This is a genomic window from Paraburkholderia sp. SIMBA_030, assembly GCF_046535245.1.
GTDB lineage: Bacteria > Pseudomonadota > Gammaproteobacteria > Burkholderiales > Burkholderiaceae > Paraburkholderia.
Genome location: NZ_JAWRXB010000004.1, coordinates 343,496 through 401,040 on the forward strand (window position 1 = coordinate 343,496; position 57,545 = coordinate 401,040).

Annotated in this window: 52 protein-coding genes and 6 pseudogenes (2 of these 58 running past the window's edge); 26 read left to right on the top strand and 32 right to left on the bottom strand. The window is 59.1% G+C overall.

Annotation, left to right across the window (positions count from 1 at the left end; translation table 11 throughout):
• On the top strand, positions 1-1,040 hold the 3' portion of the coding sequence (locus tag SB772_RS09105) for an FAD-binding protein (protein WP_410832925.1). It extends 706 nt beyond the left edge of the window; only the last 1,040 of its 1,746 coding nucleotides appear in the window; the start codon falls outside the window, past its left edge; its stop codon occupies positions 1,038-1,040.
• Positions 1,041-1,065: 25 nt separating this feature from the next.
• Here the strand turns inward: SB772_RS09105 and SB772_RS09110 are convergent, their stop codons facing one another.
• From SB772_RS09110 to SB772_RS09150, 9 genes are all read right to left on the bottom strand, one after another.
• Positions 1,066-1,605: a MarR family winged helix-turn-helix transcriptional regulator gene (locus tag SB772_RS09110; protein WP_410832926.1), complete on the bottom strand. Its 540-nt coding sequence runs from the start codon at positions 1,603-1,605 to the stop codon at positions 1,066-1,068.
• A gap of 170 nt (positions 1,606-1,775) precedes the next feature.
• Positions 1,776-1,907, bottom strand: coding sequence for a hypothetical protein (locus tag SB772_RS09115; protein WP_410832927.1), 132 nt, complete (start codon positions 1,905-1,907; stop codon positions 1,776-1,778).
• A gap of 17 nt (positions 1,908-1,924) precedes the next feature.
• Positions 1,925-2,239 carry a nuclear transport factor 2 family protein gene (locus tag SB772_RS09120; protein WP_410832928.1) on the bottom strand — a complete coding sequence of 105 codons (315 nt, stop codon included), beginning with the start codon at positions 2,237-2,239 and terminating at the stop codon, positions 1,925-1,927.
• Positions 2,240-2,392: 153 nt separating this feature from the next.
• On the bottom strand, positions 2,393-3,460 hold the full coding sequence (locus SB772_RS09125) for a porin (RefSeq protein ID WP_410832929.1): 1,068 nt from the start codon (positions 3,458-3,460) through the stop codon (positions 2,393-2,395).
• A 255-nt stretch (positions 3,461-3,715) separates the two neighbouring features.
• Positions 3,716-4,654: an ABC transporter permease gene (locus SB772_RS09130; RefSeq protein ID WP_410832930.1), complete on the bottom strand. Its 939-nt coding sequence runs from the start codon at positions 4,652-4,654 to the stop codon at positions 3,716-3,718.
• 89 nt (positions 4,655-4,743) lie between these two features.
• Complete coding sequence (locus SB772_RS09135) at positions 4,744-7,221, bottom strand: ATP-binding cassette domain-containing protein (protein ID WP_410832931.1); 2,478 nt, start codon at positions 7,219-7,221, stop codon at positions 4,744-4,746.
• Between the two features lie 596 nt (positions 7,222-7,817).
• Positions 7,818-8,918 (bottom strand): Gfo/Idh/MocA family protein, encoded by a 1,101-nt coding sequence (locus SB772_RS09140; protein WP_410832932.1) that lies wholly within the window; start codon positions 8,916-8,918, stop codon positions 7,818-7,820.
• 33 nt (positions 8,919-8,951) lie between these two features.
• Positions 8,952-9,998, bottom strand: coding sequence for a homogentisate 1,2-dioxygenase (locus tag SB772_RS09145; protein WP_410832933.1), 1,047 nt, complete (start codon positions 9,996-9,998; stop codon positions 8,952-8,954).
• Positions 9,999-10,193: 195 nt separating this feature from the next.
• Positions 10,194-10,733, bottom strand: a complete 540-nt coding sequence (locus SB772_RS09150) for a MarR family winged helix-turn-helix transcriptional regulator (protein ID WP_410832934.1) — start codon at positions 10,731-10,733, stop codon at positions 10,194-10,196.
• Positions 10,734-11,051: 318 nt separating this feature from the next.
• Between SB772_RS09150 and SB772_RS09155 the strand changes: the two genes are divergently transcribed.
• Both SB772_RS09155 and SB772_RS09160 read left to right on the top strand, forming a co-directional pair.
• On the top strand, positions 11,052-14,009 hold the full coding sequence (locus SB772_RS09155; RefSeq protein ID WP_410832935.1) for a molybdopterin-dependent oxidoreductase: 2,958 nt from the start codon (positions 11,052-11,054) through the stop codon (positions 14,007-14,009).
• The gene (locus SB772_RS09160; RefSeq protein WP_410832936.1) at positions 13,979-14,851 is read left to right on the top strand and encodes a 4Fe-4S dicluster domain-containing protein; all 873 of its coding nucleotides are present in this window, start codon (positions 13,979-13,981) and stop codon (positions 14,849-14,851) included. The genes SB772_RS09155 and SB772_RS09160 overlap by 31 nt, the downstream gene beginning before the upstream one ends.
• A 529-nt stretch (positions 14,852-15,380) precedes the next feature.
• On the opposite strand, the gene SB772_RS09165 is transcribed toward SB772_RS09160, so the two are convergent.
• The 3 genes from SB772_RS09165 to katG all read right to left on the bottom strand — a co-directional run bounded on the left by SB772_RS09165 (position 15,381) and on the right by katG (position 19,172).
• Positions 15,381-16,379: an ABC transporter substrate-binding protein gene (locus SB772_RS09165; protein WP_410833003.1), complete on the bottom strand. Its 999-nt coding sequence runs from the start codon at positions 16,377-16,379 to the stop codon at positions 15,381-15,383.
• A gap of 287 nt (positions 16,380-16,666) precedes the next feature.
• Positions 16,667-16,903: an SDR family NAD(P)-dependent oxidoreductase gene (locus SB772_RS09170; RefSeq protein ID WP_410832937.1), complete on the bottom strand. Its 237-nt coding sequence runs from the start codon at positions 16,901-16,903 to the stop codon at positions 16,667-16,669.
• 16 nt (positions 16,904-16,919) lie between these two features.
• Positions 16,920-19,172, bottom strand: coding sequence for a catalase/peroxidase HPI (gene katG / locus SB772_RS09175; RefSeq protein ID WP_410832938.1), 2,253 nt, complete (start codon positions 19,170-19,172; stop codon positions 16,920-16,922).
• A 1,048-nt stretch (positions 19,173-20,220) separates the two neighbouring features.
• Here katG and SB772_RS09180 point away from each other — a divergent pair.
• The 3 genes and pseudogenes from SB772_RS09180 to SB772_RS09190 form a co-directional block, all read left to right on the top strand.
• Positions 20,221-20,556, top strand: a pseudogene (locus SB772_RS09180) (response regulator transcription factor); the annotation flags it as partial.
• 408 nt (positions 20,557-20,964) lie between these two features.
• Positions 20,965-21,192 carry a hypothetical protein gene (locus tag SB772_RS09185; protein WP_410832939.1) on the top strand — a complete coding sequence of 76 codons (228 nt, stop codon included), beginning with the start codon at positions 20,965-20,967 and terminating at the stop codon, positions 21,190-21,192.
• Positions 21,193-21,493: 301 nt separating this feature from the next.
• A complete protein-coding gene (locus SB772_RS09190; protein ID WP_410832940.1) occupies positions 21,494-22,528 on the top strand; it encodes a 2Fe-2S iron-sulfur cluster-binding protein in 1,035 nt (344 codons plus the stop codon).
• Between the two features lie 143 nt (positions 22,529-22,671).
• Here SB772_RS09190 and SB772_RS09195 read toward each other — a convergent pair whose 3' ends face one another.
• Together SB772_RS09195 and SB772_RS09200 are read right to left on the bottom strand one after the other, a co-directional pair.
• Positions 22,672-23,016 carry a cupredoxin domain-containing protein gene (locus tag SB772_RS09195; RefSeq protein WP_410832941.1) on the bottom strand — a complete coding sequence of 115 codons (345 nt, stop codon included), beginning with the start codon at positions 23,014-23,016 and terminating at the stop codon, positions 22,672-22,674.
• A 35-nt stretch (positions 23,017-23,051) separates the two neighbouring features.
• Entirely contained in the window at positions 23,052-23,996 is a 945-nt protein-coding gene (locus SB772_RS09200; protein WP_410832942.1) for a metallophosphoesterase family protein, read from the bottom strand.
• A 452-nt stretch (positions 23,997-24,448) separates the two neighbouring features.
• On the opposite strand from SB772_RS09200, the gene SB772_RS09205 reads away from it, so the two are divergent.
• Complete coding sequence (locus tag SB772_RS09205) at positions 24,449-24,712, top strand: hypothetical protein (protein WP_410832943.1); 264 nt, start codon at positions 24,449-24,451, stop codon at positions 24,710-24,712.
• 626 nt (positions 24,713-25,338) lie between these two features.
• Here SB772_RS09205 and SB772_RS09210 read toward each other — a convergent pair.
• Entirely contained in the window at positions 25,339-25,656 is a 318-nt protein-coding gene (locus SB772_RS09210) for a DUF4148 domain-containing protein (protein ID WP_410832944.1), read from the bottom strand.
• Between the two features lie 583 nt (positions 25,657-26,239).
• Here SB772_RS09210 and SB772_RS09215 point away from each other — a divergent pair.
• From SB772_RS09215 to SB772_RS09230, 4 genes are all read left to right on the top strand, one after another.
• The gene (locus tag SB772_RS09215) at positions 26,240-26,545 is read left to right on the top strand and encodes a hypothetical protein (RefSeq protein ID WP_410832945.1); all 306 of its coding nucleotides are present in this window, start codon (positions 26,240-26,242) and stop codon (positions 26,543-26,545) included.
• Between the two features lie 137 nt (positions 26,546-26,682).
• Positions 26,683-26,985 (top strand): hypothetical protein, encoded by a 303-nt coding sequence (locus SB772_RS09220; RefSeq protein ID WP_410833004.1) that lies wholly within the window; start codon positions 26,683-26,685, stop codon positions 26,983-26,985.
• Between the two features lie 206 nt (positions 26,986-27,191).
• Complete coding sequence (locus SB772_RS09225) at positions 27,192-27,950, top strand: YceI family protein (protein WP_410832946.1); 759 nt, start codon at positions 27,192-27,194, stop codon at positions 27,948-27,950.
• Positions 27,951-28,080: 130 nt separating this feature from the next.
• Entirely contained in the window at positions 28,081-29,124 is a 1,044-nt protein-coding gene (locus tag SB772_RS09230) for a patatin-like phospholipase family protein (RefSeq protein WP_410832947.1), read from the top strand.
• A 281-nt stretch (positions 29,125-29,405) separates the two neighbouring features.
• Here the strand turns inward: SB772_RS09230 and SB772_RS09235 are convergent, their stop codons facing one another.
• On the bottom strand, positions 29,406-29,783 hold the full coding sequence (locus SB772_RS09235; RefSeq protein WP_410832948.1) for a copper resistance protein CopC: 378 nt from the start codon (positions 29,781-29,783) through the stop codon (positions 29,406-29,408).
• A 505-nt stretch (positions 29,784-30,288) separates the two neighbouring features.
• A complete protein-coding gene (locus tag SB772_RS09240; RefSeq protein ID WP_410832949.1) occupies positions 30,289-31,458 on the bottom strand; it encodes a porin in 1,170 nt (389 codons plus the stop codon).
• 77 nt (positions 31,459-31,535) lie between these two features.
• Between SB772_RS09240 and SB772_RS09245 the strand changes: the two genes are divergently transcribed.
• From SB772_RS09245 to SB772_RS09260, 4 genes and pseudogenes are all read left to right on the top strand, one after another.
• Positions 31,536-32,030 (top strand): DUF4148 domain-containing protein, encoded by a 495-nt coding sequence (locus SB772_RS09245; protein ID WP_410832950.1) that lies wholly within the window; start codon positions 31,536-31,538, stop codon positions 32,028-32,030.
• 110 nt (positions 32,031-32,140) lie between these two features.
• Positions 32,141-32,461 (top strand): DUF4148 domain-containing protein, encoded by a 321-nt coding sequence (locus SB772_RS09250; protein ID WP_410832951.1) that lies wholly within the window; start codon positions 32,141-32,143, stop codon positions 32,459-32,461.
• Positions 32,462-32,497: 36 nt separating this feature from the next.
• Positions 32,498-32,929 (top strand): annotated as a pseudogene (locus SB772_RS09255) (tyrosine-type recombinase/integrase); the annotation flags it as partial.
• Between the two features lie 171 nt (positions 32,930-33,100).
• A complete protein-coding gene (locus tag SB772_RS09260; protein WP_410832952.1) occupies positions 33,101-33,427 on the top strand; it encodes a hypothetical protein in 327 nt (108 codons plus the stop codon).
• 530 nt (positions 33,428-33,957) lie between these two features.
• Here SB772_RS09260 and SB772_RS09265 read toward each other — a convergent pair.
• The gene (locus SB772_RS09265; RefSeq protein WP_410832953.1) at positions 33,958-34,467 is read right to left on the bottom strand and encodes a DUF1269 domain-containing protein; all 510 of its coding nucleotides are present in this window, start codon (positions 34,465-34,467) and stop codon (positions 33,958-33,960) included.
• Between the two features lie 432 nt (positions 34,468-34,899).
• On the opposite strand from SB772_RS09265, the pseudogene SB772_RS09270 reads away from it, so the two are divergent.
• The 5 genes and pseudogenes from SB772_RS09270 to SB772_RS09290 all read left to right on the top strand — a co-directional run.
• A pseudogene (locus SB772_RS09270) lies at positions 34,900-35,265 on the top strand (cytochrome b); the annotation flags it as partial.
• 421 nt (positions 35,266-35,686) lie between these two features.
• A complete protein-coding gene (locus tag SB772_RS09275; protein WP_410832954.1) occupies positions 35,687-35,965 on the top strand; it encodes a hypothetical protein in 279 nt (92 codons plus the stop codon).
• A gap of 142 nt (positions 35,966-36,107) precedes the next feature.
• Positions 36,108-36,449: a DUF4148 domain-containing protein gene (locus SB772_RS09280; RefSeq protein WP_410832955.1), complete on the top strand. Its 342-nt coding sequence runs from the start codon at positions 36,108-36,110 to the stop codon at positions 36,447-36,449.
• Positions 36,450-36,514: 65 nt separating this feature from the next.
• The gene (locus SB772_RS09285) at positions 36,515-36,895 is read left to right on the top strand and encodes a DUF4148 domain-containing protein (protein ID WP_410832956.1); all 381 of its coding nucleotides are present in this window, start codon (positions 36,515-36,517) and stop codon (positions 36,893-36,895) included.
• An 83-nt stretch (positions 36,896-36,978) separates the two neighbouring features.
• On the top strand, positions 36,979-37,671 hold the full coding sequence (locus SB772_RS09290) for a transposase (RefSeq protein ID WP_410832957.1): 693 nt from the start codon (positions 36,979-36,981) through the stop codon (positions 37,669-37,671).
• On the opposite strand, the gene SB772_RS09295 is transcribed toward SB772_RS09290, so the two are convergent.
• A complete protein-coding gene (locus tag SB772_RS09295; RefSeq protein WP_410832958.1) occupies positions 37,585-38,184 on the bottom strand; it encodes a transglycosylase SLT domain-containing protein in 600 nt (199 codons plus the stop codon). The two genes, SB772_RS09290 and SB772_RS09295, sit on opposite strands and share 87 nt — an antisense overlap.
• A gap of 414 nt (positions 38,185-38,598) precedes the next feature.
• On the bottom strand, positions 38,599-39,588 hold the full coding sequence (locus SB772_RS09300; RefSeq protein ID WP_410832959.1) for a transposase: 990 nt from the start codon (positions 39,586-39,588) through the stop codon (positions 38,599-38,601).
• 610 nt (positions 39,589-40,198) lie between these two features.
• Between SB772_RS09300 and SB772_RS09305 the strand changes: the two are divergent.
• From SB772_RS09305 to SB772_RS09320, 4 genes and pseudogenes are all read left to right on the top strand, one after another.
• A pseudogene (locus SB772_RS09305) lies at positions 40,199-40,565 on the top strand (hypothetical protein); the annotation flags it as partial.
• Between the two features lie 529 nt (positions 40,566-41,094).
• Positions 41,095-41,991: a sigma factor gene (locus tag SB772_RS09310; protein ID WP_410832960.1), complete on the top strand. Its 897-nt coding sequence runs from the start codon at positions 41,095-41,097 to the stop codon at positions 41,989-41,991.
• Positions 41,992-42,505: 514 nt separating this feature from the next.
• Positions 42,506-42,718 carry a hypothetical protein gene (locus SB772_RS09315; RefSeq protein WP_199203015.1) on the top strand — a complete coding sequence of 71 codons (213 nt, stop codon included), beginning with the start codon at positions 42,506-42,508 and terminating at the stop codon, positions 42,716-42,718.
• Positions 42,715-43,443 carry a DUF3300 domain-containing protein gene (locus SB772_RS09320; RefSeq protein WP_410832961.1) on the top strand — a complete coding sequence of 243 codons (729 nt, stop codon included), beginning with the start codon at positions 42,715-42,717 and terminating at the stop codon, positions 43,441-43,443. The genes SB772_RS09315 and SB772_RS09320 overlap by 4 nt, the downstream gene beginning before the upstream one ends.
• 435 nt (positions 43,444-43,878) lie before the next feature.
• Here SB772_RS09320 and SB772_RS09325 read toward each other — a convergent pair whose 3' ends face one another.
• The 4 genes from SB772_RS09325 to SB772_RS09340 all read right to left on the bottom strand — a co-directional run bounded on the left by SB772_RS09325 (position 43,879) and on the right by SB772_RS09340 (position 46,905).
• Positions 43,879-44,733, bottom strand: coding sequence for a pirin family protein (locus tag SB772_RS09325; RefSeq protein WP_410832962.1), 855 nt, complete (start codon positions 44,731-44,733; stop codon positions 43,879-43,881).
• A gap of 45 nt (positions 44,734-44,778) precedes the next feature.
• Positions 44,779-45,309 carry a carboxymuconolactone decarboxylase family protein gene (locus SB772_RS09330; RefSeq protein ID WP_410832963.1) on the bottom strand — a complete coding sequence of 177 codons (531 nt, stop codon included), beginning with the start codon at positions 45,307-45,309 and terminating at the stop codon, positions 44,779-44,781.
• Positions 45,310-45,348: 39 nt separating this feature from the next.
• Positions 45,349-46,254, bottom strand: coding sequence for an NmrA/HSCARG family protein (locus tag SB772_RS09335; protein ID WP_410832964.1), 906 nt, complete (start codon positions 46,252-46,254; stop codon positions 45,349-45,351).
• Between the two features lie 72 nt (positions 46,255-46,326).
• Entirely contained in the window at positions 46,327-46,905 is a 579-nt protein-coding gene (locus tag SB772_RS09340; RefSeq protein ID WP_410832965.1) for a YceI family protein, read from the bottom strand.
• Positions 46,906-47,097: 192 nt separating this feature from the next.
• On the opposite strand from SB772_RS09340, the gene SB772_RS09345 reads away from it, so the two are divergent.
• A complete protein-coding gene (locus SB772_RS09345; RefSeq protein WP_410832966.1) occupies positions 47,098-48,021 on the top strand; it encodes a LysR family transcriptional regulator in 924 nt (307 codons plus the stop codon).
• A gap of 125 nt (positions 48,022-48,146) precedes the next feature.
• Here the strand turns inward: SB772_RS09345 and SB772_RS09350 are convergent, their stop codons facing one another.
• The 6 genes and pseudogenes from SB772_RS09350 to SB772_RS09375 form a co-directional block, all read right to left on the bottom strand.
• Positions 48,147-48,644, bottom strand: coding sequence for an aconitase X swivel domain-containing protein (locus tag SB772_RS09350; protein ID WP_410833005.1), 498 nt, complete (start codon positions 48,642-48,644; stop codon positions 48,147-48,149).
• Positions 48,628-49,884, bottom strand: coding sequence for an aconitase X (locus tag SB772_RS09355; protein ID WP_410832967.1), 1,257 nt, complete (start codon positions 49,882-49,884; stop codon positions 48,628-48,630). The genes SB772_RS09350 and SB772_RS09355 overlap by 17 nt, the downstream gene beginning before the upstream one ends.
• Positions 49,885-50,109: 225 nt before the next feature.
• Positions 50,110-51,201: pseudogene (locus SB772_RS09360) on the bottom strand (IS3 family transposase); the annotation flags it as partial.
• A 66-nt stretch (positions 51,202-51,267) separates the two neighbouring features.
• A complete protein-coding gene (ltrA, locus tag SB772_RS09365; RefSeq protein WP_410832968.1) occupies positions 51,268-52,431 on the bottom strand; it encodes a group II intron reverse transcriptase/maturase in 1,164 nt (387 codons plus the stop codon).
• A gap of 608 nt (positions 52,432-53,039) precedes the next feature.
• Positions 53,040-53,501 (bottom strand): annotated as a pseudogene (locus SB772_RS09370) (transposase); the annotation flags it as partial.
• An 862-nt stretch (positions 53,502-54,363) separates the two neighbouring features.
• A complete protein-coding gene (locus SB772_RS09375; protein WP_410833006.1) occupies positions 54,364-55,128 on the bottom strand; it encodes an SDR family oxidoreductase in 765 nt (254 codons plus the stop codon).
• Between the two features lie 139 nt (positions 55,129-55,267).
• Between SB772_RS09375 and SB772_RS09380 the strand changes: the two genes are divergently transcribed.
• Positions 55,268-56,185 carry a LysR family transcriptional regulator gene (locus SB772_RS09380; RefSeq protein WP_410832969.1) on the top strand — a complete coding sequence of 306 codons (918 nt, stop codon included), beginning with the start codon at positions 55,268-55,270 and terminating at the stop codon, positions 56,183-56,185.
• Positions 56,186-56,466: 281 nt separating this feature from the next.
• Here SB772_RS09380 and wrbA read toward each other — a convergent pair whose 3' ends face one another.
• Positions 56,467-57,102: an NAD(P)H:quinone oxidoreductase gene (wrbA, locus tag SB772_RS09385; RefSeq protein ID WP_410832970.1), complete on the bottom strand. Its 636-nt coding sequence runs from the start codon at positions 57,100-57,102 to the stop codon at positions 56,467-56,469.
• A gap of 172 nt (positions 57,103-57,274) precedes the next feature.
• A protein-coding gene (locus tag SB772_RS09390; RefSeq protein WP_410832971.1) for a nuclear transport factor 2 family protein crosses the window boundary here: on the bottom strand, positions 57,275-57,545 show its 3' portion. 95 nt of this gene lie beyond the right edge of the window; 271 of the gene's 366 nt are visible here — the last part of the coding sequence; the start codon falls outside the window, past its right edge — the gene reads right to left on this strand; its stop codon occupies positions 57,275-57,277.

A 57,545-nucleotide genomic window follows, 5' to 3' on the forward strand; every position in this document is an offset into this window, starting at 1 on the left:
CGCATGCAACGCGGCTCATCACCGAGAACGGCGCCGTGATCGGTGCCGAAGTGACGCGCGACGGCCGCACGTCTCGCGTCCGCGCACACCGCGGCGTCATTATTGCGACCGGCGGCTACAGCGGTAACCTCGAAATGCGACGCGAGCATTCCCGTCAGCCGACGGTCGAACTCGGCCTGGGCTTGCCAAGCAATGTCGGCGAAGGCATTCGACTCGGACTTTCAGTCGGCGGCCGACTCGATCACAACGCGCGCGACACGGGTTACTACGTGCCGATTTCGCAATACCGGAACGAAAAAGGCAATACGCTGTGGGGTCACTTCATGCTCGATCGGTCCAAGCCCGGTTTCATTGCAGTGAACAAGGAAGGTAATCGTTTCACCAATGAAGCCGCGTCGTATCACGCCTTCACCCAGGGAATGTTCGACGCCGACGCGATCCCTGCGTTTCTGGTCGCCGACGCAGCAGCCGTGAAGAAGTATGGCATTGGCGTCATCCTGCCGGGCATGTCGCTGCGCCGCTATGAGGAGTCGGGTTATCTCTATAGCGGCGAGACACTCGCGGAGCTCGCCGCTAAGGCAGGCATCAATGCCGCCGGGCTCGCGCGCAGCGTCGTACGCAACAACCGCTTCGCGGAGACCGGGGTCGACGAGGACTTCGGCAAGGGTGCGTCGGCCTACAACACCTACAAGGGCGACCCCACTCACACCCCGAACCCGTGTATCGGCCCGATCACGAAGGGACCCTTCCATGCAGTCAAGCTGATGCCGGGCGACTTCGGCACCAGCCGCGGTCTTGTGACGGGCCCCAACGGTGAGATCCTGGACAGCAACGACCGTCCGATTCCCGGCATCTTTGCATGCGGCAACGACATGAACTCGCCTGTTGGCGGTCACTACATTGGCGCGGGCATTACACTGGGACCGGCGGTCACTTTTGGTTACCTGGCCGCAATGGCGCTGGCAAAGCCTGGTCAGTTAGAGGCCGGCCCTGCTTCCATGGCTGCTTCTTTGCCGGCCCAGAATATCGTACAAACCTGACAGCACCGCTGACGCTTGCTATCAATCAGTCGACGATCGTGTCGCCTTTGGCCATCTGAATCAGGTTTGCCTCGATCTGATGCATGACCTTCCAGAAAACGCGCATGTCCCTCTGCGAGATTCCCTCGAGTGACACCGAAATCATGTCGGTCAGATCGGGCAGCATTTTGTCGACGAGGCGCTTGCCTTCGTCCTGCAGCTTGACGAAATACTTTCGCCTGTCGTTTGGATCGCGCTCCCTTTTCACCAGGCCGCGTTTTTCCAGATAGTCGAGCGCGGGTACCGCGGTCGTCGACGCGATGCCCACACGCTTACTGAGCTCGAGTTGATTGACCTCGCCGCGTTCGGCCAGTACACGAAGGTAGTACCAGTACGCTATGGGAAGAGCTTCCGTGTCGAGAAGCTTCTGCGCTTGAGCATCGTAAAGCCGGTGTACCGTTCGCGCGATCCACGGAACGGTTCTGCCGCGATCATCAAATACATCTGATGGTCTCTGCACTGTTGCCTCAACTAACTTCGGAGCGGTGGTGGCTGCTTTGACTGCAGACGTATTGGATTTAGGCATTCACTCATTCCTCAGCATGGCATCGAGCCATCGGTCGGTACTGGCTGTTCAAATTGATTCATCAAAAAGAAATCATACAACAGGTTTGCGCACGGCCCCTATGGGCGGCGGAAGGAGAAACGGCCGAGACCCGCGAATACAGGTTCGGCCGCATCAAGCGCACAGCGTCATCAAATGGCGAGGAATCCCCCATCAACCGCCAACTCGGCTCCCGTCACGAAGGACGCCAGCGCTGCCGCGCGCCCAATGCCCGAGCCGCCACCGGTAACGATGATGGTCTTCCCTTCAAGATCGCGATTCATTTCTTTGCCCCCGTAGATCAACGCTCGAACAGCGGAGAAATATCGAGGTAGATGCGGCACTCATCAATCAACCTGCCCTGCAACTTCCAGATCGTCACGGCCGGAATCGTTAGTGTCGACCCATCCTTGCGTATGTACGTCACGGATATTTGCGAAACAATGACATTCTCAAACGTCCATACGTTGACGAGGTGATGCTTGATGCCCGCAAGTTGACTCAGGAAATTCTGTGAAGCCGCAGCAGCATTTGCTCGACCGATGACAGGATCGCCATTCGCAAAAATGAAGGTGCAGTTCTTGGTCAAACAGTTCGCGAATCCCTGCTCGTCCATCGAATCGATCGCGTCATAAACCTTTGAAACAAACTCGATTTGCTGCTGTGGGTGATTGCGTAACCAACATCGTGAATCGCCTCCTTGTTCATGATTGGGTTCGGGACGCTGAAGGCATCGACATGGGCTCCCGACGCCATCAGTCAATTCCGCTCAGAAGAAATGCATGATGCCGAAGTAGCCACCTTGCTGGTTGTGGCCCGGCAGCGGGAGAGAGTCGGTCGTTTCAACCGGGAACGCGGACTGCTTGCCGTTAAACATTGCTCCGACGGTCAGGTAGAGGAATGTCCGTTTCGACAGGTTGTAGGTGGTGCCGATGGCACCGAGATTGCCCGTCCCCCCGCCATGATTCACGTTACCGTGATACCAGCCAGCCTGGAGCGAGAGCGCGGGGGTAGCCTGATACGAGGCGCCGACCCACTCCTGCTGGGAGCGTGTGGCGGCGTATGGGTTGAACGTAGTGGCGACCGTGTCCTGTCCGGATGAGACCAGTTGCTGATAGCCCGTGTAGAGCTTGACCTGGCCCAACGTATAGGTGACACCGGCCATGTATACCCGGGACGCGGCGTACAGGTCTGAAAATTTCCCGTTGGCATCGCGGAGTTCTTCATATACGCCGTACGCCGCGAAGCTGGCGCCCGTGTATTGTGCGCTTGCACTGAACTCGCGACCGCCGCGGAAGTTGCCAGCCTGGTTGCCGAAACCATCCTGAAGGCGGAAGGAGAAACCGCCCCAGTTAGGTGAATTGTAGGTGACCACGTTTGATCGCGGCCCCCACGCTCTTCCGAACGCGAAGTTGGCAATACCGGTCCCAACCTGCTCTCCCAGCGGGTCAATGTACCAGCCGGTTTCGTCGGCCAGGCTCAAGGCCTCGCCGAACCAGATACTTCCGTATTTCTCGTGGGCCAGGCCCACATAGGCATCGCGGATAAAGAGCGCGTTAGTAAAAATCTGGCCGTTTCCGGACGAAAACAGGCTTTCGAGTTTAAAGACCGCATGCACGCCGCCGCCGAGGTCTTCATCGCCTTTCAGGCCAAACCAGCTGTACCCGTACTGATTACTGCCGAATCGGAAATTGTTCTTTGACTGGCCGTTCGTCGCCACATTTGTCACGAAGTCGAGGCCAGACGCAACGCGCCCATACAGGGTCACAGAGCTCTGTGCGTTTGCATTGCAGATCCCGATGACTGTCAAAGCCGTAAATAACGCCAGTTTTTTCATTTTGTAATCCTGAACGAAAAATAATCTCCATGGATAAAGCGGAGGCCTCTTTCCGGGCCACGCCGCACACAATCCACGGTCTTGCCGCCGACTAGCACAGATAGACCGTAGGGCCTTTCAATCGCCTGACTCGACCTCCGGCGCAAGGCCGGAAGCGAACAAAGCAAACCATAGCACTGCTAATTACAAACCGACAATTTTCAGATCTGGTCAATACGCGTGCGCCAGTGGCACGGCGGACGCGCCGCAAAACGACTACCCCCTTGACTTGCGAATTGTCCGCAGAACTTCCGGAAGATGACGTACCGTTGTCGCCAGAAGAATCGCGCAAGCCTGAACGAGGAGCTGAACGGCGGGGCCCGCGCCAAGCGCCAGCACGAGCTGACCGAGTTGCGCCATGAACAATGCGGCAACGGCACTCGCAACGACACTGCCTCTGCCGCCCGTGAACGGCGTGCCCCCGACCACCACGGCCGCGATCGCCGGCAGGAGATAGTCGTTACCGGAAGTCTGCGACGCGCTTCCGATGAATCCGGCGAGCAGCATGCCCGCCGCGCAAAAGCAGAAGGCGGAGGCGAGGTACGCCCCAATCCTGTACTTCAGCACGGCAACGCCTGCGGCTTCGGCCGCGCGCGGGTTCACCCCGACGGCGACGAACCTGCGCCCTACCGTGGTCTTGCGGGTAATGACCCACGCGCTCGTCACGAACGCGAGGGCGAACCAGACGTTGGCCGGAAGCCCGAGGAACTGGGCGTGAGAAATGGTTTGCATGACGGTCGGAACGTCCACCGGAACGTTACCGGTCAGCGAGCGCGCGCAGCCAATCAGCAACGCGTTGACGGCAAGCGTCGCCACCAGCGGCGTAATCGCGACCCTCGAGATGAGGGCACCGTTGATGATTCCGACGATTGCGCCAATGCAGACCGTAAAAATGACGGCGAGGACGATGGAATTGAACGCGAAGCCCGTTCTGGCCATCACAATGCCCGCGAGCGAAACCATACCGATTGCCGACATGTCCAGCCCGCGCTGCTGGATAACCAGCGTTTGGCCCGTCGCGACGATTGCAAGAATGCCGGCGAACGGAAGCATGGCCAGGATCGAACCTCGCGTCATCGTGCCCGGCGCGACGATGGAACTGCAGACGAAGAGCAGGATCAGCCCCACCCAGATCCATGAGAATTCATCAATCACGGGTAGCCGTGCGGACTTTGCTTTTGATTTCGACGTAGAGGGCTCAAGGAATTCCGACATAACTTCCGCCTGATTGTGCGTTGCGTTTCTCATTTCGCCACCACCATTTCTCTGCTCTTGGAATAGAGCGCGACTGACGTGAGGATCATCCCGCCCAGAAGATAGGACTGCCACGAGTCTCCGATATCGAGGAACGATGTGACGACGTTCACCTGAATGATGAGAAGCGCCCCCAGCAGTGACCCGACAAATGAGCCGCGCCCGCCAAACAGGCTCGCGCCGCCGATCACCACCGCTGCGACGCTTCCGAGCGTGTAGTTGATACCGGCGCTGGGGTCGCCAGTACCGACCTGCGCCATCATGGGCACGGCAGCGACGCCCGCAAGGAACGAGCACCCCATGTACGCGGCGAGCGACGTCAGTTGCGGGCGGGCACCGGACATGCGGGCCGCTTCGACGCGGGAGCCCACGCCGCGCAGCGTGAGACCGGCCCTCGACTTGAACAATGCGATTTCGAGCACGACGGCAAGCACGATTGCCACGATCGCGATAATGGGCATGACGCCAATCTGCGCACTGATCGTCTCCGCAATGGAATCCGCGATCAGGCCACCCGGAACCGGGCGCAGCAGCAGCGACACCGCCTGCAGCGCCATGTACGTTGCGAGTGTCGCCACCATCGGATGCAACCGGAACGGGCCGACCAGCATCCAGTTCACGAGTCCGACGGCAAGAGCGACGAGCAATACGATCCCCCATCCCGAGAGTTGATGGGCCAACGAGGCGCCATCATTCAGGAAGAACGACTGTATGACGACGATGAGCCCCATGAGCGGCCCAACCGAAAGATCGATCCCGCCCACCAGCATGAGCATCTGTTGCCCGTATGCGACGATGGCCAGTGTCGCCACGAGCGCCAGCATGCCGCTCAGGTTTCGCGCAGAAAGGTAGGCCGGATTGACGTGCGCCGCATACAGGCCGAGCGCACAGACCGCGACGGCAAGCATCACGAGCGGCGCCCAATCCCCCGCAGCCCACTTCCAGAGCCCGGAGGTCCCGGAAGCGCCCTTCTCCCGCTCAGTCGTTGCGGTCAGGACGGCAGACGTGATGTTGTTCTCGCTGACGGCGTTCCCGGCCAACTCCTTGACGACATGTCCGCGCGAGAAGATGAGCACGCGATCACAGAGTCCCGCCACCTCGTGCGCGTCCGACGAAACGACGATCACGGCGGCGCCGGCGGCTGCAGCATCGCGAAGCACCTTGTAGATCTCCATCCGCGCGCCAATGTCCACGCCTTGGGTCGGCTCGTCGACCAGCAGCACCTTGGGATGACTGGCCAGCACGCTCGCCAGCACAAGCTTCTGCTGATTACCGCCTGAGAGCGTACGAATGGGCGTGTCGATGGACGGCGTCTTGACAGCGAAACGCGTCACGGCGTCTCTCGCGCGCCTTGCTTCGCTGCGCTGGCTCACCCATCCCTTGATGGAATCGAATGGCAGACTGCGGATCGAAAAATTCTCGCGCACCGACAATTCGCCGAAAATGCCCTCGCGGTGACGGTCGCCCGGCAGATAACGGATGCCCGAACCGCCGGCCGACTGCGAGTTGTGAAGTTTCGCGGGAACGCCGGCCACCACGACGCTGCCGCGGCTTCGCGTTTGTCCCGCGAGAGCCCGCATGAACTCTCGCTGACCATTGCCATCGATCCCCGCAAGACCGACAATCTCGCCTTTCCTGATCCGAACCGATATGTCGGTAAAACCGGCACCACGCAGCTTTGTCACATCGAGAACGACGCTTGCGCCGCTGTTGTTGCCCTTGGCCGGGAAGTCGCGGTCGAGCGCGCCGCCCACGATCAGTTCGACGATTTCCTGTTCGCTGAGGCCCGCGGCCTCATAGGTGCCCTGGCCCTGACCGTCGCGAAGAACCGTCAGGCGATGCGCAATTCTTTGCACCTCGCGGATCCGGTGCGAAATATAAACGACCGAACAACCCGAAGCCGTTATCTTGCGAATACGTTCGAACAGACGGTCGACGTCTTCCGTCAACAGATGTTCGGTCGGTTCGTCGAGAACCAGAACCTTGGGCTTTGCAGCAAGCGCCTTGACGATTTCGACGATGAACCTCTGCTCGGGGCCCAGGCTCACCACGTGCTCGTTCGCGTCGATCGCAACATCGTCGCTCCATTGCGTGAGGAGCCCTCGTGCCCAGTGTGCAACCTCCATCAAGGACGGGCGCTGCTCGGCAGGCACGCCGAGATAGAGGTTTTCCGCTACGGTCAGGTCGGGCATAAGCGCCGGTTCCTGCCGTACGATAGCCAGCCCTAACCGGCGTGCCTCCTCCGTGTCGCCGCGCGTTTCCGTACCGTCGATCACGACGCGCCCCTGCTCCGGAACGAGGGCGCCGGACGCGACGGCCATCAGCGTGGACTTGCCTGCCCCATTCTCGCCGACGAGACCGTGTACCTCGCCCTCGACCACCGAGAACGTCACGTTGTCGAGCGCCCGGACTCCGGGGAAGATCTTGGTGACACCATCGACCTGCAGCAGCGTTTTCTGGTCATTCATGATTCGTCTCGAACAAGTATTGCGCAAATACTTCCATGGGCTTGTTGGCAGGAAGCGCGAAGGAGAGTCAGCATCATGCGGAGCGGCTTACATGTTTCACAACGCGCCTGTCGTTTGCATTGATCTGTTATACGAACTATTTACAAATGAATTTTCACCTGATTTCTTGTTCTTTTATCGATCTGCGCCCTGAGTTATTACGAAAAGTCTTTTTTCCGAAAGATGCGATTAATAGCCTCGACAGCGGAATGCAATAGCTCGAACATAAACAGAGGAATGCGGGCAGCGTAACCCTCGCGCACATCAATTCTAAATACAATGATTCCATGCACGATTGATTTATATCGAATGATGTGTTTTAGAACGACCAAAGTCAAGAACCCTAGGGAATCTCCCTAGCCATACCGCATGGCCCGCGGATGTCATAAGTGAGTGTGGTGCAATGCAAAGACAGACGACCCGTCAGCAGTGTTACTGGCGGGTTCGTCGAGCAGATCGGTGTGGTTGAGGATCGAAGTTGAGATGTGTTGTTGCCTCTGGCAACACGATAGTCGGCGATCGGCGTATCAATGGACCCGATCGCAGATCTCAACAGATCAGTCGATTCGTACCCGCTTGCGGGTCTGATCCGATCTCTCGATGGCATCAATCACCTTGTGAAGGGCCACGGCGTCATCGAAATCAGGGGCAGTGCTGGTCCTATGAATCAGGTCGTCGGCCATCTGACGATAGATGGCCGCCACATTGCGCGCAATGACCGCATCCATGAAGTCGGATTTCGCTGCCTCGACGTCGCGATACCCCTGCTCGCCCTTGCGGCCCGCCTCCACGCGCAATGGCGCGATATTAATGACGGGATAGTGGTCATGCGCAGCGGTAATGCGCAGATCGCCCAGCGTTCCGTTGATCTCCCATAACAGCTGCGTGCCACGCGGCAGGCCGCCGCGAAGCTCCAGCGACAACGGTGCGCCCGATTTCAGAACGGCATTAACCATCACATGATCGTGTGTTCGCATCGGGATCGTGTCGCCCGTCTCGACGATGCGCACGGTTTTGCGGCGTTGCGACACCACACCCTCCACCTCGTCGACGGGGCCGAGCACACTTTGCACGGCAGCAAGTGCATGCCCGCCGATGATCCTCAGCAAGGTTGCGCCGTTGGCCGCATCCATCGCGTACGAGTCACCGCGCGTGACTTCGTCGCCCCAGGTAGGACCGCAGCCAAGGTAGGTCGACGACAACACCTCGCCCACGTATCCGTCAGCCACGAGCTTGCGCACGAGTTCGACTTCGGGCGACGCGGTGGCCTGGGTGCCCACCACTGCCCGTGCGTGGCTCGCCCTGGCGAGGTCTGCGAGTTCGATCGCTTCTGCAAGGCCATTGCCGAGCGGCCACTCACAGTAGACATGCTTGCCCGCCGCCAAAGCCGCGGCGACCACCTCACGATGGTGCGGAACCTTGACCGTGACGGCCACGACGTCGATATCCGGGGAGGCCACGAGCTCTGCCACGTTCTCGAACGCGCGCGGAATGCCAAAGGCAGCAGCGGCCGCCTGTGCGCTCGCGAGACTCGTGTTTGCCACGCCGGCGGTCTCGAATACGTCGGACAACGCGCGCAACGCGGGAATATGCGCTGCGGTGCCCCAACCGCGCTGCGCGCTCACTCCCAAGATTCCTACTCGAAAACGTTTTTTCATTGCATCCTCGAAATACGCCTAGCGTCACGCCGGTCAATTGCCCACACTGGGGTGCGGCCGGTATTGGCCAGTCTCCATCAACTCCGAAGCGGCAAGGGCCTTCGGTGTCCAACGCAGCGTCGCGCGTGTTTCCAGCAACCAGGCCTGATAGCCCCCAGGAACGTCCTCGGACGGCCCGTGGTGGATGACCCCCTTTGGCACACAGGTCAGGGTGCCGGGTTCCGTACACCCGCCCCAGGCGCCGGGGCCCCGCACGTAGCAGATCACTTCGTCGAAATCGGCGTTGATGTGAACCGGCGGCCGCCCGCCGGGACGCGCGCTGAGGTTGAACATCAGAACGTCGCCCGTGCTCGACGACAGAAACTGGCTGGGCGGACCACCCTCAGGCAGGTACGCGTGAAGCTGGATATTGGCCAGATTCAGCTTCCACACCGGGACGGACTCCGACAAGCACACGCCGAGCGCAAGCGGATCATGCGGCATCATGAAAACCGTGTTCTCGGGGTCGAGGGTTTTCAGCACCAGCCGCGTTGGACCGCCGGCCGGCATGGCGGGGTCGATCTCGGCATATTTGAGATCCCGCGCAACGTTGAGCAGGCCACTTGGCGCGGGCGGCGCGAGTTTCAGGGCCGCAGGACTCTCGACAATGAGGCTTCGCATGGCATCGCCCGTCGGTTCATATCGATACGCGACGGATTTAGGAATGCAGACGAAGTCGCTTTCCGTCGCCGTGAGACAGCCCACGTCCGTTTCGAACCTGACCGTGCCGGATTGGATGAAATGAATCTCGTCCGCTTCGACATTGCGCACCACGTACGGCATGGGTGTGCGCCGCCCCGACACATGCAGTTTGACGCCGAGCCTGGAAGTCGCCACGGTGGTCGGAAGAGCCTCAGGGTCGTCGTGATCGTCAGGCGTCAAGCGCTCGAGGACGGCTCGCCGCGGTGCGTGCGACCCCTGCACGGAAAGATAATCAGGCGCATAGGTTGGCCGGGTCACAACTGACAGCGCGCCCTGGAATCCGTCACGGCTCCAGAGTTGCACCAGGGGGGGGCCTGCATCATGCGGTTTGCCACTCATTTGTCCACCTCCTTCGTTCTCTAACACCGCTTCCGCCGGCTCTTGCTACGCCTCGCGGACGTCGGCAAATAACGTCCATCGCATATCGCTTCGCGATGATCGCATAACGGATAGATTTATATAGAATGATGTGTCGTGGAGCAAATCAAGTCAAGTCACGAGCACCAGGGAATCTCCTAGGCGACCTGGTATTCGTCAGTCCAAGGCCGCATCGTCCTTGGACATCTGGATCAGATTCTGCTCAATCTGGTGCGCGACCTTCCAGAACACCCGCATGTCCCGCGCGGAAATTCCATCGAGCGAGGCCGAGTGTATGTCCGTGAACTCCGGCAAGATGTCGTCGACCAGCCGTCTACCCTCTTCCTTAAGACTGACGTAATATTTTCTTCGATCCTTAGGATCCCGGATCCTTTGCACCAGCCCACGCTTTTCCAGGTTGTCGAGCGCCGGCACCGCGGTCGTCGAGGCTATTCCCACTCGCTTGCTTAATTCAAGCTGATTCAACTCGCCGCGCTCGGCCAGTACGCGAAGGTAATACCAATACGAAATGGCAAGGTTTTCCTTGTCGAGAATTTTCTGGCCCTGTGCATCATAGAGCCGGTGCACCGTCCTGGCCATCCACGGCACAGTTCGGCCACGCTCATCAAATAGTTCGGGGGACAACTCCGCGGCTGCCTCGCCTGACGGTTCGCTATCCAAAGTTGCCTTGGCGACGCTGAGATTCGACTTGGACATTCCCTGATTCCTTTCCAGATGGGCCAACCGGGAAAATTTCCGGGCCACGGACAAACGGTAGTCAGGGCATACCCCACCATCGGAACCCTTGACTTTATTTATACCAAACAACATCATTCGATATAGGTTTATTTTTTAAGGTATCATTGCCTTACAAATGATCCGTTGTTCTAGGATCATACAACGTGATCGACCGCTGCGTCGCGCTGCTCCGTAAAATTCGCTCATCAAGGGCAATTCGGAACAACCTCGATCGGTGCCTGAACGGCAGTCGTTGCGTCCAATCAAAGCACAGTTCTGCTCAGGGATGACATTCTCATGCAGCGAAAAATCCTTGTACTTATCCTCTGGCTCATGCCGACCGTCCTGCGTATGGCGGCCCGCAAGTTTCCTGCCGTGCGCGCGCATCTCGCCACAGGAAGTGGAATCATCCAGCTACGGCTCAGAGACAACAGTCTCGCGAGGCAGCTCCATTTCAAAGACGGCAGCGTGTCCGGACGCTGGGGAGTGTGCGCCAGGCCCGACGCGGAACTCGTCTTCATGGACGTCGCGACCGCGCACAAGATGCTCGCGCCGAAAACGGATCATGCGTTCCTGATCGATGCGCTCAAGAACTTCAAGATCACGCAGGGCGGAAGCGACGAAAAGCTCGTGCGGTTCGGCCAACTCGTCAACACGATGAAGACGGCTGCGTGGCGCAAGGGCATGCCGATGAAAGACGGAACCACGCGTTTCGTCACCCTCACCAATGGCGGCCCCGTGTTCGTCTTCGTCAAGGACGGCAAAATTGTCCGCACCACGCCCATCGATCTCGAAGAGGAAGACGGGCCGAGCTGGAGTATCACCGCAAGAGGCCGCCGGCTTTCGCCGGCACGGCGTGCAACGGTCAGCCCGCACGCGCTCTCCCTCAAATCGCTCGTGTACTCCGACAAGCGCCTCCTCTACCCGATGAAGCGCGTCGACTTCGATCCCAATGGCGAACGCAATCCCCAGAATCGCGGGATCTCGGGCTATGAACGCATCAGTTGGGACGAAGCGCTCGATATCGTCGCCGGAGAAATCCGCCGCATGAAGAAGGATTACGGCCCCGGAGCCATCGGCATGGTCACGGGCGCGCACCACCAGTGGGGAAACATCAACTACTACCTGAGCGCGATGCTGCGCTTCGGCAACCTGATCGGCTTTACCCGTATCGAACCGAGTCCGATCAGTTGGGAAGGCTGGTACTGGGGGGCCATGCATCACTACGGCAACAGCCTGCGTCTGGGCACGCCGAGCTTTTACGGCACGACCGAAGATTGCCTTCAGCATGCCGAGGTCATCGTGTTCTGGTCGAGCGATCCCGAATCGACCAATGGTGTCTATGGCGGATTCGAAGGCACCGAGCGCCGGCTATGGGCCAAGCAGCTCGGCATTGAATTCGTGCATATCGATCCCTATCTGACGCATTCCGCTCAGTTTCTTGGCGGGAAATGGCTGCCGATCAAACCCGGCACCGACTCGGCGCTCGCGATCGCCATCATGTACGAATGGATGGTTAGCGGCAGCTACGATAAGGACTACGTGGCATCGAATTCGACCGGTTTTGATGAATGGAGCGCCTACGTCCTCGGTAAAGAGGACGGCGTACCGAAGACGCCGGAGTGGCAGGAAGCGGAAACCGGCGTGCCCGCCAAGGATGTGCGCAGTCTGGCGAAATTGTGGGCGTCAAAGAAGACTTATCTCGCGGCCGGCGGCCTGGGCGCAGGCTTTGGCGGCGCGTGCCGCACCGAGACGGGCGCTCAATGGGCGCGAAGCGTCGTCATGATGATGGCGATGCAGGGATGGGGAAAACCGGGGATCAACTTCGGCAACTTGCAGATCGGTGCGCCGCAGGATCTCAATTTTTACTTCCCCGGGTACGCCGAGGGCGGAATCTCAGGCGATCTGAACAACACGGCGAGCGCGGCCAACAACTACTGCCGCATGCCTCACATCATCACGATCAACCCGGTGAAGCAGGCCGTCCCCCGGCAACGGCTTGCCGAAGCCATCGTGGAAGGCAAATCGGAAGGCTACGCGTGGGACGGCTTCTCGGTCGAAGGACAATTTGCCCAATACTCGTATCCGAGGCCCGGCCATTCCCGCATTCACATGCTGTACCGCTACGGATCGTCTTCGTTTGGCACAACGCCGGGGTCGAACAGGCTCGTTGAAGCGTATCGTCACTCATCCCTGGAGTTCATCGTCAACCAGTCGATATGGATGGAGAACGAGGCCCAGTTCGCAGACGTCATTCTGCCTGCCTGCACCGCGCTCGAACGTGATGACATATCCGAATGGGCCAATTGCGGCGGCTACATCCAGCATGCGCAGAGCCAGCTCAATCACCGCATGGTGATCATGCAACACAAATGCATCGAGCCCCTCGGCGAATCGAAGTCGGACTATCAGATCTTTCTGGAGATCATGACCAGGCTTGGATACGGTGGCATGTTCTCGGAAGGCGGTTGCTCCGAGCTGGCGTGGTGCGAGCGGATGTTCAACTCGACGGACTTGCCGAAGCAAACCACCTGGAAGAAGTTCCTGCAAAAGGGCTATCACGTCGTCCCTCCTCCTTCGGACAACGAAAAGCAGCCCGTCGACATGCGCTGGTTCGCCGAAGGGCGGCCCAAGGATTTGCCGGAAGCGAACCCGCTTCCAGGCGTCTATTCGAAAGCGTTCGGCGAGGGACTTCCCACTCAATCGGGCAAGTTCGAGTTCGTGCCGTCGAGCCTGCGTCGCATCGAGCAGATCGATCCCGCAAGGCCGGCCGTCAACCGATACATCAACCGCTCCAGTGCGGTGAATCAACCGTTTCCACTGCAGCTCGTCACCAACCATCCGGTCTACAGCTTCCATACGCATGCGGACGGGAAGAACAGTCACGTCAGCACGATCGACGAACATCGGATGGAGATCGGCGGATATCGATATTGGGTTCTGCGAATGAGTAGCCGGGATGCGGAGACACGCGGCATACAGCGTGGCGATCTGGTACGTGTCTACAACGCGCAGGCGTCGGTCATCTGCGCCGTGGACGTTTCGCAGCTCGTCAAGGCGGGGGTGACGCGCGGCAACGAGTCGTGTGCGGAGCTCGACCTGATCGAGACTTCAGTGGGCCTGATCGATCGCGGAGGCTGTCTCAACCTCCTGACGCCAGGTGGAAAAATGAGTCCGACCGCGGACGGGATCATGCCTAATACTTGCTGGGTGGAGGTGGAAAAATGGGACTCGAATCTCGAGAAAGCAGCGTGAGCGGCTGGGCACTGGTCGTTGACGTTTCACTCTGCATCAATTGCAGAAACTGCGTCCTCGCGACCAAGGACGAGTACGCCGGCAATGCCTTTCCAGGTTATTCCGCACCCCAGCCGCCGGAAGGTCTCGAAACGATCCGGATCGAGCGTCACGTTCGCGGAGAGGGCTCGCTCGTCGACGTCACCTATATCCCGAAGACCTGTAATCACTGTGACAACGCACCCTGCGTCAAAGCGGCCCCGGACGGCGCGATCTACAAGCGCCCAGATGGTATTGTCGTGATCGACCCGGTCAAGTCGCATGGCCGGCGCGATCTGGTCGGCACATGTCCTTACGGCGTGATTGAATGGAATGAACAGGAACAGGTGCCGCAGAACTGGAACTTCGACGCTCACCTGCTCGACGCCGGCTGGAAAGAGCCACGCTGTGCGCAAGCCTGCCCCACCAAGGCGATCCGCGCGTTGAATGTCGCGGACGGCCAATTGGCGGAAATGGTCGAGAAAGAGCACCTGTCAGTCATTCGCCCCGAGTTCGGCACCAAGCCGCGCGTCTTCTACAAGAATCTGGACGATGCGCTCAGCCATTTGGTGGCAGGCAACGTCTGCGAAGACCTGGGTGGCGGTCAACTGCGCAATCTGGAGGATGCCGAAGTTGTCCTGCGTGACTCCTCTGATGGAAGCGAACGCACAACCAGGACTGACCATTTCGGCGACTTCCGATTCTCTGGGCTGATTGCGCCGTCCTCGCGTATCGAGTTGCGGGTGAGAAAGAACGGATCGGAAAAGGTCCTCGCTACAAGAGACCGCACTGGGAGCGTCAACCTCGGCACACTACTCTGTTGAAATCAGGTCTCTAATCCGCGAGGACCGTGTCGCCCTCGCCTATCTGTTGGGTCATTCCGAACTGAAAGGGGGCGCGGTCGACCCACGCGGACTACTATGCCGATCGGCCCGGTAGCTCGCTCTGGCGCTATGAGAAGGCTGGTTACCTTTTTGGTGGCCGGACACTGGCCGGACTCGCTGGAAGAATTGGTGTCGACCCACATGGACTCGAACGCGGCGTCGAGCGCGACAATCGGATTGCGCTGTATCGATGAGGATTTCGACAAGGAATCCTCCGCATACAACCTCTACAACAGGTAACCCTTCGCACTTGCAGAACGCCTGTCCCAATCCCATCGCGTGAGAGCCCTATTTGCGCCGTCAAACAAATATATCGGCGCGGGAATCTTGAATCATGTTTGCATGTCCGCCTGTTCGTTCGCGGACATGCAACATTCGCGACGATCGGTTTGCCAGCAGCCGGAATCTGGTGTTTCGGGGCCCGCACCCGGCTTCGACGCGTCACCCCGGACAAGGCTCGACGCAGGAATCAGATCTTGAAGCTTTCGAGGCTCGCGGGATGGAACAACTCACGCGCCTGAAGCCGACGGCTGGACAAGCCCTCGGCATAATGCCGAGCAAGGAAGCGGTCGATAGTGTGCTCGTTTTCCGCAAAGCCGTACGGCCAGAAATCGAAGCCCATCAGCTTGCGCGCCGCCCGCAGCTGGTCTTCGACGAATGGCAAAGTCACTTTGGTCGCACCGGTCTCGCTCAGCCGCTCGAGCGCGATGGCCTTCGACCTCTCGAATGCCTTGACGAGTGCACCCGGCAGCCACGGATGCTGATCGGCGAGCGTCTTTCTGACACCGAGCGTGTGCATGATCGGAAACAGCTTTGTGCGCGCATACCAATCGGCCGCAGTCTTGTGTGGATCGGCGAAGAGATACCGAACCTGCGGATGGCCCTGGTCAAAGCAGGATGGCGCCCGCGGACCGATGACGGCGTCGATCTCCCCCGCCGCCAGAAGCCTGGAGATGGTTTCGCCTTCGGGGGCGTCTTCCAGCTTGATGTCGTCAGGCAGGTTCAGCGAGATCTTCTCGACGCGGGCTGGATCTTCGTAGCCACCACGCACCCAGGTCACATCGGATGCTTTTACCCCATACTCTTCCTCGAGAAAGAGCCGGACCCAGACATTGGCGGTGAGCTGGTACTCGGGAACCCCAATGCGCTTGCCCTTCAGGTCTTCAGGCTTGTTGATTCGCCGGTCCGCTCGTACGTAGATCGCAGTATGCCGGAACGCCCTCGACGGAAAAACCGGCACGGCAATATAGGGCGACGTGCCCGCAGCCACCTTGACAGAATAGCTGCTGAGCGACAGTTCGCAGATGTCGTAGTCGGCATGCCGAAACGCGCGAAAGAAGATCTCCTCAGGTTCCTGCAGCATGAAGACCGGATCTATGCCGTCGATCTGAACATCCCCATCGACGAGCGGCCGCATACGGTCATAGTTGCCAACCGCAATAGACAGCCGGAGCTTGTGATTTCCCATTACCTCTTCTCCTTGTTGCGGAACGATAGAAACGAAAGCGTCAACACGGGCCAGCCAGCCAGGCGGGCGGGCGGGCCGGGAGTCCGACAGGTTAAATCGCAATCAATTTATTCTATATCGCATGATCCTACTAAGGATTACGTGTGTCAAGGATCATGGAGGACCTTTGATCTGCGTGCCACGTTGACGGCAACACAATCACGTGTCGTCGAACGGCCGTTTTCAAACGTCCTGAGCGTGTGTGTTGCGTCTGCGTCGCGAGGCAGCCAGAAGTGCTTTCGAGTGCATCACGTGCAACCGTTGACTTCGAATAGTCTCCGAGCCTCGGCCATTGGAGTTTCCTCAACTGAACCATAGAGTGCCGCCCCGGCGGCGTTCACCAGAATGTCCACTCCCCCGTTTTCGACGATGATCGACGACACGGACGCTTCGATTGAGAGGGGGACCGCCAAATCGATCTTTATCGGATGGCCGCCGGCGTTTTGCAGTTGCTGCATTCGTTCGGTACGGCCGCGCAGCGCCATAGATCTTGATGCCCGCTCAGGCGAGGTCGAACCGGTCGAGGTTCATCACCTTGACCCACGCAGCGACAAAGTCGCGAACGAATTTCTCCTGCCCGTCCTCGCTTGCATAGACTTCGGACAGCGCCCGCAACTGAGCGTGCGAACCGAACACCAGATCGACGCGGCTACCGGTCCACTTCAATTCGCCGGTTTTGCGGTCGCGCCCCTCGAACACGTCCCGGGAGACCGGTTTCCATTCCGTACCCATGTCGAGCAGGTTGATGAAAAAGTCGTTGGTCAGCGTTTCCGGCCGCTTGGTGAAGACACCATGCGAATCCTGCCCGCTCTGGACCTTCAGGGCGCGCAAGCCGCCGATGAGCACCGTCATCTCGGGTGCGGTCAGGGTCAGCAATTGCGCCTTGTCGATCAGCAATGCCTCAGCCGGGACACTGTACTTGCCCTTCAGATAGTTGCGGAAACCATCTGCGACGGGTTCAAGCGCTCCGGCGGATTCCACGTCGGTCTGTTGCTGCGACGCGTCCGCGCGTCCCGGCGCAAACGGCACGGTCACCTGAAGGCCTGCGCTTTTTGCGGCCTGCTCGATGCCGGCACTACCGGCCAGCACGATCAGGTCGGCCAGCGATATTTTCTTGCCGGCGGACTGTGCGCCGTTGAACTCGCTCTGGATCCCTTCGAGGACCTTCAGTACCTTCGCCAGTTGATCGGGCTGGTTGACCGCCCAGTTTTTTTGCGGAGCGAGGCGAATGCGTGCTCCGTTAGCGCCGCCGCGCTTGTCCGAGCCGCGGAAGGTGGATGCCGACGCCCAGGCCGTCGACACCAGCTGCGAAACGGGCAGCCCTGACGCCAGAATCTTCTGCTTGAGCGAGGCGACGTCCTGCTCGTTGACCAGCGCGTGGCCGACCGCCGGAATGGGGTCCTGCCAGATCAGTTCTTCAGCGGGCACTTCCGGTCCAAGATAGCGGGCGCGCGGTCCCATGTCGCGGTGAGTGAGCTTGAACCATGCACGGGCGAAGGCGTCGGCGAGTTGGTCGGGATTCGCCAGAAAGCGCCGCGAAATTTTCTCGTAGACGGGGTCGAAGCGCAGCGAGAGGTCGGTGGTGAGCATCGTCGGCCGCTGCTTCTTCGCGGGATCGTAAGCGTGCGGAATCGTTTCGCCGACATCCTTGGCGACCCACTGGTTGGCGCCGGCGGGGCTCTTGGTCAGTTCCCATTCGTACTTGAACAGGTTCTCGAAGAAGCCGTTGCCCCACTTCGTCGGCGTGGTGGTCCACGTGACTTCGAGTCCGCTGGAGATCGTGTCGGCGCCCTTGCCTGTGCCGAAGCTGCTCTTCCAGCCCAGCCCCTGGTTCTCGAGGTCGGCGGCCTCGGGTACCGGCCCCACATTGTCGGCAGGACCGGCGCCGTGCGTCTTGCCAAAGCTGTGGCCACCGGCGATCAGCGCGACCGTTTCCTCGTCGTTCATCGCCATGCGAGCGAAGGTTTCACGGATGTCATGTGCCGCGGCAAGCGGGTCAGGATTACCGTCGGGACCTTCCGGGTTGACATAGATCAGGCCCATCTGCACGGCGCCCAGCGGGTTTTCCAGGCTGCGTCCGTTGTCGTCGCGGCTGACTTCGCCGCCGTGCAGTTCTGGATCGGCCACGATCACGCCCTCGTCGTTACTGCTGGCGACACCCTTGCCATAACGGACGTCCCCGCCCAGCCAGGTCTTTTCGTTGCCCCAGTAGACGTCCAGGTCCGGCTCCCAGGTGTCGGCGCGACCGCCACCGAAGCCGAAGGTCTTGAAACCCATGGTCTCGAGCGCGACGTTGCCGGTAAGGATCAGCAAATCGGCCCAGGAAATTTTCTGGCCGTACTTTTGCTTGATCGGCCACAGCAGGCGGCGAGCTTTATCGAGGCTGACGTTGTCCGGCCAGCTGTTGAGCGGCGCGAAACGCTGCTGGCCGCGCCCGGCGCCACCGCGACCGTCGCCGATGCGGTACGTGCCGGCACTGTGCCAGGCCATGCGGATGAAGAACGGACCATAGTGGCCGAAGTCTGCCGGCCACCAATCCTGCGAGTCGGTCATCAGCGCCGCAAGGTCCTTCTTCACCGCGGCCAGATCGAGGCTCCTGAACGCCTCGGCGTAGTTGAAGCCGTTGTCCAGCGGGTCCGACTTACTGGAGTGCTGGCTAAGCAGGTCCAGCCGCAGTTGCTTCGGCCACCAGTCACGGTTCGTCGTGCCACCGCCGGCGGCATGGTTGAACGGGCACTTTGCTTCGTTTGACATGCGTTATCTCCTTGGGGGATGTACCCACTATCTCTTCTTCCACGGCGCCTGGCTTCTACGGCGTATCGCCGATGCCGTGCCGGCTGGGTCGTCGGGAAATCACATGGTGGGCTCTTTTTGGTGTACTACCTGCTGTCACTCGACGCGCATGGTGTTCGCCCGATGACGGACGTCGTTGCGTGCATTGGACCAGGATGGTCCGCGTCAGTGGGCCTATTGCAAATAAAAATTCCAGCTATTTCATGGAGCACTTGGGTGGTGCCCTTCGTAGGGGGACGACGTTCCTACCTGGACTAAAGGATGCGGCAACGCAACTGCACGACCAGTATTGCCTGTTTCCAATGAAGCCAGTAACCAGCACACATTCGTCGGTGCAATCTCCTGGTTCACAGCCCTGGTCTATATTTTCAAACGTTGTCGGATCGAGTGCGCACCACACACTGCAGTTGCCAAATCTGGGGGAGCGCAGTCTTTCCTTTAGTTCGGGAGGATACTCTGAGCGCTCCAGTGCACGTACAACCAGTTGACCGTCCTGCTCATAAGCAGTGAGCACTTTCCCGACAATTTTGATCATGGCACCACCTCATCGACCGAATCACGGACGCAGCGCGCAGGCTTCGTGCTTGATTGCGCATGTCGGTCGGTAGCCAGCGGCCGGACATCAGGATCGTCACTCGTCAACCAACAATAGACTATCGGAATCGCATACGTAAATTGACTATTTAGATGCCTTTGATAGCAGATGCGTATCGACGGGGCACTTCGGTCAAGTCACCACAAATCCCGAGTTCGCACACGCAATCGATCAGCCAGTCCGACTGTACATCGCGCGGCCCGCAACCTGAAAACGCGGACCTACCCCTCCCCATTGATCGCGAATCCTGCTGCGCCCGGATCAGTTCCTGGCGAACTCCATCTCTTGAATCAGTTAATGGACTCAGCCCTGTGCGGCGCTGCTACCAGACCAAAGCCCTATGGCACATCATCCGATCCCCTGTTAGGCTCAAGCTACATAGGGTCTGCTCACCGGGCGCGATCGCGTCTTCATATGGTCAATCTCAATCAGATCGTCGCTGTGGTCGACGATGACGAATCGGTTTACCGCGCCATCAAGCGTTTGCTGCGTTCAGTCGGGATAAAGGCAGAGACGTTTTCCAGTGGCGAGGAATTTCCAGGCACGCTTTCGTCGACAGCTTCGTATCGGCCCGCGTGCGTGATCCTGGACTTTCAGATGCCGGGGATCAACGGGCTGGAGCTACAGAGCCGCCTTGCCCCGACTCGCGTGCCCGTTATCTTCATCACCGCGCACGACGATCCCGCCGTTCGCGAGAAGGCTCTTACGGCAGGCGCTGCAGGCTATCTGCGTAAACCATTCAACGATGCCCACTGTATGGCAGGCAGGACACCTCCGGCAGCTCTGGAGCTGTTGCGCGTGGGCGATAGCGGGGGTAAATCCAGTCCCATTGTTCCCCCACAGCACGTCACTGTTAGTGAGACTTTGATTGATGCGGGTCCAGGCGGTCTGCCTTGCTTCAATCCCTGGATGCTCAACACTTGCTGTTCGCTGCCGAAGCGGCCGGGAACCCGCGCCAGTGCATCAATCTGCTGCCGTCACTTGGTGTACGGAAAACGCAAGGACAACGCAATCGCCAGCGAAGAAGAGACAACTGGCTGGACGCGCGATGGAGAATGCTTTTCAGTGCATGAAATACTGCTGATCGCGTACCTCAATCCGATCTAGCGCCGTGGATCGGCGCGATCCTCGACGGAAATCCTGAACCGTATAAACTAGATGTCGTTCAACTCTTCGCTGATGCGTGAGTCGCGTGCGCTCAGTTTTGTTAGTCGCTTGAGCGACAATAGTAATATTCCTGAAGGCACGCTTCGAAAGAGCCAGCTCCACAGTAATGTGTCGAGGCGCGTGGTCGCCCAGCTTGGCGTCGCAAGCAAGCAAACCAGGTGCGAGCTGGCGTTTCTCAAAAAGCTCCACGACCTTGGCGGCAAGACGATGGATGCATGACTAAACACGCATTGCAACGACCTCGAACCGAACGCCTCCGGTCGGTCTCCCAACAAATTGCCCCTGATCGAGAGGGTGGAGAGCAGAGCATGTTGCGCTTTCCCAGTTTTCAAAGATGGCGGCCGGCGGGAGTGCGATCGGTTCGGCTGACCACCGGACTGGTGCTATTCACCTATGTAGGGGCACACCTCCTGAATCACTCGCTGGGGAATGTCTCGCTCGCATGGCTGGAGCGTGGTCTGCTTGTACAGAATTTATCTGGCAGGGATGGCTTGGAACAGGCGCGCTATACAGCGCGCTCGTGACGCATTTCTTCCTCGGTCTGTGGGCTCTGTACGAGCGGCGCTCGGTGCATTGGAATCGGGGGGAGGCGGCGCAGCTCGTCCTCGGTTTGTGCATTCCGCCGCTGCTAGCCAATCATCTCGCCAATACGCGGGTCGCATTTGCCGCCTTCGGCCTGAACAAGGGTTACGCGCAGTTGTTGTACTCGTTCTGGATCGCTTCGCCATTCTTCGGCCGGGCGCAACTGATGCTGTTGGTGGTCGCCTGGTCGCATGGCTGTTGTGGCGTCTGGTTCTGGTTGCGGTTGAAGCCATGGTTTGGGGCGTGGCGCAGCGTGCTGCTGAGCGTCGCCGTGCTGCTCCCCGTGCTCGCTCTGCTGGGCTTCCTGCAAGGCGGACGGGAAGTGATCACGCTTGCCCAGGATCCCGTCTGGCGCGCCGCGGCGACTCGGCCGACGGTCGTCGGGACGGGATTGCAAAATCTCTGGCTCGCCGATCTGCGCAACGACTTTTTGCTCTTCGATGGTGGCGCGCTGCTGTTGGTACTCGGAGCGCGGCTGCTGCGCACGGTCCGTGAGCGCCGGCACGGACGACTCTGCATCTTATATCCAGACGGGCGCAAGGTATTCGCGCCGCTCGGGTTTTCGGTGCTGGAAGCCAGCCGGATGGCCGGAGTTCCCCATGCCAGCACGTGCGGTGGCCGTGCCCGATGCACATTGTGTAGGGTACGCGTGCTCAGCGATGTGCCGCTGCCCACGCCAGCCGAGGCGGAGCGGCGTGTCCTGGAGCGACTGGGAGCTGACTCGCAGACAGTGCGTCTTGCGTGCCAGTTGCGGCCGATCCATGATCTCTCTGTGTGGCCACCGGTGCCGCCGGCCGCATCCACGGTCTTCCTGCAACGGCGTCAGCGGGACGTCATGCCGCAAGAGCGATTCGCGGCGTTCATGTTCGTGGACATGCGGGGTTCCACACAGCTTGCGGCTGCGCAACATCAAGCGGAAAGAAATGCGGTAGCAGGGGTAGTCCAGACCGGACCGACAACGCCGATACCTTGAGTCGGCGCAGCGTCGCAGTTCGGAACGTGATAATCCGTGCTGCGCACCAGCATTGATAATGCGCAGCACAGAGCCCCCCTCGCGCCTCCTTCCGGACAGTTACTCAACCTCTGGCGGCATGAATTCCGGGAGAGAGAGTGCACCTACTTGACAGCAATCGTCTCTTTCATATACGGGTGAATGCCGCAGAATACCTTGTAGACACCGGGTCTATCGAACTTGAACTGAAAGGTGTCGTTCTGATCGAGCGCGCCGGAGTGGAACAGGCCGGCATCGTTGACGACCGCATGCGGTTCGCCATCGAGATTTTTCCAGGTCACGGTCGAACCAGCCTTGACCGTCAGGGACATCGGCGAGAACATAAAATTCTTTATAACGACGACATTAGACTCCTGCGCTTGCACGGCGGAGAAATCAGCCGATGCAGCCATGAAAATCGCGACTCCGGCGGAGACCGCCATGGCGCGGCGAAGGGTAGTGATTGGCATGATAGGGTTCCTGGTCGATAGCACGGTGTGGCAATTCAGGCGAGTGTAGTGTCGGTAAGTGTCGCCTTCAGCGGGTGGTGCGCGATCTTGATGCTGGTCACGCCAAGCATCCCCGGAAGCTGATCGCTCGACACCGTCAGCGGCATGGGTCCTGGGCCGTTGCCGGCCGTCGGTTGCGGATACGCCGTCGAGCGCGCCGTATGGAAGGTGATGTTGCCCTCCACCTTCGACACGATCTGATGGATATGCCCGTTCAGGACGGTGACCGAACCAAAGCGCTTCAGATAGCTCATCGCCTGGCCAGCATCGCCGGTGCCCCACCCCCACGGTTCGTAAATCGTCCACATCGGCATGTGCGCAAAGACGACGATCGGCGTGCTGGACGAGCGCCCCTTCAGATCATTTTCCAGCCAGGCGAGCTGGTCGTCGCCCAGGCCTCCCAACCCGTTCGGCTTGAAATGCATGACGTTGACGAGCCCGATGAAGTGCACGCCGTTGTGGTCGAAGCTGTAATAACCTTTATTGTCCGAGGCTTGACCGAAACGGTTGAAGTATTCCGTCCCTGGCCCGTCTGTCACATCATGTTCGCCGGGCACGGTATGCAGCTCGGTGATATTCAGCCCCGACAACAATTGGGCCGCGAGGTCGAACTCTGCCGGTTTGGAAAGATGGGTAATGTCACCTGTGTGAATCGTCAGCGCCGGCTTGACCGGCATGGCGTTGACAAAATCAATCGTCTGCTTGAGCGTACCGGCGACATCCGGATTGGCTTCCTTGTTGAAGCCTATATGAGAATCGCTGATCTGAAGGAACAGGGGAACACCCGAGGCAACTGACGAATCCTTCGCTGTGGCGGCGAGGGCTAATTCCACCGGCGTGAGAATACCGCCGGCCAGGACAAACACGGTGCCTAAGCCACCGAAGGCAAGACATTTCAATGCGCCGCGGCGCGACGGATCGGATGGAAGATCAAACGACATAGTGCTCTCTCGACTAAGGTTCACCGCCAGATTATCCGACGGGCCTCCGGACTGGATTCAATGCATAGACTGTCGGGTCATCCGTTTTATTCCAGCCCGCTGCACATTTCGAGTGTGGTCGTGGTGTCGGCGCACCCGGTTCGCGTCCTGGTTAGCTGCGGTGGCCGCGCACCAGGATCGCATTGCCACGCACGTAACCGCGACGTGATCAGAATCGGTGACCAATACCGATCGGCCGCCTGATGCTGACGAGCCGCCTGCGAACTGATTTTGCTGTCGGCCAAATGTGTTTTATTGAAGGTGCGGGAATATCCAGCGACGAAACAGCGTCTACATAGCTAACCAATTGTGCACGTCGATTAGACATGCTCAGGTCCATGCGAGGCCGCGCCTGAAAGTGCAAAGACCTGCAGGCCCGCCCCCCGCTCCAATTGAAGACAGGAGACGCGAAAATGAACCAGTTTGATCTTCGCGAAAGCCCGATCCCCGGCGCATACAGCGCTGGCGCAACCTGCGACCACAAGGCGGCGAACGGCATTCCAGGTTTGCGCAGCCAGCCCGTAGGCAGGAAGGCTTCGTCGCGCATCCGCCGCGCAGTCTGGCTCCCCGCCGCCTTCGCGGAACTGATGGCTGCGGGATGCACGTCCCTACCCCAAGCCGGCAGCAATGAATGCGTAGGTCCAGTCAGCTACTGCCAGCCGTTCTTCGGCTCCTGAATGGCAGTTCTCTTCATTTCTGGTATCAAGGGCGACAAATGTGCATGGCAGATGGCTGGCGATCGCAGACAGGGGCGCATCGCAAAAAGGGTGACGAAGCGCTTTCATTTTCGCCAGTTGCCCGGCGCGTGCGCACGCGTGCCGAGCAAACCTGTCCTTAGCGGGCCGCGCAGTTCCCGTCGGCCGGAGCCGGGATTCGCGAATGGGTCAATGTTAGTCAAGCTTTAATGAATGCCGGCTTACGAATCAGTACCCGGGCCGAACCCACCACCGGCCAGCCCGCGAACAGGAGGAGCCGGTGGTGGGTTTCCGATCGCCCATCCTCACACACATCCATTACTCTTGAGCCTCGCCATGGACCATCAGCACTTCGCTGATCAAATGGTGCGCCTCCGATGCCGCTCACTGTCGTCGCCTCCTTGCCAGACGTCTTGCGTCATGGCGTTTTTTACCAACAGCACGAAAGTCCGGTTGTCACTTGCTGAGCAACGCGAGACCTGTACCTTTTTGCCTGCGCTCCTCGTCAAGCCGAAAGCGTTGTTCGTAACTATCGACGGGCGCCCCTCAAATCGACCCTGCCCGGCTTCGAGAAACCGAGTGCGACCTGTACGCCCCATCCGTCGCATTCATGGCGCGCGCTTCGTCTGCGCTATCGGGTTTCCGCCCGTCAGCGCATCCTGTCCCGTTTGATGTTTGGCCGCCAGTCTTTGTTCCGCCGCCTGAATGTCATCTGGATAGTAGAGGTCATTGGGCACAGGGCGATATCCGACCGCCGCCAACTCCTTGAGTTCTTGCCGCACTTCGGCACGGGTGACCTGGTGCGTGCCGGGCTCCACCGACGTTTGCGCGTGCACACAGGCTGACGTTGCCATCAGCACCGCACTCACAATGAGCGAACCACGCGCGGGTTGACCAACAAGCCGATTAAGCGAATTCGATTTCATGATGCTACTCCTTGGTTTTCGAGCGCGTGATGTCCACAGTCATCTTGACTCCAACGTACGACGCTCTGCACGGGTAAACCACTGAACCGGCATCCTTATTCCCTACTCTCTTTCGCCGGACAAAAAGGTATCTTTGACATCAACGATAAGAGGACACAGTGGCACGCCCAACCGTGCAGTCGTCCAACGATCGCCCCCTACGTCCATCGCCATGCCCGGATCGGCCGCAACACGAACGTCGCGCTACTTTGGTGGGACACTGGCCAGCTGGCAGAGCGTCGCCGATGCGGCGAGCTTCTTCATTGAGCGGCTCAAAATTCTCCAAAGGAAATCCTGATAATTTCGCATACCTGAGAATTGTTATCCGCTTCACTATGCCACGCACAACACCGCCGATGACGTCCGGACCCGCCCTGCGGGTATCGCTCATCCGGCCTGAGGATGTGGCCGGATGACCCGGTCAACGGGACCACAGCTCGTCTATTCACACCGCAATCGATCTCTTTTTAGGTGTTTTGGTCGTGAAAATTTCCATTTTTTCACAGACTGCGGGAATATCCGGCGACGAAACAGAGTCTACTCATTGCATATCGAAAAACGGTCTGAGGTCTGCAATGAAGGAATTTGCAGTGATCGTCCTTTTCTCTGGCGGTTCTCGATTCGACAGGTGCATTTGCGCAGGTCAAGACCCGCGCGGAGGTTTCTTGATGAACTGATCGAGGCACGGCCGAACGGTCCGAACAATGCCACCGAAACCTCCTACCCAGACGTTAAACCGATCTTCACGGAGCAGGTTTCACGCATGAAACAGGTGCATCATCGCAACCACTCAGGGGTACCGGATGTTGCGCGCATGAAGAAGCAGGCAGCGAACCGACGCTGGGAATGAGGAAACTGGATCGGCCGCCTTGTTGTATAGAGCGTCTTTATGAAGAACAAGGTCGATAGCAGGTCTCGTGCTTTCGGCACCTTAAGGAATTTGACATGAAAAACATTTTCGAGAGAGTGAGCGTGTCGCGAACACCGATGGCATTGAGAGGAATCCTGCTAGCGGTAGCGTGTATCGCCGCGGGCAGCGTCACGGCGCAAGGTCTCAGCCCATATGACGATATCAACGCTCCTGAAAACAGCACCCGGTTGATGCCGCAGGCTGCACGCGGGAGCGAGTATCCCACCCACGGTGATCGGCAGGCGGGAGAGCTGAATCTGAATCCGACGGATCCGCGGGCGCAACTCTCCAATGGTTTGCCGAACAATGCGCAGTCTGGTGGATACGGATCGCCACTGGCCGGAGTGAGGACTTATGTCGTGCCGCCGCCGAAGAATTGAGGGTCGAGACGAGCCGGGTTGGCGCATGATGTACTGCAGATAGCTGGCTGCATTGAATCGGAAGTCTGATCGCCATCGAATCCAGGCATGTCACGTGGCTGATTCGAATGCGCGCTGGCGGGCCATCAACGGCACCCTGACTGGATCCAGTGTTGGTCGCGTCGCCTGCGCTCCTGTCACGCTGGTCAAGCACTGGGATGAAAGCGATGAAGAAGCATTCCGTTCATGCAATTGTCGCGCGCGCGTTGTGGATTTCGGTGCTCGCGATAGTCGCTTCATGCACGCCACTCCAGGTGGTGACGCATACCGTCAGCCAGTCTGAAACGCGAGTGCCGCCAGGTCAGTACGAACTTGATCCGCACCACTGGAGCATTACATTCGATGTCGATCACTTCAAGTATTCGCGCTTCACGACACGCCTCGATCGTGCGACCGCAAAGCTCGACTGGGACGGAGGCGGGCTCGACAGGAGTTCAGTCGCAGCGACCATCGATGCCGCCAGCGTGGATACCGACGTGCCGCTCCTCGACAAGCTCGTCAAAGGCGCTGATATGTTCGACGTGGTGCGCTACCCGCAGATTCGGTTCGTCAGCACGCGTTTCGAACGTACAGGAGACGCCCGCGGCACGTTGACCGGCGATCTGACGATCCGCGGCACCACTCAACCGGTCACGCTTGACGTGACGTTCAACGGCTTCGCGCCCGATCCACTGACGAAACGGGACACGCTCGGCTTCTCGGCGGAAGGCCATTTTAGCCGCGCGAGGTTTGGACTGTCGACGTGGTACGCAGAGCCGCTCATCATCCACGGTCTCATGGCCACCACTTTCGAGTTGGTCAATCGATATGTCCGCCTTAAAGACAAGGGCGGTGGAGACATGACATTGTGCGTCGCAGCGACGCAACGTAATATTTTTTTGGATACCTTGGCTTCACCCGAATGTCTTCACAGGGTGTGTGCATAGACGTGACAGGCCTTTATATTCAGAACCAGGCCAGGCTGGCATGGCGCCAACTGATCATAGGCGTGCGAGAACGGGCGGGACGGGTAGGTAATCGGGGGCGTGGCTTGACCCGGCATTGAGGAGGTTTTCGATGGCGACGACAAACAGAAAGCGGCCGATCGCGCAGAAGACGATCGCACTCGCACTGCAAGGCGGTGGGATGCACGGAGCTTTCACCTGGGGCGTGCTCGACCGCCTGCTGGAGGACCGCCGGCTTTCAATTGAAGGCGTCAGCGCCACCAGTGCAGGCGCGATGAATGCCGCCGTGCTGGCCCACGGTCTACTAACGGGTGATTCCGAAGACGCGCGCCAGGCGCTCCACGACTTCTGGCGCGCCGTTGCACAATCGGCGGAGAGCTTCAATCCCTTCGGCAAGATACCGTGGTTAAAAGGTAACCACACGTTCGGACTGGACCACTCGCCCATGTACCTACTGGCGGACATCGTTCTTCGCGTCCTGTCTCCGTACCAGTTCAATCCCCACAACATGAATCCGCTGCGCATGATACTGGACCAACACGTCGATTTCGTCGCGCTGCGCAGACATTGCCCGATACATCTGTATTTATGCGCAACTAATGTTGAGACCGGCAAAATAAGAATCTTCTCTGGCCCGGAACTGTGTGTAGAGGCTGTCCTTGCTTCGGCCTGTCTTCCAACGCTGTTCCAGGCGGTAGAGATCAACGGCGAACATTACTGGGACGGAGGCTATGTCGGTAACCCGGCAATTTTCCCCCTGATCTACAACTGCGGAACACACGATGTAGTGGTTGTCCACATCAATCCGATTGTGCGCCCCGGCGTACCAACCAGGACGGCCGATATCCTCAACCGCATGAACGAAGTGAGTTTCAATTCGTCACTGATGCGTGAGATGCGTGCAATCGCTTTCGTAACCGATCTGATCCAGCAACGAAGAATTGAACCCGGCGCGATGAAGCAAATGTTGATCCACTCGATTCGGTCCGACCAGACGATGGCCGCACTCGGTGTGTCGAGCAAGTACAACGCCGACTGGAACTTTCTCTGCTCTCTGCGTGATAAGGGACGGACCGAGGCCGGAGCATGGCTCGAGGAGAACTACCACCACGTCGGCCAACGATCAAGCGTCGACATCAGCAAGGAATTCCTTTAATGCTGTGCTAAACAACTCGCGCAATTTGAGCGCGTCCTCGGTATGTGCGAGTTCATCGGGCAGTCCTCACCCCACCTTTCAACCCCGACTTTTCGGGCATTACGGGCCGACTATTTGCCCGTTTCTGGCCTCTTATAGGTGCACCGATGTCATCACTCATCTGCATCCGCGACCGTCGGCGCTTCCATCGCGCGCCAACTGCGCAACGGACTTGATCGCCGAAGATTGCAGAAAGAATCGCTCAACTCCTAATGCAAATACAACGCCAGGCAAGATCGCCGCTATTTGACCGTGAAGGTGTATTCGGCTTCCGTACGATGCCCGTCGGCGGCGACCGCAACCCACGTGACCGTATACACACCGGGCGTTAGAAGGTTCAGCAGCACCGACATGTGTTTAGGGTTCGACGAATCGACCATCGACTTACCAAGTGTCACGGACCTCCGCTGTGCATCCGTCACCGTGATCGCGCTAAATGCCGCTTCGAGTCCATCATCGAAATCGATCGACACCTCCCTGGGCGAAACAGACACGCTAGCCCCAGGGGGCGGCACCTGATGTTTTGGATAGGCATGGGCGTTCGCCAGTTGCGCGATAGCGAGACTCAACGCGGCGACGACGCCGCGTGCAGTGGAGCCGTTCAGGAAGGAGGTTTTCATAGACGTATCGTCAATCTTGATCAAGGCATGGATCGGGTCTGCGCCGCGTCGTTACCGCCCATTAGCGCATTCTATTCCGCTTGAAGTTTGGCTTCGCCCCGTTGTTGCCCGCCTGAATGTCGGGGGTAGTACGGATCGGCGCCTGGAGAAGGCGCTATATCGGGCTAACTTCAGCCTTTCGAGCTCCTAAGTAACCTCTGCACGCGTTATGTGAAGTGTGCCGAACCCTAGCGACGTCTGCGCGTACACAGTTCGATGCTGCCAACAGCGCGGCGGTCACAATGAGCGAATCAGGTATGGATAGCACGACAAGTCGATTCAACGAATTCGATTTTACGTCAAGACTCCTTGAGTGAACGAGCGTCTGCGATTGGCTGCCGGGTTGACCTCGCAGCATGACGCTCTGCATCAGTGACCGTCGAAGCGGCGGTCTTATTCCCCTTTGCTCACGTCTCCCGCGCCACTCGGTAGCGCGACGGTTACATCACGCGTCGACATGTGACGATCAGAACCGCGTACGGATTCCCAACCGGCCCACCGCCTGATGCTGATTAGTCGACGGCGATACGCCGTTCACGTTTGCGACGGCGGGTGCCCCCGTCGAATCGCGGCCGTTGACCGTCTGATAGACGACCGCTGCATAAACGTCGGTGCGCGGCGACAACGTGTAATTCGCACCGATGGCGAACTGGTTGTAGTTCACGCCACCGACCTTGCCCGTCACCTCGCTGCCGCGCGTGTAGTTATAAGAAATGCCCGCGAGAAAAGCGGGCGTCACGTGATACTGGAAGCTCGTTTCGGCATCGTTGAACACCGCCGTGCTGCGCTCCAGTGCCGCGATATCACCGAACCGGATGTTCGAATAGGTTGCGCCAAACACAGCAGGTCCGAGCGCATAGGAACCGCCCCAGCCGAAAACCTGATACGACTGCGCCGTAGCGTAGCCGCTAAACACCGGTGTGCCCGTCAGTCCATTGGATGTTGCCGTATCGGCCGGGTTGCTGCCGAACAGCGAAGCCGCCGGGTTCTTCACGTTCAGGTAAGCCACGCCCATGGCCAGCGGCCCCTGCTTGTAGCCCACCCCGAGGGAATAGATCTGGTCCGTCGTGAACGACCCCGCGACGCCTCCCAGGCTGTATATGCCGCCCGACGTCAACCCTGAGTAATCGATGCTCCTGAACTTGATCGCATTGTTGGTTCGACGGCTGTTATTGAAGTTGTCCAGATCGCCTGGGTGAGCCGCGTGCGCTGTACCGACATTCGAATCGCCGAATTCAAAGTTGCCCAGATAGTCCACCACGCTGTCGTACTGACGGCCGAGCGTGAGCGTGCCGAACCGGCTGCTGCTCAAGCCGACGAAAGCCTGGCGGCCGAACTCGGCACCGCCCTGCCCGAGCTTGCCGGTATTGAGGTCGAAACCATTCTCAAGCGTGAATATCGCGGCAATACCAGCACCCAGATCCTCGGTGCCTCGCAACCCCCAGCGTGTGCCGTTCAGTCCGTTGATGGCATCGAGCGCGTATTTGGTGCCGCCGCCGGTCTTGCCAGCCGCCGGCACATTGCTGACGGCCTCGAATCCTTCATCGATCAGGCCGTACAACGTCACGCTGCTTTGCGCATGGACAACACCTGCCAGCGGGCACAGCGTTGCTAACGCTAGAAGTTGCTTCTTCATTGAGTGATCCCCAGATTACCTGCAATTAACCCGCAAGATATTGGCGCATCAGCACCAAGGATGTCCGTGTTCCAACCATGCGCGACCTGCTCGACGTCAACCGACGTCCCGGTCGTTCGCGCGTGACTCCGTCCGGCTTGACGACGAGGCCGGATGACAGCGTTTACCAGGTCGGCCGCACGTTTATTCCAAGCTTGCTCGAAATTATTTTGGGCGTTGCAAAGGGTGCCCGCGCTCTTTTTTTCAGACCCGGGAATATTCGTCGATCAAACGCCGTCTATTCAATGCACATCGCACGATACGCGCGAAACACTCAGGAGTCTGAAATGAGGAAAAATCTTGTGATCGCCATTTCTCTGGCCGCCCTCACATCATCGAGCGCGTTTTCTCAAAGCAAAACCCGCGCCGAGGTCTACCACGAGCTGATCGAAGCACAGCAAAGCGGGCTGAACTACGTTACAGAAACGTCATACCCCGAGATCAACCCAATTTACGCAGCACAGGTCACGCGCATCAGGCACGACCATTTTGTGCAGCAGAGCGCGCCTATCGACGACAGCACGACTCATTGAACTTGCGTCTTGTTAGCTCGAGGCAATGCTGAGGCCCCGTCATTCATCTGATTCTCGGCTCGCCCTGTCTATCCTGCGAACAAGCACCTTGAAACACCAGGAGTATCGTCATGAAATCAGTCTCACAAATTCGGTTATTCAACCAGGCATTGCGCAACCTGGCGGTCGCAGGCGCGATTCTGATGTCGACTTCAGCTGGCGTGTTTGCGCAAACCATGTCTGACCCGGCGACGCATCGAGTCACGCGTGCAGAGGTCATGCATGAACTCTACGAACTGGAGGCGGCAGGGTACAACCCGTCCCAGGGCGATGACGGTTCATATCCCGCAGATCTTCAGGCTGCGCAAGAAAAGGTTAACGCCAAACATCAAGCGGAACGAAACGCGGTGATGAGCGCAGGCCAGAATGGGCAGGCGAAGCCGGCGCCTTGAGGTGCAGACGGTCGCTAGTATTCCGTGTACATCGTCATTCGCGTACGCGACGTGATGCACGGTAGTCAGATGTTGCCGCGGGCGATGGTTGTGCAACGAAAAACGCAGCGTCCGGTGCAATTCTAGTTGACCGAGCCGACCTGATCAGCGGTATTTGCACGGGTTGAAAAGGCTCGCTTGCAGCCGGAAGAGAATCTTTTTCCCAGCCGCCTACTCAGCTCGCCTCACGCCTCTACACTGCAATATGCTCGGATCGTACATCGTTGAGTCGCTGCCATTGGGCTCGATTCAGCAATTTATGGCACCCATACGATGCGACGAAGTAAGGCTACGTTGATTTACAAGCGTACGAAAGACCTCCGAGCCATTCAACTTTTTCTTGGTCATTCCAAATTGGAGAGTACCGTGCGATACCTTGGCATCAAAATTAGCGATGCGCTAGAGAGCTCCGAGCAGACTGAGATCTAGCGTCGCCCTTACCGGCCGCACGTGAACCAGTTCGACGAGGTCCGTGCGGCCGCTATTTCGCCAGATACCGATGGAGTACTACCGGCCATGAAGAGTAATTCGCTCGCACCATAGCTCTGACACTCGAACGTCGGCTCTGCACCGGCGGATTCAATAGGTAGATGCAATAGTTTGCTGGAATCGTTCGAGCGCCTGGAGTGCGCGCTGCACCTCGTCGACCTCGAACAGGCCAATGAGGACGATCGCCGCTTCCTCGAGGTTGCGGTTGCGACATGCGGTAATGTGCCAGCGTTTGCCGACGACGTGAATCTCGACCCACACGCCGTCCTCGAGACACACGCAACCCTTCGCGCCAACAAACGCGCGGAGAACGAAGGCGACGACCTTGCAGCCCTTGACGCGCTGGTGGCCGCTGAAGCCCAGATTGTCGCCCTCCTTTTTGGCCGCGTTGGTGGTGTCTTCGCCGTGGATGACGCGCGTCCATGCAGCCTGATTTAAAATTTACCGGGGCGTTGTTGAACCAGCCACCGTGGAATGGGGCGTCGCCTTCCCCGATAACCGGGTGCACGGCATCGCGACGCTCGACCGGCTACGCCACTGCGCCGACCGCCTGGTGTTCGAAGGCGCGAGTCGGCGAGACTCGAAACCGATGCCCGAACCGCCCGAAAATCCGGTTTCCAAACCCGGCAAAAACCGCAATCTTGAAACCGTTCGAATCCGCATTGTGGTCCCGTTTCTACTAGCCCCGTTACGCGGCCCATCGACAACGTAGCACCGCTCACTGTCAATTTCTGTCAGGAGGTTTCGCCTCGCTATGCTCGTCACTTATCCGCGACGAGACCTACCAGGAAGGATTGGCAGAGCTGGTCAAATCTGCATAGCCTGCCCTTCGCAGCCTACTGGAGCGAGGGCACCGCCTCGCCGCGCCGCGCCGCCCCGCACGACAACGAGCTTTCTGTCGTTCATATTGGTCCGCACATCATGGCGGACCACGTCATTGCGATGGAACCAGATGACATTACGCGGCGTCACGGAAACGCCGGAATCGTCGGGTCCGTTCCCTGGATGTCGGCCTCGGCGTGACGCAGCTTGATCACCTCCTCGATTTCTTCGACGCGATCTTTCGCGACGTCGACCATCATCAGCAGTTCGCCTTTTTCTATAGCCTGTTCAAAGCGCTTGAGCCGCGTATTCGGTACATCGACGCCAATCATCGTCGCCGTCCATGCACCAAAGCCGGCGCCACAGAGCGTGATCGCCACGACCGCGCCGCCTGCAATCGTCAGGCCAGCCGGCGGGAACGCCAGTGCGACCAGTCCGGCCAGCGTCCCCGTGAGGCAGCCCATCGCCGCCCCTCTCGCGAGGGCGGGCAACAGATCGCTGCGTTGCGCCAGGGTTGCTTCTGGCAAATCCTCGAGCGGCACATTGTGATTGGCGATCACGTGGATATGTCGCCACTCGACCCGCAATAACAGAAGTTCGTTGATAGTAATCTGTGCACTATGCACATTTGGTAATAGCAAATAGATACGTCTCATGTCCTTCTCCCGAACGATGGTTCACCAGTCCCGAAGCATCGGGAGGGTGTCTTGTCCATACCGCAACTCGAGCGAGGTTATTCCCGAAGGACCGGCGTGTTGGTAACCGACCGGAATAAATCGCGCGTATTTGCGGTTATGGTCCGGTCAGCATAATCGCAACAATTACCCACTCGCGGGTGTGTACTCGGGTGGGGAGCGCGCCGCTGCAGTCAGAGGTGGCTCAACCACTTTGATGCGAGCGACGGGAATAAACCCGGCTTTGAGATGGTTTTTCAGTTTGCGGCCACGCAGTTTGCATTGCCGATTGATCTGGCAAGCGAGGATTCAACGGCATCTTGTTCTATCACGCATCGATCGGCAGCCTGATCTTCATGCTGATGGCACCACGCCTCCTGTGGCGCCTTATGCGCACACCGCCGACACTCCCGCCCAGCATTCCGAGGTTGGCAAGCGTATTCTGCGAGCGTGTTGCACGGAACGCTGTACGTACTGCTGTTCTTGGTGCCGCTTGCCGGTTACGTGCACCGACTGGCGGGCGCACATCCGGTAAGTTTTTTTGGGTTGGTGGGTATGCCAGTCCTCATCGGCCGGGACGAACCTTTGCGTTTGCTGACTGACACGCTGCACCGCGGGTTGGTGCTGACGCTTGCGCTCTTGCTGATTGCGCATATCGCCGCCGCGTTGAAACACAAGTTCATCGACCGCGACGGCTGGACGCATGGGAATTTGATCTACAGGAACTTCGCGGGAGGCGGCGCCCACTCCCGGCATCCTTCGAGATTTTCGTCAACGTAGGCAATGGTGGGGCATCGAATTCACACTGACTGACGAATCGCTCGTGATCTCCGTCACCGCTGCACGGAAGTTGATTCGTTGGCATATGGTTAATGATCGAGTTCCTCGCTGGACGGATTTATCGTGAGGGTTGGGTAGGCATGCGCCATGTCAGCAGCAAGGCGTTGTCGTCAGTGTTTACTGCAAACGGTAGCTTCATCCCGGATCACGGATGAGCCTGGTTCCTCAACCGCCTTGAGGTCACCGGCGAGATCCCGTTGTGACCAGCCCGGAACCTTCCTGGCCTTCCTCCCATCGTCGCCCATCGGCGTGTCCTCCAGGTTTCCTGGCATCTGACAGAAAAGCCGGAGAGTGGGCCTGTCTATTCCAACGATGTGCCGCGCAGCGGTGATGAATGTGTGGCCAGCGATGGAGTGACCTGATGCCGTTGATCTGCACCAGCAACTTGCTGGGCGACGCGGTCGCCAATGCATCATGTTTTTTCTACACCCCTGGCAGCTTTGGGAATAAGCGGCGCCCGCTCCCGGTATACCGTAGTGTGAGCACGCCTGATGAAGCCTGCAGCGTTACATCCTCTCACATTGAAGCGAGCAGAGAAAATGGGAACGCGGTGTCCAACGTTCTGGAGCACTGGATTCCGGTCGGTTGCGATGCATACGACGAGAATGTGTTTATGCCGTGGATCAAGGAATCGTTATAGCAGCGAACGCGGCCTTGCTTCGAGCCTGTCTCCGACAGTAAGGCCTCTACGACGCATGCGGTCCGACGGAGCCCGGCTGAGTTTTCCGCGCGCTTCATGATGCAGAACCAGCAATTTCCCGTCATTTATATTGGAGTCCAAAGTGAATAAGCGAATTATGATTTCCTCCCTGATTCTCGCCGCCGCAGCGGGCATTGCGATCAACGCGCTGGCTCAAGAAAAGACCCGGGCGCAGGTTCGGCAGGAGTTGATTGAGGCCGAACGCAACGGTCTGAATTTCGTGAGTGACACGTCGTACCCCGACGTTGCGCCGATCTTTGAACAGCAAGTCGCGCGGCTCAAGCAGCAAAACAGCGACAGTGGGAAGGGTGTTGCAACGACAGGCACAAGCGATGCCGGCCACATCAAACGGGAGACGCCTCCTTCAGATCCGTCAGCCTGCGCTGGACCTGTCAGCTTCTGCACTATTTATTCCGGCTCTTGAGCCACACGTCAACGTGCTTCACTAGTTCCCCGGCAACCGGGTCTTTGTTGGAAGGAGTCAAGATCATGAAAAAGCTCGCCCTGTTGGCACTGACGCTCAGTGCGGTCGTCAGCTCCACATCGACTTTTGCGCAGTCCGCGTCCGTCCCGCTCACCAGAGCGCAGGTACGCGCCGACCTCATCAGGCTCGAACAGGCTGGATACAATCCGTCCGCTAACGATGACGCGACCTATCCTGCCGATATCCAGGCTGCGGAGGCGAAAGTAGCCGCCCAGGACGCTGAGCAGCAAGCCGCCACGCCCCAGCAGCAAAAAAGCGACAGTGGCATGGGCGCCGAAATGAAAGGCACGAGCGATTCCGGCCATAAAAAACAAGATATGCATCCCTCAAATCCGTCGACCTGCGTCGGACCTGTCAGTTTCTGCGATATTTTTTTCGGCTCTTGAGCCACACGCCACCGTGCTACGCTAGAAGTGGTTTCATAAACGCCCCGTGTTAACGTCTCGTGTGCCGTGTTAGCTTGCCTGGCATGGCACGACGAGAAAAACTTGCAGAAGAGCAAGGGTACGAAGCTCATGGTTTTTTCAGATGCTCATATGGTCTTTCACTCGCCGCGCACACGTCTTCTGCTAGCCCACATGACGTCACCCTTGTCGAAGCTACGCTCGATGAAAACGCCGCGTTGGGAGAACCCCGACGAATTATTGGGAATCTTGCCGATGACAGCGATCCGCTCGATGAAAAGCTTGCGCGTCTCCCCGCACCGCAGGAACCATTGCAGGATGGTCGCGCGCTGCGTCGATACCTGCGCCGATGGAAGATCGAGCGTCTGTTCGCATGGCTCAACAAGTTCAAGCGTGTTCTTACTTGCTGGGACCAATGCCATGAACGCTACAACGCCGTTGCCCCATCTCGCCCTCTCGGTCATCCTGCTGCGCCGGTGCTTATAAAACCGGTTCCAAGAGGAACCCACAACAATGTACAAGACCGACGCAATACGCAGCCTTACCGAATGAACCGTCGATGTGGTCGGAGCTGTAGCCCCGTTCGCCTTCCACGAGATGCGATTTTCTCGATCACTCTGCCCCATATTTACTTCTTGAACGTCATCAGCCGATTCCAAACCAAGCCCCGACTACAAACCGAGATCCACTTTCATTGTGCTCATGTGATCGACTACGCGTCGCGCATAGCCCCTGGCGCCCCCGCTATAGCGATATAACGCGTTCTCGAGATTTCCATCTGCCGCTCTTATGTAGTTCAGGAGAATTTCTGACCCGATTCGGACATTCGTGCGCGCGTCAGTCAAATCGGACGTGCGAAGGACGCGGTCTCTGTGCTGAGATGGAAGCACTTGCATGAGTCCCTTGGCGCCAACCACACTTATCGCGAATCGGTCGAAACTAGATTCGACCGCGATCACTGCAAGTAATAAGAACGGCGAGATTGTATAGCACCTGGCTGCGTTCAGCACCGCGTGACCGATTTCCAATGCGTCGGGTAACCCTATATGAAAGCGGGCGCTCACAACAGTTGCGATTTCCTCTGCTGTGGGCGTGCCCTTTCGGGGCGCGTCGAAAGTGTGAGTGGGCGTTTGCCAAACCTGCGAATCAGCGCCATAACACAGTCCCGCTAGCGACCCGAAGACCACAATTTCCGCGAAGACTATACCGCGGAGGCGGTGCGCAATAGCGCGTGGCCAATCGATAAAATCTTCGCTCAGGTCCGCAAACATGATCTATGTTCCTGAAAATTACTACCGCGCACCAAGAGCATTCCCCAAGTGAGCACGGGGCTGCATTGACGGACACTTTCGTCGCTGACACGCTCAAATGACGGCCGTCCAGGCGTTTGGCCGGCGCAGGTATCATTCAATAGAATTTCGTCATCGGACGCGGTGTCGCTGGCGGAAAAACATTCCACGTACCGTCGATGTGCCAGAAGAAAAAGAAGGAAACCCGTCGCTCCTGTCGCGAGACCTCGACGCGCACGAAGCGCGTGCCGCCGATTGCCATTCGACTGAAGTCGCTCACTCGGGCAGGAGCGGCCGGCGTTGGCCTAAGCCATTTCTCCACCACAGAACGAAGCGATCGCTGCGCGAATCTCACACGCTCTGGCGCGGAATTCACTGTAATTGGACTCATTTGGCTTACCTCCGTACCGACACATCATCCCCTTCCCCCTGGTACGCGAAATTTCCCGGAAACACTACGCCGAACTCACGTACAGCAGGCCAAGGTTCGAAGATCGGACTTTCGCCAACAATCGACCCTGGTCTTTTTCGATTCACCGAATACCGATGATAATTATTATGTTTTCCATTTGTACCGTTTATACTAATAAAATACTTACCAGATGTAAAGCATTTCGGGGCTAGGACTATCCCTATGTGGCGGTGCTTTGCGAACACGAGAACCATCAGAACTTTATCGTGAGCTGTGGGGACCGCACGGACCTTCCTGCCGCGCGAATTCGCGTTGATGTTGCACACCATGCCGCGATTGAAAATAGCTTTGCGGTTGCGCCGGCAATCGTACACGCCATCCAGACTCACGACGGTTCCCAGCAGGTCCAGCCCCACCGCGCGGGCGATACGCGTGAGCCGCGGCAGCGCTTCGCGCAACAGTGGCGATTCATTGCGATTGCCCGGGGCCGACACGAACGGCGCGATCGCGTTGCAATTCCGATCACAGAGGGCAACGACCTTGCAACCCTTGACCTTCTTGCGACCGCTGAAGCCGAGGTTGTCGCCTCCCTTCTTCACGGCGCTCGTGGTGCCATCGCCATGAATGACGCGCGTGTCCAGACGCGCGTCCTGATGAAGTCTGAGGAGGACCGAGGCCTCGAAGATGGCATCGAGGCATCCGTCCGCTTCCCACCGCCGGAAAGCGCGATAGATGCGCGTGTAGTGAATTTCAGGGCACCCATGATGATCCTTATCGATGGGCAATTCCTTCCACTGACAGCCCAGATAGAGCAGCCGCAGGATATAGTTGAAGATCGCGTGCGCGCTCAACTTTCGCGCCGGCCCGCGACTGCCCCTGCTCAGATGCGGCCAGACAAATAGCTCGAACTCTTCGACGCTCAATTTCGTTGGAATCGCTTGCCACGACCGGCTTTGGGCCATTTCGACCTTCAAAGCATCGGAATTCTAGCCGATTCGAGCGAGGCGGCCGGAACCCATGCCTCTGGCGCTTTCAGCCGGCTGGAAAAAACCCGCAACCGGTTGAAAAACTCGGGCAAGTTGCACAGGCGCGCTCGAAATCGCGGCATGCCGCCACGTTCGAGGCTCGGGAATAAAGCGGACGCTGGCGTGGTTAGCTCAGTATACGCAGCACGATCGACAGATCACAGCGTTCCGCTACCGACATCTGATCGTCGTGAGCTGCGGCAGAAATGGAAGGAGGCGAACATGAACATCGCCGAGAAGTCCCTGCGGTTCCTGGTAGATAAATGGCTTGCGCCGACTCCGACGACGCGGCTCCGCGTAATTCAATTCGGCCGTACCGGTTGCGAGAGGAGACGCTATGTGCGCGTTGAGGCCTTGGCCCCAAGCGGTTCGCATGCGATTTTCTTCTTTCGGCACGATGACGGCTGCTGGTGTGTATTCCCGCCTGCGATTGCACGGCCGGCATTGACGGGTCGTCGGCTTGCAGCGTAGAGGAGCGCCATACGGGTAAAAGGAGCATCAAATAAAAACGGAAACCACCGCTTTCCTGAGCAACCAGGAAATCTCTGACCGTGCCGCCATGCACCCGTCGCAGCAGGGCAGAGCCGGTCTTTTACAACGGGGGGGCCGTGCCTACCGTGGTTACGCCGGCGTGTGTCCAGTGGGTAATCTGATCCAGCCGCGCGATTACAGCACGACGATCGAAGAGGTACCTGTTCGTTTCCTCGCAAAGGCATCAAACGAAATCCCCGCATACCCGGAGGGCGGGGTCGCTGCGCCGAAAGAGGCCCTGCTGCGCGCACGTCAATGTGTATGACCCGGCGACAATCGCTTTGCCGAGCTGCCTTCAGAACGTCCACCACGTGTTCGGCATGTGGGATTGGCAAGAACGTTTGACCTCCATCGCTGGGCAGTTCGGCCTGAATGCCGAGCGCGTGACATCAGCCGTCTGGCGCATGGCGTCTGGACGCGAGGAAGGTGCAGCAAGCACCGCCGTCTACTTCCGGTAGCATAATCATCCCTCGGGCAAGATGTCACGATATTGCTGCGCGACCTCGATGTCTCGCCGATTCTCCCACAAACGCTTCGCGTCGTCCCGTGCCGTGCAAGTGAGGGCGGTGCGTAGGCGTGGGCCGTGTTCTTCAAACGCTTCCGGCTTGCGGTCCTGCCGCCGCAGTGCCGCAGTTTCGGTCGTCGTTCGTCATGCGTCCCTCGATGTTTTGTCTGGCGGCACTGTGATCGCGGCAAGAATCACTGCGTACTTCAACTCGCGGTAGATCTAGCCGTAGGACCATCGCCAGAGCGGCGTTATTCGTATCCATTTTCTTCAGTTCGAAGCTGGAATAAATTTCGAGCGACTTCGGTATAGGCTAGGAGAGCATGCCAGAGATCAAGCAGACGATCCGCCTGCAAATTCGCGGTGCATGAACGAAATGCGCCGATCCGGCGCGAGCTCGAAGACAGGAGAGCACCGCGATGCTCGAGAGCAGGTCCACCCGCAAAGAGAACCCAGCAGCCCCGCCGCATCTCGAGGCAGCATCCGACCTCGCGCGCCGGCAGACGCGGGGCGTCAGGGAGGCCGAAGACGTGGTCCAGGACGCCTATCTGCGTGCAGTCCGTTCCTTCGACGGCTTCCATGGCGACAATGCGCGCGGATGGGTGCTCGCGATTAGGCGCAACACCTGGTTCACCGAATGGCAACGATGGTGCCAGATGGCCGACGGCGCCCCCTACGACGACGCCCCGCACGGTGAACAGAGGCTTCACGGGTGGCCCGGTGATACAGGCAGCGACTCGCAGAACTTTTCCGTGCGTCGCGACGGCATTCACTCACCTCGCCAAACGCCCGGCGCCCAGTCCGTCGAACATCGGGAGGCCGTCGTACTGCGCGATCTCGAGGGTATGAGCGACCGCGAAAACGCGACTGTCATTGACGTTCCGGTCGGCACGACCATCTCGCGGCTCTCGCGGGATCAGGCGCTGGTTTTTGTAGCCGTCCGAGTAGTACAGGCGGCATCGCCGCACAGACCAGGCGTCCGGCTGGTCAGCGCGCGGCCGCCAATTGATCCATACGACCCGTGCTGTCAGCAATACGCGTGGCGAAGAATCCTCCGACCGTTCGGTCGTCTTGGGCAGAGCATATCCGGCGCTTCAATCCGTTCCCTCAGAATCCGTCCGGGGCGAGAACGAATCTTCGTTCTCGCTCGCAGTACTCGGCAACCAGATCAATGCGCACGCCACCCGGAGCGGATACATCGACGACCTCCAGTTCATGATGTGGATGACATACCAGGTCGCCCTCCCCTCCTACTCGTCATTCGGCCACCTCTACGAAGTACGGTCGGCGAAGCGGCGCAGGCGGTAACGGGTTGATTCACCTTATGTAACTCGGCGTCGGGGCAATCATTGGAAATTACCATGTGTAAACCAGTAGGCATCCAATCCTGTGCGGCAGGGCATCGTGCTGTTTTGCTTGAACAACCCAAAGCCGACCTTCTGGTGGTCAACTGGAGCGGTGCACGCCGGGGCCACTGTAGCGAGCACGTCCGGCGGCTCGGGATAGCAAGCACCGCCGGCCCGTGTGCATTTAGCGCGACAGCGATACGCAAGGGCGACTCCGTATTCAAGCCACACACACGTCCACCGCCATTTAATACCGGTGACATGATTCCGCAAAGCGAAGTGCCTGAACATATCAGTATCGATCGCGGCCCGCTAATGCCAAACCAAACTTCAATAACGTAGTTAGACGGGCTCCGTAAAGCCAATGAACAGCGTTCTGACGGGAGCCACGTCGGATTCGCCGCAATATGTAAGTCATTCGAAACCCAGTTTGTTCGTCGCGCCGATGCGCTCCCTGTCCAGTGCTCGTGTATGCCTGAGGTCGATGATGAAATCGCTGCTGAGTCACCATGAGATCGCCATTCTGTTTCTACTGCTCGATGCGCCCAACCAGGTCGCGCCTGGTGATCCAGATGCGATCGCTCTTCAAGAAGCGAGGCTCGTCGAAATTGTGCCTACGGCTTTCGACGATGGCAGATTTCGGGTAACGCCAGCTGGGGCGGAACTACTCCGTCGTCTTCGCATGACAGCGGATTGAAGTACAAATTGGTTCGAGCCGCAATCGGCGACCGCGCACGGGTCGTAGCCGCATCGGGAGTGTATGGTGAGAGTGAGGTCCAGCCGGCGCCGCAGGCCGCCGCGCCGTTGACGGCAGAGCAGCTCGATCAAATGCTCGCGCCGATCGCGCTCTATCCTGATCCGCTGGTCGCCCAGATCCTGATGGCGGCGACCTATCCGCTGGAAGTCGTCGAAGCCGATCGCTGGGTTCAGCAGCCGGGCAACGCGGCGCTCCAGGGCGGGCAGTTGACTGGCGCGCTCGAGCAGCAGCCCTGGGAACCGAGTGTGAAGTCGCTCGTGCCGTTTCCGCAGGTGCTGAAGATGCTCGATGACAACCTCGAGTGGACCGAGCGCATTGGCGACGCCTTTCTGGCCAGCCAGCCGGCGGTCATGGATTCGATTCAGCGCCTTCGCCAGCGTGCGCAGGCGGCGCCCCGCGCACAGGAAACTCTGTCACCGCAGGTGCCCCACGTACAGGCGCCTCAAGTACTGCGGGCGCCTCCAGCGCAGATGCCGCACCCGATGCCGAGGCCAGCCGCTGTGGTGATACTGCACGTCGCGCCAGGCTTCGCACCGTCCGGTCGCGGCCCTGGCACGCAGGCGCCAGCCATGCCCGGACGCGTCAGCAGCATGCCAGCGCCCGTATTACGTCCTGTGGGCGGGGTGGCGCGGCCGGCAACGTCAGACGGCGCCAGGACACACTGAAGAGCGGCATATCGGCCGCCTGCGGACAACCACGATCAGCGCATCCGGCACAGGCGTCTGACGTATCAAACCTGCAACGATGGACGGCCAGCTGCAGCCCGGACCGGATCCGCGCGTTCACACGTCCTCCGGAATCGGGTTGCAAAAGCTGATGAACAGATCAGGCTGATCGAGAGTCGTCGCGGAGAAAAAAAGCGCGCCCATGAACGGACGCGCAAATCGGAGACAAGAGAAGAAATCACTCAGAAAAAGAAAAACGAAGCCTAATGCGCATTTCATGCAGTTCAACGCGAATCAGGACAGGCGATCGTCGCAAAACGACTCGAAGCCGACGATCGGGCTTGAGCTACCGCAACGACCGCTTCTGCGGGGAACACGGGCCATACGCGCATCCACATCGGAGGGCGACTGCTCTGCCTGTTGATTTGCACGGAATCAACTCACCACGCCCCTGGCGCGCAGATCGAGACCGATGCGCGCAATTTCGCGCTCGCCCTCGATCAGCGCTTCGGGGCTGGTGTGCACCGAGTAGTAGCCTAGGTGGAGATCGTGCGGATGCGGGATTGCCGTACCGAGCACGAAGCGCGTGTCGGTTACAGCTTCGAATTCAATCGCCGCATCGGACTGATCGAATACGGCCAACTCACCTTTGCCGACTGGGTCGGGCGTGCGCAGGCTACCGTCCAATATTGCAATCCAACCGACCCGGTAACCCAGGGGCGGCTGATGAGTCCAGCGCTGGCCGGCCTTGAGCCGCACAACGAAATAGTTGACGCCTGGAGGCGCATCGATCGGGCTGACCGCCTCGCCGCTACTGCCCAGCAGCACGCGCGCCGGGCCGTCCGACGGTACTTCGCTCACTGAAAGATGCTGGCTGAACGCAGGAGCCAGTTCGCGCTCTGGCGGCAAGGCCACCCACAGCTGGAAGGCCTTGACCGGGGGCACAGCAAAGCCAGAATGCCAGACACCACGACCGGCGCTCATCCATTCGATGTCGCCGGCCACCATCGTGCCTTCGCTGCCGATGGATTCGGCATAGCGACCGTGCCCTTCGATCGCCAAGGTCAACGTAGCGATGCCCGAATGCGGATGCCAGCCAAAACCCTGTTGACCAATCGGCTCTTGCGTATCGACGAGATCGAGAGATACGAACGGCTTGATCATCTTGCCGACGTCGGAAGGGCTGACCATGCGGACGACCGGCCCGTGCGCGTCGCCGCGCGTGCGGAAAATAACGTTACGGCCGACACCGACGACGGGCTTGAGCGGAGTGTGGGAATCGACATTCATGGGGCGCTCTCCTGGTATTTTGCTCGCCATCGATGACGTGCCTGGTCAGATATCCGAATCAGTTTGCGCGTAGTTAAGGAAGTATCCCGTGAACATCGTCAGCCCAAGGAACGCGAATGCCTCTGTCAGGTCTTCATCGCTCCAGCCCGCTTGTTGAGCGGCCTTCCACGTGGCGTCGGTGACGTTTCCCGAATTGGCAGTCGCTTCCCTGACCACGCGGGTCAGCGCGTCAACCTTGGTGTCGCCCGTCGTTGTGCCTGTCCGCAGGGCGGTGATCTGCGCTTCGGTCCAACCGTTCACGCCAGCGAATCGACTGGCGATACCGATCATGTAGTCGTTCCCGATCGTGGCCGCAGTGGCGAGATTGAGCGCCCAGCTCACTTTCGGATCCAGAGTGCCGTGCTCGGCGGTCACGGCGCGCAGCGACGCGTACGCCGCCAGCACCGCCGGAGAATGCGCCATCTGCGCATGCAGGTTCAGGGGACGTCCCGTCGGCGCAGACTGGGCAATTTTTTGCAGAAGCGGGCGCGACGCATCGAGCGCGCTTTCGACTGTGTGAGTGGGAATTCGGCTCATGGGTATTAGCTCATTCGTGGTTTGATCAGTGCATTTCGTTCAGGAGGCTGCCGGGATCGCGAAGTTCGCCTTGGCCCATGCGGCAAACCTGGTCGGCTGCTGCCCGGCGACCTTGTTGGCAAGCGCGATCGCGTCGCGCGAATCCGAGCCAAGATAGGTGTGCGCTTCAAAGTAGGCGAGCATCGCTGCGATACCGTCGGCGTGCGGAAACCAGCCGGCAAAAACCTCGCGCGGGACTTGCTTGAACGAGAGCGTGTTTCCTTGTTGATTCAGGCTGGCGATGATCTCGTTGAAGCTCAGGAAATCGCCGACCAGCGCCAGATGTTCGCCGCGCCCCACGAGCTCCGGCTGCGCGAACGCGCCGGCCACGAGGCGACCGAGTTCCGTGATGTCGCCCATATGGATGACGCGCCGCTCCGGATCAAGCGGCAGCGCCCAACCCACGGCGCCGTCCGCTTGTTTCTGCGGAGCCATCAGGCCGATCAGGTTCTGGTAATAGAACGGCGCGATCACGAACGTGTGGTACGGAAATCCGGCTTCACTCACAATGGGTTCGATTTTCGCCTTGGCCGTGAAGTGCGGGACATTGATCGTGCCGCCGCTGATCGCTTCCACATTGGGAAGCGTCGACCAGATGAAGTGCTGTACGCCGGCGTCTTTCGCCGCGTTGACTGCCGCGAGCGCCTGCTTGGGCTCGTCATCTTGTGCTTCCCAGGAATTGGTCACCAGGAAAACGCCGTGTACACCGGCAAATGCAGCTTTAAGCGTTTCCGGGCGATTGAAATCCGCCAGAACGACTTCGTCGCCCAGGTTCGGATGCTTGCCTGGATTGCGCGTCAACGCGCGTACTTTGAATTGACCGCTCGCCTGCAGCGCGCGCACAACGGCGCCGCCTTGCTGGCCGGTTGCGCCCACTACAGCGATGAGCTTCTGGGTGTTCGACATGGTTGTTCTCCATGGGGGTATTTTGTTAGGACGGTGCTCCCTCACGCAGCGAGCGCGGCGGTCCGAACAGGATTACTGTTTCAGCGCTTCGGCCGAGATGAGCAGCCTGGTCTTCATACTGAAGCCGTAAGCCTTGCCGAAGTCGACGCCGAAGTCGCTGCGATCGAATTCGCCCACTGCGTCGACGCCGCACACTTCGCGCTTGAGCATTGGATGTGGCATGCACTTGAACGAGTCGATTTTCAGCGTTAGCGGTTTGGTCACGCCATGCATCGTCAGATTGCCGACGACAGAGGCCGGCTTGTCGCCCTTGAACTTGATCGTTCCCTTGTAGGTCGCTTCCGGGAACTTCGACGCGTCGAAGAACTGATCCGACTGCAGGTTCTGGTCGAGCTTCGTGCTACCCGTGTGGATCGACGCAATGCCGGTCGTCACTTCAACCGTGCCGGTCTCTGCAGCGCGGTCGAGCGTCACCGTGCCTTCCGACTTGTCGAACTTGCCACGCCAGACCGACAGGCCGCCGATGTGGTCGGCCTCGAAACTCGGATACGTGTGTTCCGGATCAAGCTGGTACGTCGATACGTCCGCGAAGGCCGAAAACGACAGTGAGGCGGCGAGTGCACCAGCCGCAATGATCAGATGCTTCGTCAAATCAATGTCCTTGAATCATTAAGTTGCCGCGCCCGTGCGCGGTATCGGGGATATGCAATGCCACCGTAGAGTGGAGCGGGAGAATGGCTTTTTACGGCCACCTCCTGTGTGACACACCAAGTATGTGGATTAAAGACGCTTCACACTAGATGGTAAAGTCGGATTTGATTAATCCATTTATGGAGAGATGTCATGCTCGATCTGAATGATCTGGCGATGTTCGTTCAGGTCGTCCGCGCCGGCAGCTTCTCCGAGGCGGCGCGGCGTCTGCAGATGCCGGCAAATACGCTGAGCCGGCGCATCGATCAGCTCGAAGGGCAACTCGGCACACGTCTGCTGCATCGCTCGACTCGCAAACTCGCGCCGAGCACGGAAGGTCAGGCGCTGTTCGAGCGCTATGCGCCGGCGCTTGATCAGATCCTCGAGATCGGTCGATTCCATGCAGACGAGCAGACACCGTCAGGCTCGGTTCGCGTCACCGCGATGGCTGGCCTGTTCGAATTCTTCCGCATGGAATGGCTGGTCGAGTTCTACGCGCGCTATCCAAACATCAGCGTCGACTTTCTGCTCGACGATACGCCTACCGATCTGATCGCCGAGCGCGTCGATCTGGCCTTGCGCATGGGCATCGAGAGCCGTAGTGGCCTCAAGGTACGTCGGCTGGCGCCGAGTGCAATGATCCTCGCGGCGAGTCCGGCCTATCTGGAACGGCGCGCTGCGCCACGCACGCTGCGTGAACTGGCCGAACACGACTGCCTGACCATTTCCAATCGCCAGGGTCGCAACACGTGGCGTCTGCAGGGTCCAGGCGGTAGTCAGGAAGTGTCGATCAACAGCCGGTTCGCGGTCAACGACATGCGAGTGCTGGCGCAGGCTTGTATAGCTGGACTGGGCATTGCGCTGCTGCCGCAGTTAATAGTTGAGCCAATCATCGCGCGGGGGAAACTGGTACGCGTGCTGCCGACCTATCGGCGCGCCAGCACCGGCCTCGGCCTGCAGCTCGTCTACACGAGCCGACCACCGGTGCCGCCCGCAGTCGCGATCTTCGCCGAATTTCTTTTGGAGAAACTGGGCGACGCGATGACAAACCCCTCACAGAGACTTGCCAGCCGATAAGTTCGTCACCTTACCCAGGGCGCGCGAAGCGTAGGAGTCGATTTACCGCCGAACAGATCATCGCGCGCTCATGTCAGCGATACCACGGTTCAAGCTTGTGCCGACCGATGGTAAGGACTTGAACCCTATGGATTGCGGCTCCCGTCACGTTTACTGTCAGTGACGTAAATTCTCGCGGGGCGCGACGTATCGCTGGCGTCAATCTCCAGTGTTGCGGTAAAAGACGCAATTTGCGCGAACACGTCTTCGCCAACACTCACGACGGGTACGTTTAGGGCATAGAGTTCGTTGGCGGCAATAACGCCTATGGCAAGAATCAGGTCGCGTTCTGCCAGTACGATGCCGCTGGGGCCAGTCCCGTTGCGCAAAGCTTCAGCCAACACGCTGCTGCTGGAACTGGACCCGCGCGCCCGCGGCATCACAAGTATCCGGTCTTTCAGGCTTTGTCCGTAGCCCGCATGCGTCTTGTCGATGATCATCCCGTTTTCAGCGTCGTAACCGCCCCAGAAGCTCAGCGGGGGAAGCGCGATTGTGAGGCCGCTTGCTCGCCCCGGTACGAGGACCTGGCCGTCGAGCTCGAGAGTGGGCGGGATCGTGGTTGTAGCTCTAGCCGGCCAGTTCATCAATGCAAACTCTCCCTTCGAAGGCGGAACGAACACATTCAGTCATGCTCCCGAACGCGACTGTGACGCCGATGTTCGCAGGCGCATAGTGAGCCCACTTCCCTGAGTTAGTCATCACCAGTCCGTTGATCTGTTTCATCACGGGGGTGATGTAGGTACATGTGTCCACCACAATCTGAACGCCGCGCGAGGCGAGTTGCTGGGCGAGTCCTTCCTCTTCGATCTGCCACAGAACATAACGGCTCGTATTGACATAGAAGTCGCATCGGAGCGGCCCTTCGTGTGATTCGAACAGTTTGGCGAGCCGGCGGAACTCGTCGACCGAAAAATGCGGTGTTCCCAGACTGATCGCGGCGAGTGGCCCGCTGGAGCGAGCATCGTTCCACTTACGATGGATCGCAACAAGGTCCGCCTCGCTGACAATAATCACCTGTTCCGGCTCGCCACCCTGTAGCGCGGCGTCAAGCGTCGAAGCTTCTGGGGTAATTCCTACCGCGTGGAAGAGCGCCACTGAGCCGCTGGATGCGGCCGCAGCGCCAAGAGATTTCAATTCGTCTTCTGTCGTGTCCGCGGGTAATCCAGTGATCGCGGCTACCGTTGCCCCAGCTTTAAGACCGAGAAGAAAGCCGAGAGCGGCAAAGCAGGCGTCGCGCCGCGATGAATCACTGAGGTCGGGCGCTGCGAACACAAGATGGGCGGCCCGGTTTTCGGTGACATGCAATCCGGCATATGGGACGCGGCCAGTCATTGCCGCCGCGAGATCGAGAAAATCGCCGTAGCGACTCGTCCGGGCGCCCAATACTGAGTTGGCGAAAACAATCGCATTCGATTCAGCCCACGCGATCTGATCGCCCAGGCGTGGGCGGTGCTTTAGCTGGTACGGTGCGCACGTAAAGGTAGATTCGCATCCGAGTTCCAGATGTGCCTCCATAAGGCGCTTTGCTGCGTTCGCAGTTTCCGGTTTGCCGCGATACAACTCCGGGTGTATGAGGTCGAGCGAGCCGACATTGAGTGTGGTCGGAACGGCGACCCGCGTTCCGCATGCGACAAAGCGCTCGACGAAATCGAGATTCACGGATCCGTGATACAGACACCCGTCGATGTGAGCGGAGGAAATGTCGACAAGTCTTTGAGCGTTCATCACACGCGCCGTGGCGACGACTATACGCATCGCAAGCGCAGCACCATCACCAAATTCACCACTTAGCATCGCTTTGTCACGAACCGATAGCTCAAGCACTGTCGCCTCTTTGTCGTGGTCACTCGCAGCAGGAATCAGGATACTCCACGTTCGCATTGACGACCGTGTATGGCCAGGCGGACGTTCACTGAATTTAATGCCTCGCATCGAACTAATTTGTCGACCGTCTCCTGTGCTCAGGCGTTGCACGAGGCCGTTTCCTTACGGAGGTTCTGATCAAGCACGCGGCAAAGCGGCGGTTGTCAACGTACTTGTCGCGTCACTTCATGCGAACTGCTTTAGTTCTGCCGGTTGCATGCGCTCCGGATTGAGCCAGACTTCATCCTTCAATTTCCAGTTGCGCGTCGATCGGGACCAGCGCCGTGGATTGCGCTGCCTGGCCGCTGCATAAACGGCCTCACGTTGCGCAAGCACTGCGGTCGCCACGCCGTTATGGCGCTGCGCCGGCGTGACGAATTTCAGGCCGCTATGTTTGTGCTCCTGGTTGTACCAACACACGAACTGCTGCGTCCAGGCCCGCGCCTCATCAATGCTGCCGAACGGCCTGCGTGGATAGTCGGGCCGGTACTTGCAGGTGCGGAACAGTGACTCCGCGAACGGGTTGTCGTTACTCACACGCGGCCGGCTGAACGAGGCCACGACGCCCAGGTTCTCCAGGGTGGCGAGCATCGTCGCGCCCTTCATCGGGCTGCCGTTATCCGAGTGCAGCACCAGAGGGCGTCCTGCCAGACCCTCGGCCAGACTGGCACGCCGCATCAGTAACGCGGCCAGTTCCGCCGATTCAGCTTCATGCACTTCATGAGCAACAATCTTGCGGCTGAATACGTCCAGCATCATGTACCAGTAGTAGTACTGGCCCTTGACCGCCGCCGGCATCCACGTGATGTCCCACGACCAGACCTGATTCGAACCAGTGGCACAATGGCTGGTCACCACCCGGGCTGAAGGCTTGCGCGCACGGCCGCGGTGATGCTGCTGCGAAGCGCTGCGCAGCACGCGGTAAAAGCTCGACTCCGACGCGAGGTACACGCCGCGATCTGCCAGGCTCGGCACGATCTGGCTGGGCGGCAGGCTGGCAAACTCCGCGCTGTTGGCGACCTCAAGGATCTGCTGCCGTTCGGCCTCACTCAAGCGACTGGACGGTGGCGGGCGCCCGGTCGTGGTGCGGCCATCGGCACGCACCGCGTCGCCGTCACCCACCCAGCGCTGGAACGTGCGCAGGCTCACACCCAGCTCATCGCAAGCCTTGTCCAGCCGGCAGCCTGACTGCGCCGCCTCGCGTATCAACGATATGCATAACAGGCGATCCGGGACGTTGATCAATCGTCCTCTTTGTCTCCCCAGAGTCGAGTAGCCCGGCGGAACTTCCCCGCCAGGCCCTCACAGATCCGTACGTGAACCTCTCGGTTCATACGGCTCTTGTCATCCAGCCGATGGCAATACCCCCAGCGTCCAGTGGTACAGCAGATCCGGCGCACGCTCGGCCAGCCGCCTGAGCCAGGTCCGGGCCTTGGCACGACTCCGTTTGAATCGGCGATATTTGCGTACCGCCCATTTCCCCAGAATGTCGTTGAGGTGGGCAATCACGCGCTTGAACTCGCTCATGTAGAACGCCGCGTAATAGTTCCACCATCCTCGCAAGGCTGGATTGGCCTGCGTAGCGATATCCTCGATCCCAGCCTCCGTCCAGCGACCGATATTCCACGTCCGCATTTTCTCGCGGATGCGTTTCGCGGCCTTGCCGCTGAGGGCAGGACTGAAACTGTTGAAGTAAACGCCCCGCTTGCTTTTGGCCAGCCGGCCACGGAAGGTGTATCCCAGAAAGTCGAAACTCGTGGTGGGATAGTCTTTCTTGCGATTCCCATCCCGGCAGTACACGATCCTCGTCTTCTCAGGATGCAATTCCAGACCACAGGCCGCCAGACGTGCACCGATTGCCTCCTGCAACCGTCTGGCTTCGGCTTCGCTTTTGCAGTGGACCAATCCATCGTCCGCATACCGCACGAACGACGTGTCCGGAAAGTGCCTCGCCATCCAGGTATCGAAGGCATAATGCATATAGAGATTAAACAGTATCGGGCTGACGACACCACCCTGCGGCGTGCCCTGCGTCCGCGACACCATTTCCTGCCCCCTCATCATGGGCGCCTTCAACCAGCGTTCCACGTACAGCTCCACCCAAGTGCAACGGGCATGTTGCCGCACCGCTTTCATCATGAGTTCGTGATCAACGTGGTCAAACGCACCTTTGATGTCAAATTCCAGTACCCAGTCGTATTTCCAGCATCGACCCCGGACAGCAGCAAGCGCATCCAGCGCCGACCTGGAAGGACGGTAAGCATAGGAATCCGGATGGAAACAGGGCTCTACCTGCGCTTCAAGATAATTGCGCACAACCGCCTGGGCAACGCGGTCCGCCACGGTCGGAATTCCCAACAACCGCTTGCGGGTCCTGTCATTTCCCTTCGGGATTTCCACGGCACGCACAGGTGGCGGAAAGTAGCTCCCTGAAGACATCCGGTTCCACACCTTGTACAGATTGCGTCCAAGCTGCTGTCCAAATGCCTCGATGGTTTGCCCGTCCACACCATGCGCTCCATGGTTCGCTTTCACCTGAAGCCATGCTGCCCACACAGACTGCTTCGTTATTGCAAACGGCCTGGCGCGACTCATCGGCTCATCCCATTGTCTGGTTGGCCCACAGGTCTTGCCGGATGACGCATTCCCTTCGCTCCACCCCCATTACGAGGCTTCACAGCTACTACGGAATGCTCCGCCCCTGTACCCCGCATCGGTACTCTCGCCTTCTTTGAGTCCTTCAAATCAAGCTTCTCCCTTCGCATCGGGATGACAGGTTCCTATGTTCCGTTCAATCGCCTGGAGTAACGTCACGCCGTCTTTATGCCGGTCGCCACCAAGCCAGTCATCAGGCTCCCGCTTGGTTTGTCCCAGGGTCAGGCGAGGACCCTGGTTTTGACGACGGGTGGAAAAAGCTATCGACACCTCGTCAACGGTTCGCTTGCGCTCGTCTCGTTATTCCATACCTGACGCATTCACTGCGCCTTTTCTTCAACGCTCACCACCACGGCTCTTTACCGCAGCAGCTTGAAGTGGTTTGATGTCTTCTCCTGAAAGACGACATCGAGGGGCCTGCCCTCATCGATCAAACAGCTTTCATAGCACACTCGCCTGGGCTTTTTTCTCAGAATCAGCAGCGCAGCCGCTTCTGCCAGCGCCTTCTCCTTGCGCTGCAATTCCTTCTCGAGCTGCTGGATGCGCCGTTTGTCGTCTTTCGACTGATGGCGCTGCTCGCGTGCCTGCTCGGCAGCATTCGCGTTGGCCGACCGGCAGGCGGCTCGTCACGCCGCGATCTGTTCGGGATAAAGACCTTTGCGGCGGCAATACTCGGCCAGCTCCGCTGCATTGAGCGGCGCAGTTTCCAGTACTACTGCAAACTTGTCCTCCGAAGACCATCCTTCGGGATTCTTCCCATCGCCCGGCACGGCCAACCCTTGTCCTTTCGCCTGTCGGCGCCACGTGTCCAACGTCTGTTCGGTAATCCCCGTTTCTCTGGCCAGCGCCGAAACCAGCGCGTTCTCCGGCGGCATCATGCGACGCACCAGCGCTTCTTTTCTTTCTGCTGAGTAGGCTTTCATTCACCCTGATTTTACCGCCCCCGGACCATGTCTATAAGAATCAGATAACACGACAAGTAGTCTGACGCCGGGGGACATTGCGCACAGCCAACGCGCGCAGGTATTGGAATCATTCGCGGACAGAGTGATATGGCTCGACAGTTGACGGTACCTACTCGTGCGCGCACTGGCACAGGCCGACGCTACCGATGTGGCCGCTCAGGATTAATGCGCCAATATCGGCCGTTGGCCGTTATATTTTTGGATGCGTTCTAGAAAGTTCAAAGTTAAGCGAACCAAACTCCAGATAGTTCAAACTTAAGTGAACCGCGGGTTCAGAGTTGGCTGAGCGGCACGCCCCGAAAGCCTTATCCAAGCGGTATGACCAGTTCAAAGTTAAATGAATCTCGACAACTGCGCCGCGCAGCAATAAATTTACGAGAAGTTGAAAGCGGCACGATCGTCAAAGATGCAACGATTCAGCCTCACCAGTCATCCGTTATCGATAACCGCCAGGCGACGTACGTGCTCGTTGTTCTCCGAGGCGGCCATCGCGTTGCAGGCGGGTTTGTGTTTTGTGGTGAATGTAGTCGGCAAAGACGGTTGATATGACTCCGCTTGTCAAGAGGGGATCGGTTTTGGGTTTTGATCTGCCATCTGAATTTCCTGAGGGCGACGTAGCAGTAAATCTCGACGGTGGATCATGCTGATATCCGCGGGTTGGTTACCGCATTACAGAAGTCCGCCCAGCGAGCCTGCCGCTATCTAGCGGTCATTAAGGGCAACGCCCGGTTCAAGACGTTGACGTTGACGAAGCGCAGCCAGGCCACGTCGACGATCTCGTCAAACGAATCGTTTTGAACGTCGGACGCCGCCAAGGGGTTCACGTACGCGTAATCGATGCGCCGCCATCGACTAGCGAAGCGGTACCGGTCACGAAGGACGAGTCATCGGACGCGAGATAAAGCACCGAGCGGGCGAGCTCTTCCGGCCGTGCAACCCGCTTGAGCGCATGCAACCCGGTCACGAAGGCCTGCGACTCGGCGGTGTCGTTCATGTCGCGATACATCGGTGTGTCCACGGCGCCAGGCAGAATGGCGTTGACGCGCACGCCTTGCGGTCCATACTCGGCAGCAAGCGCCTGCGTCAGCCCAATCAATCCGGCCTTGCTCGCAGCGTATGCCGCGGTGCCCGGGAACGCGAATGAATAACCGACGAACGTCGACGTGAAGATAATTGATCCGCCACCTTGCTTCAGCATTTCGGGGATCTGGTGCTTCGCACCCAAAAAGGCGCTCGTAAGATTAGTCGCCAATGCGGCCGACCAGCCTGCCTCTGACACGCCCGTGGTCGGGCCCATTTCGCCCAGAGTCCCGGCGTTGTTATAGGCGATGTCAAGACGGCCGAAACGGCTAACGGCGAGCACGACCAGCGCTTTCGCGAAGTCTTCTGACTGCACGTCGCCCGCGAGAAACGCAGCCTCACCGCCTTCCCTGACGATCTCGGCAGCGAGCGTTTCAAGCTCAGCTTCGCGGCGCGCCGCGATCACCACTTTGGCGCCTTCCGCGGCGAACAGTTTTGCGGTGGCACGGCCAATTCCCGCACTTGCGCCGGTCACTATGGCGACTTTTCCTGTCAAGCGTTCCATGTTCAATCTCCTGCTGCAGTTTGTTGGCCAGTGCCCAATGCCTTGGTCCATGGGAAGCAATATAAGCCTCAGCTGTAGACGCAGGAAGACACAAAATATGGGTATATTATTCAGCATTTGTAAATGATCGGAGAAATACATGGATCGGCTGCGCGCTTTTGAAGTCTTCGTGACCGTGGTGAGCCGCAGCAGCTTCACGCGCGCAGCGGATGCGCTCGAGACGTCGCCCGCCAACGTGACCCGCTACGTGAATGAGCTGGAAGCGCATCTCGGCACACGCCTGCTGAATCGCACTTCACGCAGGCTTTCTCTCACCGAGGGCGGCGAGACCTTTTATGCCCGCTGCAAATCTATCCTCGACGACGTTGCCGAGACTGAGGGGCTTGTGTCATCTGCGTCGGTCGAACCGCGCGGCCGACTGCGCATCAATGCGCCTGTGAGCTTTGGGATTCTGCACCTGGCGCCGCTATGGCCCGAGTTCATGCGGAAATATCCGGAAGTGGAACTCGACGTTGCGCTGATTGACCGCGTCGTCGATATCGTCGATGAAGGCTACGACCTCGCCATTCGCATCTCTCGCGGCGGTTCAACTAGCCACGCAGCCCGCAAGCTGGCAACGTCGAGAAACATCCTGTGTGCGTCGCCAGCCTATCTGGCCCGCTGCGGATACCCCGCGGCGCCGGCGGACCTGGTTGAGCATCGATGCATCGGCTACTCGTACGCGGCCACCGGCGACGAGTGGCAACTGATCGACAGTGAGCGCAAGGCTCACACCGTGAAGGTCAACTGTCACATGCATACCAACAATGGCGATACGGCACGCGCGGCGGCGCTCGCTGGGCAAGGCGTGATCTGGCAACCCACATTTCTGGTCGGCGACGACCTACGCGCCGGCAAGCTCGTTCAGGTATTGCCTGAGTATCGCTTGCCTGACATCGACGTACTCGCGTTGTACCCGAGCCGTCGGCACCTGAGTGCCAAGATACGCACGATGATCGACTTCCTGGTGGATGCGTTCGGCGGACTGCCCCCATGGGATCGGGATGACGGAGGTTGAGCGGGTGTCGCGTCGGCTCCGAGCTGAAGGCGCTTCCAAACTGCGTCCAGCACATTCCAACAGCCCGGTTCGGGCCGCGAGTGATGTGCCCGCGTCTTCGGAAGCGCACCCTCCATATGACAGTGCCGGTCCGGCTCCGTCCACGATCCGCGACCGCCTGGAAAGGCCGAACGATGACGGGACAGCCTTGTTCGATACGTGACGGTCAGCTATCCGCTACATTGCTGACGTAGAACCCTGCATGTCCCAATGGCAGCTCAGGCCGAACCGCAGTCCATCCCTCACAAAGAGGACGCTGTCACGCGAAAATTTGGGGGACAGCTGAACAACTTGTTTGCCGTATGGGCAATCAGTTCGCCCTGGTGACGTGCGCCCTCGAGCTCGATCGCGCTCGGTTGGCGCTCACCTTTTCCGCCGGCGATGGTCGTGGCGCCATAGGGAGCACCGCCGACAATCTCGTCCAGCGTCATCTGCCCGTGGTGGCTGTATGGCAGGCCAACGATGACCATGCCGAAGTGCAGCAGGTTGGTAATGACCGAAAACAGCGTCGTTTCCTGCCCGCCGTGCTGGCTGGCGGTCGACGTGAAAGCACCGCCAACCTTGCCATTCAGCGCGCCGCTCATCCATAGACCGCCGGCCTGATCCAGAAACGCGGCCATCTGGGAGGAAATGCGCCCGAAACGGGTCGGCGTACCGACAACAATAGCGTCGTAGTCGGCGAGCTCGGCGACCGTCGCAACCGGAGCTTGCTGGTCGAGCTTGAAGTAGGCAGCCTTGGCCACTTCCTCCGGCGCCGTTTCCGGTACCCGCCTGACATCGACTGTGGCGCCCGTCGAGCGCGCACCTTCAGCCACGGCATCGGCCAGTGCTTCGACGTGACCATATGATGAGTAATACAGCACTAGAACTTTTGACATTTTGAACTCCTATGCGGCGTTGCCGCCCTGTGGAATAGCGTATATCCGACAGCGCGCACTTCGCGGCTGCGGGACACAAACATCATTTGTCTGCGTGTGTTCGTACGAGAATTCGCTTTCGGGAAACCTGCACGGTGCCTGCGCATCGGACAACCGGGGGATCACCATCGGGTTATGAAGGCATGGAATCAAGGAAGACGTAGAGCGCAGCAATCTTCTCATCGCGAACGATGATCACATCCACGCCCGTATAGTGGGGGGCCTCGTCCCGCGGGCCAGACCCCCACGCCAGGCGGCCAGCGTTGTGCAGAGCCTGAGGCTCACCGTGCGGCGAGTAGGCGAAATGCGGGTGTGTTGCGCGAAGTTCTCCAGAGAATGTGTCGAGAGCATCGTGCCCGACGAATACACCCGGAGGCGCGTAGAGCACGCAGTCCTCGGTATAG

Bases quoted from the DNA above. Each gene is read 5' to 3' on its own strand.
- SB772_RS09115 (WP_410832927.1), bottom strand. From the start codon at position 1,907: ATGAATCGCGATCTTGAAGGGAAGACCATCATCGTTACCGGTGGCGGC.
- SB772_RS09165 (WP_410833003.1), bottom strand. From the start codon at position 16,379: ATGGGAAATCACAAGCTCCGGCTGTCTATTGCGGTTGGCAACTATGAC.
- SB772_RS09160 (WP_410832936.1), top strand. From the start codon at position 13,979: ATGGGACTCGAATCTCGAGAAAGCAGCGTGAGCGGCTGGGCACTGGTC.
- SB772_RS09335 (WP_410832964.1), bottom strand. From the start codon at position 46,254: ATGTCGAACACCCAGAAGCTCATCGCTGTAGTGGGCGCAACCGGCCAG.
- SB772_RS09290 (WP_410832957.1), top strand. From the start codon at position 36,979: ATGGCACGACGAGAAAAACTTGCAGAAGAGCAAGGGTACGAAGCTCAT.
- SB772_RS09235 (WP_410832948.1), bottom strand. From the start codon at position 29,783: ATGAAAACCTCCTTCCTGAACGGCTCCACTGCACGCGGCGTCGTCGCC.
- SB772_RS09265 (WP_410832953.1), bottom strand. From the start codon at position 34,467: ATGAGACGTATCTATTTGCTATTACCAAATGTGCATAGTGCACAGATT.
- SB772_RS09150 (WP_410832934.1), bottom strand. From the start codon at position 10,733: ATGTCCAAGTCGAATCTCAGCGTCGCCAAGGCAACTTTGGATAGCGAA.
- SB772_RS09125 (WP_410832929.1), bottom strand. From the start codon at position 3,460: ATGAAAAAACTGGCGTTATTTACGGCTTTGACAGTCATCGGGATCTGC.
- SB772_RS09285 (WP_410832956.1), top strand. From the start codon at position 36,515: ATGAAAAAGCTCGCCCTGTTGGCACTGACGCTCAGTGCGGTCGTCAGC.
- SB772_RS09210 (WP_410832944.1), bottom strand. From the start codon at position 25,656: ATGAAATCGAATTCGCTTAATCGGCTTGTTGGTCAACCCGCGCGTGGT.
- SB772_RS09245 (WP_410832950.1), top strand. From the start codon at position 31,536: ATGCGCGACCTGCTCGACGTCAACCGACGTCCCGGTCGTTCGCGCGTG.
- SB772_RS09220 (WP_410833004.1), top strand. From the start codon at position 26,683: ATGGCATTGAGAGGAATCCTGCTAGCGGTAGCGTGTATCGCCGCGGGC.
- SB772_RS09230 (WP_410832947.1), top strand. From the start codon at position 28,081: ATGGCGACGACAAACAGAAAGCGGCCGATCGCGCAGAAGACGATCGCA.
- SB772_RS09225 (WP_410832946.1), top strand. From the start codon at position 27,192: ATGAAGAAGCATTCCGTTCATGCAATTGTCGCGCGCGCGTTGTGGATT.
- SB772_RS09310 (WP_410832960.1), top strand. From the start codon at position 41,095: ATGCTCGAGAGCAGGTCCACCCGCAAAGAGAACCCAGCAGCCCCGCCG.
- SB772_RS09205 (WP_410832943.1), top strand. From the start codon at position 24,449: ATGAACCAGTTTGATCTTCGCGAAAGCCCGATCCCCGGCGCATACAGC.
- SB772_RS09240 (WP_410832949.1), bottom strand. From the start codon at position 31,458: ATGAAGAAGCAACTTCTAGCGTTAGCAACGCTGTGCCCGCTGGCAGGT.
- SB772_RS09345 (WP_410832966.1), top strand. From the start codon at position 47,098: ATGCTCGATCTGAATGATCTGGCGATGTTCGTTCAGGTCGTCCGCGCC.
- SB772_RS09155 (WP_410832935.1), top strand. From the start codon at position 11,052: ATGCAGCGAAAAATCCTTGTACTTATCCTCTGGCTCATGCCGACCGTC.
- SB772_RS09120 (WP_410832928.1), bottom strand. From the start codon at position 2,239: ATGGACGAGCAGGGATTCGCGAACTGTTTGACCAAGAACTGCACCTTC.
- SB772_RS09110 (WP_410832926.1), bottom strand. From the start codon at position 1,605: ATGCCTAAATCCAATACGTCTGCAGTCAAAGCAGCCACCACCGCTCCG.
- SB772_RS09185 (WP_410832939.1), top strand. From the start codon at position 20,965: ATGTCGTTCAACTCTTCGCTGATGCGTGAGTCGCGTGCGCTCAGTTTT.
- katG (WP_410832938.1), bottom strand. From the start codon at position 19,172: ATGTCAAACGAAGCAAAGTGCCCGTTCAACCATGCCGCCGGCGGTGGC.
- SB772_RS09250 (WP_410832951.1), top strand. From the start codon at position 32,141: ATGAAATCAGTCTCACAAATTCGGTTATTCAACCAGGCATTGCGCAAC.
- SB772_RS09275 (WP_410832954.1), top strand. From the start codon at position 35,687: ATGCCGTTGATCTGCACCAGCAACTTGCTGGGCGACGCGGTCGCCAAT.
- SB772_RS09325 (WP_410832962.1), bottom strand. From the start codon at position 44,733: ATGAATGTCGATTCCCACACTCCGCTCAAGCCCGTCGTCGGTGTCGGC.
- SB772_RS09295 (WP_410832958.1), bottom strand. From the start codon at position 38,184: ATGTTTGCGGACCTGAGCGAAGATTTTATCGATTGGCCACGCGCTATT.
- SB772_RS09375 (WP_410833006.1), bottom strand. From the start codon at position 55,128: ATGGAACGCTTGACAGGAAAAGTCGCCATAGTGACCGGCGCAAGTGCG.
- SB772_RS09200 (WP_410832942.1), bottom strand. From the start codon at position 23,996: ATGTCGTTTGATCTTCCATCCGATCCGTCGCGCCGCGGCGCATTGAAA.
- SB772_RS09195 (WP_410832941.1), bottom strand. From the start codon at position 23,016: ATGCCAATCACTACCCTTCGCCGCGCCATGGCGGTCTCCGCCGGAGTC.
- SB772_RS09380 (WP_410832969.1), top strand. From the start codon at position 55,268: ATGGATCGGCTGCGCGCTTTTGAAGTCTTCGTGACCGTGGTGAGCCGC.
- SB772_RS09170 (WP_410832937.1), bottom strand. From the start codon at position 16,903: ATGGCGCTGCGCGGCCGTACCGAACGAATGCAGCAACTGCAAAACGCC.
- SB772_RS09140 (WP_410832932.1), bottom strand. From the start codon at position 8,918: ATGAAAAAACGTTTTCGAGTAGGAATCTTGGGAGTGAGCGCGCAGCGC.
- SB772_RS09350 (WP_410833005.1), bottom strand. From the start codon at position 48,644: ATGAACTGGCCGGCTAGAGCTACAACCACGATCCCGCCCACTCTCGAG.
- wrbA (WP_410832970.1), bottom strand. From the start codon at position 57,102: ATGTCAAAAGTTCTAGTGCTGTATTACTCATCATATGGTCACGTCGAA.
- SB772_RS09135 (WP_410832931.1), bottom strand. From the start codon at position 7,221: ATGAATGACCAGAAAACGCTGCTGCAGGTCGATGGTGTCACCAAGATC.
- SB772_RS09330 (WP_410832963.1), bottom strand. From the start codon at position 45,309: ATGAGCCGAATTCCCACTCACACAGTCGAAAGCGCGCTCGATGCGTCG.
- SB772_RS09315 (WP_199203015.1), top strand. From the start codon at position 42,506: ATGATGAAATCGCTGCTGAGTCACCATGAGATCGCCATTCTGTTTCTA.
- SB772_RS09145 (WP_410832933.1), bottom strand. From the start codon at position 9,998: ATGAGTGGCAAACCGCATGATGCAGGCCCCCCCCTGGTGCAACTCTGG.